Raw genomic sequence first — 56,648 nt, 5'->3', positions numbered from 1 at the left:
GGCTTCATCGTTCGACTTGCATGTGTTAAGCACGCCGCCAGCGTTCGTCCTGAGCCAGGATCAAACTCTCCGTGAATGTTTACCCGTAATCGGGTTCCCACTCGCGTTGAGCGGGACAGTCATGCCGGAATATGGCCGACCGTCCACTGCGTCCTCGCTGTTGTGGTTGCCTGCAAGCACCCGAAGGCCTCACAGGTCTTTTTCAAAGGAACCTCATCCACCGAAGTGGACGGGGTATCAACTTCTGGCGTTGATTTTTGGCACGCTGTTGAGTTCTCAAGGAACGGACGCTTCCTTTGTACTCACCCGCAGTATCACTACTGGGGCTTTCCTCCGGGCTTCGTTCTTCGTTTCCGACTCTATCAGACTCTTTCGTGTCCGATTCCCGGTCGAAGCGGGATCTCGCTTTTCGCTTTCCAGGTCTTCGCTTTCGCGTTTCCCTTTCCGGCGATTCCGACTCTATCAGAAGTTTTCCACCGGTTTTCCCGGCGTTCACGTCCTGAAAAGGAGTTGGCTGTGCCCCGTGCATGGAAATTGAATTCCTTGAGGGGGGCGAGAAAGACTTTAAACCATCGCTGCCGAACTTGTCCAGTTCGAGGCAACCGTTCGAATCTACCTCCCCGCTGGCACCGTGTCAACGGCGTTTGCGGGACGACGAGGAGACTAGCAGCTCAGCTGCCCGGTCCGCACATCAGGCGGCGGTCGGGAGGGTCGCGCTCTGGTCGGCGGCTTCGACGTCGCCGACCTCGCCCGCGCGAACGGCTCGGCCGCCGAGGACGTACACGTACAGCAGGAACAGCACCTCCACCACGACCCCGATGCCGATGCGGGCCCAGGTGGGCAGGCCGGAGGGGGTGACGAACCCTTCGAGCGTGCCCGCCACGAAGAGCACCGCGGCGAGGCCGATGGCCATGCCGAGGGCCGAGCGGCCCTGTTCGGCGAGGGCTTCGCGGCGGGTGCGGGGGCCCGGGTCGATGACCGTCCAGCCCAGGCGCAGGCCCGTACCGGCGGCGACGAAGACTGCGGTCAGTTCGAGCAGGCCGTGCGGAAGGATCAGGCCGAGGAAGACGTCGAGGCGGCCGGCCGAGGCCATCAGGCCGATGCCGATCCCGAGGTTGAGCATGTTCTGGAAGAGGATCCAGAGCACCGGGAGGCCGAGGAAGGCGCCGAAGACCAGGCAGATCGCGACGGCCTGGGCGTTGTTCGTCCAGACCTGGGCGGCGAAGGAGGCCGCGGGGTGGCTGGAGTAGTACGTCTCGTACTGCCCGCCGGGGCGGGTCATCTCCCGCAGGTCCTGCGGCGCCCCGATGGTGGCCTGCACCTCGGGGTGGACTGCTATCCACCAGCCGATGAGCGCGGCCAGCGCCGTCGACAGCACCGCGGTGGGTATCCACCAGCGGCGGCTGCGGTAGACGGCGGCCGGGAATCCGGCGGTGAAGAAGCGGGTGACGTCGCGCCAACCGGCCCGGCGGGCGCCGGTCACCGTCGCGCGGGCGCGGGCGACGAGCTGGGTGAGGCGGCCCGTCAGCATCGGGTCGGGCGCGCTCGACTGGATCAGGGAGAGGTGGGTCGAGGTCCGCTGGTAGAGCGCGACGAGCTCGTCGACCTCGGCCCCGGTGAGGCGGCGGCCGCGGCGCAGGAGCACCTCCAGGCGGTCCCACTCCGCGCGGTGCGCGGCCACGAAGACGTCGAGATCCATCCGGTTGCCGCTCCCCTGCCCCAGGTTCCCTGTTCCTACTGTGGTCAGCTTGGCAGACTTGATGAACAAGGGGCGGGGCAGGTCACGTGAAGGGTGTGCGTCGGTGAGCGATCTGGTGACGGGGGACGCGGTCGTCCTGGGACTGAGGCCTGCGAGGCTGCCGAGCCGGGGAGTGGCGTTCGTCCTCGACCTGATCGTGTACTTCGTCGGCTATCAGGTGATCAACATCGGCTTGATCTTCGCGATCGGCTCGCTGGACAGCGCCGCCTTCGCGGCGGTCATGGTCGGGAGCTTCCTGCTCTTCATGGTCGGCGCGCCGATCGCGGTGGAGACGCTGAGCCACGGGCGTTCGCTCGGGAAGCTCGCCTTCGGGCTGCGGGTGGTGCGCGACGACGGCGGGCCGATCCGCTTCCGGCACGCGCTGGTGCGCGGTGCGATGGGCGCGGTGGAGCTGCTGGGCACCTCGGGGATCGTGGCCTGCATCGCTTCGCTGGTGTCGGAGCGGGGCCGACGGCTCGGTGACGTCTTCGCGGGGACGCTGGTGGTCCGCGAGCGGGTGCCGGGGGCCCGGGTGGTGCCGGTGCCGCCTCCGCCGCCGGGGCTGGCCGGGCGGTTCACCGGGCTGGACCTGTCGGGCGTGCCGGACCCGCTGTGGCTGGCGATCCGCCAGTACCTGACCCGGATGGGACAGCTCGACCCGCAGGTGGGCGCGGCGATGGCGGTGCGGTTGGCCGACGACCTGGTGGCTCGTACGGGGACGCCGCCGCCCCCGGGGGTGCCGGCCGCGGCGTACCTGGCGGCCGTGGTGCACGAGCGGCAGTCGCGCGACGCGGCGCGGGCCTTCGGGGGTGCTGGTCCGGTGGCGTACGGGGCTCCCGCGTACGGGGGTCCCGGGTACGGGGCTCCGCAGCCGGTGGCTCCCGCGGGGGCGGTGGTGCCGGTGGCGCCCGCCGGGGTCGCTGCTCCGGTCGTGCCGCAGGTGCCGCGGGCCGGTGGATTCGCGCCGCCGGGGTAGGGGCCGGTTCCCGGCCCTCCCTCCGGGGGCGCCTCAAACGCCGGCGGGGCTGGGAGATGGGGCGCCTCGAACTCCCCCGGCTACCGCTGGGAGGTGCCCCCGGGCGGGGCTGGATTGCCCTCGGGGTCAGTCGTGGGGCGGGAAGGTCGAGGGTGGGGTCTCCAGGTGTTCCAGTTCGACGCCGGGGGCCGAGAGGACCACGTCGCCGGCCAGGTGGACCGTGTGCACCTCGCCGGTGTCCAGCGCGCTGATCCGGTAGGTGTCCACCAGGAGCGGGCCGCTGTCGGTGGCGTGTTCGGCGCGCTCGGTCAGCTGCCAGGCCTGGTCGACCGTGCGGGGCGCGAGCACCGGGTCGGTGAGGGCCACCAGGCGGACCCGGGTCGCCGGGTCGCCCGGCGCGAGGCGCAGCAGGCGGGCCGTGGAGACGAGGAAGGCCGGCGAGGTGCCGGTGAAGCCCGAGGCGCGGACGTTGCCCTCGGTGGCTTCGGCGCCGGTGGGGTCGGTGCGGACCCAGGTGACCCCGTCGATCGCGGCGCCCCGCACCTGCCAGCTGGAGGCGTTCAGCTCCATCCGGATCGGACGGCCCAGCTCGTCGACGGCCAGGTCGACGGAGCCCCGGTGGCCGCCTTCCGGGGTGGTGAGCTGGGCGACGTACCGCCAGCCGGAGGGCCCGGGCGCGCAGTGGAAGTGCTCCTCGCCGAGCGGGGTGTGGTCGTGCGTGTCGTGGAGCGAGTAGCGGCCGCGCGGCATGGCTCAACTTTCGGGCTGGGTACGGGTCAGGCCCCCGGGCGTATCGCTGCCGGGGGCCTGTCCGTCGTGCGGTGGTGGTGCCGTCGATCCGGAGGGATCAGTAGCGGTAGTGGTCCGGCTTGTACGGGCCGGCCACGTCCACGCCGATGTAGGAGGCCTGCTCCGGGCGCAGGGTGGTGAGCTTGACGCCGAGGGCGGCGAGGTGGAGGCGGGCGACCTTCTCGTCCAGGTGCTTGGGCAGCACGTAGACGCCGGTCGGGTACTCCTCGGGCTTGGTGAAGAGCTCGATCTGGGCCAGGGTCTGGTCCGCGAAGGAGTTCGACATCACGAAGGAGGGGTGACCGGTGGCGTTGCCGAGGTTCAGCAGACGACCCTCCGACAGCACGATCAGGACCTTGCCGTCGGCGAACTTCCAGGTGTGGACCTGCGGCTTGACCTCGTCCTTGACGATGCCCTCGATCTTCGCGAGACCGGCCATGTCGATCTCGTTGTCGAAGTGACCGATGTTGCCCACGATCGCCTGGTGCTTCATCTTGGCCATGTCGGCGGCCATGATGATGTCCTTGTTGCCCGTGGTCGTGATGAAGATGTCCGCCGTCTCGACCACGTCGTCCAGCGTCGCGACCTGGTACCCGTCCATCGCCGCCTGCAGCGCACAGATCGGGTCGATCTCCGTCACGATGACCCGGGCGCCCTGACCGCGCAGCGACTCGGCGCAGCCCTTGCCGACGTCGCCGTAGCCGAAGACGACCGCCGTCTTGCCACCGATGAGAACGTCGGTCGCGCGGTTGATGCCGTCGATCAGCGAGTGGCGGCAGCCGTACTTGTTGTCGAACTTCGACTTCGTCACCGCGTCGTTCACGTTGATCGCCGGGAAGAGCAGGTTGCCCTCCGACATCATTTCGTACAGGCGGTGGACACCGGTGGTGGTCTCCTCGGTGACGCCGCGGATCTCGGACGCGAGCTGCGTCCACTTCTGCGGGGCCTCGCCCAGGGTGCGGTTGAGCAGCGTGAGGATGTAGGCGTACTCCTCGGAGTCCGCCGTCGACGGGTCCGGGGCCGCGCCGGCCTTCTCGAACTCGACGCCCTTGTGGACGAGGAGGGTGGCGTCACCACCGTCGTCGAGGATCATGTTCGGGCCGCCGGTGGGGGTGTTCGGCCAGGTCAGCGCCTGCTCCGTGCACCACCAGTACTCCTCCAGGGTCTCGCCCTTCCAGGCGAAGACGGGGACGCCGGCCGGGGCCTCGGGGGTACCGGTCGGGCCGACCGCGATGGCGGCGGCGGCGTGGTCCTGGGTGGAGAAGATGTTGCAGGAGGCCCAGCGGACGTCGGCGCCGAGCGCGACGAGGGTCTCGATGAGCACGGCGGTCTGGACCGTCATGTGCAGGGAGCCGGTGATGCGGGCGCCGGCGAGCGGCTGGGCCGCGGCGTACTCGGCGCGGATCGACATCAGGCCGGGCATCTCGTGCTCGGCGAGGGTGATCTCCTTGCGGCCGAAGGCGGCGAGGGAGAGGTCGGCGACCTTGAAGTCCGTCAGGTGGGCAGTCATGCGTGCGCTCCTCGTGGTGGAGAGGTGGGTACGGCTGAGTCGTGCACCGACGGGTCGGCGCACCGAGCACAGTCCGTCGGAGGCCCTCTCTCCCCACGGCCGGTCACGAGGACCGCCCGACCGCCATCAGCGGCGACGCCTGACACTGCTGAAGAATCTACACCGATCGGCCGAGTGTGCCCCAGCTGGTCGCCGGAACCGGCCAGGGTCGGATTCAGGGCCGTTCGGCGGGTCGCGGAAGCGGCCAGGTCCCGGCTTCGGGCCGTCCGACGGAACTTTTTAGGGCCTTTTGGACTTTTGATCGGCCCCTTATCTGCGAGACGATGCCGGTGGATCGCCAGCATCCGCGCGGTCCACGGCGTGAGGAGACAGCAGTGACCAGTCCGGCAGGCCCTTCGGGCAATGGGGGCGCGAGCGGGCAGGAGCGCCTGAAGCTGCTCGCCGTGACCGCGTGCCCCACGGGGATCGCGCACACCTACATGGCCGCGGAGAAGCTCCAGCAGGCGGCCGAGCGCCTCGGCATCGACATGAAGGTGGAGACGCAGGGCTCCATCGGAGCCGAGAACGTGCTCACTGACAACGATGTCAGGCAGGCGGACGGCATCATCATCGCCGCCGACAAGGAGGTCGACCGCGAGCGCTTCATAGGCAAGCGCGTCCTGTCCGTCGGCGTCGCGGACGGCATCCACAAGCCCGAGGAACTCATCGAGCGCGTGCGGACCGCGCCGGTGCAGGAGGGCGCGGCGGCCGCGGCCGGTTCCGGCGGGGGCGGCGGCAAGGAGCGCAGCCTCGCCTACAAGGCGCTGATGAACGGCGTCTCCTACATGATCCCGTTCGTGGTGGTCGGCGGTCTGCTGATCGCGATCGCGCTGGCGCTGGGCGGCCACGCCACCGAGACGGGCTACGCCGTCACTCCGGGCACCTTCTGGGACCACATCTTCCAGATCGGCGTCCTGGGCTTCACCCTGATGATCCCGATCCTGTCCGGCTACATCGCCTATGCCATCGGTGACCGGCCCGCACTCGTGCCGGGCATGATCGGCGGCTTCATCGCGAACACCGGCTCGCTCTACGACTCCAAGGCGGGCGCGGGCTTCATCGGCGCCATCGTCACGGGCTTCCTGGCCGGCTTCCTGGTCCTGTGGATCAAGAAGGTCAAGGTTCCCAAGGTCGTCCAGCCGATCATGCCGATCATCGTGATCCCGATCATCGCCACGACGGCGCTGGGCCTCTTCTTCATCTACGTCATCGGCAAGCCGATCTCCTGGATCTTCGAGAACCTGACGAGCTGGCTGTCCGGGATGACCGGCACCAGCGCGATCCTGCTCGGCGCGCTGCTCGGCCTGATGATCGCCTTCGACATGGGCGGTCCGGTCAACAAGACGGCCTTCCTCTTCGGTACGGGCCTCATCGCCTCCGGCAACTACGCGGTCATGGGCATGTGCGCGGCCGCCATCCCGGTCATGCCGCTCGGCCAGGGCCTGGCCACGGTGCTGCGCCGCAAGCTGTACTCCGACCAGGAGCGCGACACCGGCATGGCGGCCCTCTTCATGGGCATGTTCGGCATCTCCGAAGGCGCCATCCCCTTCGCCGCGGCCCGCCCCGCCATCGTCATCCCCGCGAACATGCTCGGCGGCGCCGTCGCCGGTGCCATCGCGGGCGTCGCCGGAGTCGGCGACCACGTCCCCCACGGCGGCCCCGTCGTCGCCGCCCTCGGCGCGATCAGCGGCTGGGTCTGGTTCCTCATCGCCATCGCGGCCGGCACGGTGGTCACCGCGCTCACCACGAACGCGCTGATCGAGCTCAAGGCGCGCAAGCAGAACGGCGGCGCGGCCGTCTCCGGCGGCGGCGCGCTCGCCCCCGAGCCGGCCCTCGCGGGGGTCGGAGCGGGCGCGGGCGCCGCCGCGGCCGTACGGACTGCCCCCGCGGGCGCGGCGGGCGTCGCCGCTCCCGCCACGGCGGACGGGAAGGCCGAGGTGCTCTCCGGTTACCTGACCGAACAGACGGTGAAGACCGAGCTGGCGGCGGACGGCAAGGAGGCCGCGATCCGCGAGATGGCGGCGATGCTGGCCACCACCGGCAACGTCCGGGACACCGAGGAGCTGGTGCGGGTCGCGCTGGCCCGCGAGGCGCAGGGCACCACGGGGCTCGGCGAGTCGATCGCCATCCCGCACGCCAAGACGGATGCGGTCAGCCGCCCCACCGTCGGCTTCGCCCGGTCCGCCGAGGGCATCGAGTGGGGCGCCCTGGACGGTACGAAGGCCCAGCTGGTCTTCATGATCTCCGTACCGGAGGCCGCCGCCGGGGACGAGCACCTGCGGATCCTCGCGCTGCTCTCGCGCAAGCTCATGGACTCCGACTTCCGGGCCCGGCTCCAGTCGGCGCCGGACGAGGCGGCCATCCTCGACGTGCTGCGCGAGATCCGCTAGGGCCGGACCCCTCCCTCCTCGCGTCCCCCGGGCCCCGTACCGCCACCTCGGCGGTACGGGGCCCGCGCGCGCTGCGTACGCTTCCCCGCGCACGGAACGCACAGGGAGGGCACGCACGATGGAACGGACACGGCGCAGGCCGGGACGCAGGCTCGGGATCTGGGCGGTGGCGCTGATGGGGTTGGGGGCGCTGCTGGCCGTCGGGGTCGGGTGGGGCGGCGGGCTGCTGATCGACGAGGAGTACGACCTGCGCTCCGTGCCCGGCTCCTCGATGGATCCCGCCCACCCGAGCGGCAGCCAGGTGTGGATCGAACGGATCGCCACGCGTGACGTGCGGCGCGGGGAGGTCGCGCTGATCGCGCCGCCCGCGTCGTGGGGGACGGACGGGGACCTGCTCGCGCGCGTGGTGGCGGTGGGCGGGGACCGGATCTCCTGGGCCGAGGGCGATGCCGCGGTGACCCTGAACGGGAAGCCGCTCGCCGAGCCGTACCTGAAGGACCGGGCCCGGCCCGCGGTGTTCCCCTTCGACGTGACCGTGCCCGAGGGCCGGATGTTCGTCATGGGCGACAACCGCGTCGACGCGGCGGATTCGCGCGTACGGGCCGCGGACGACGGCGGGACCCTGCGGATGTCGGCGGTGTGGGGGGTCGCGGTCGGGCCCCCGGTGGGGCTGCTGGTGGCCGGGGTGCTGGCCGTGTTGGGCGTGCCGGTCTTCCTGGTCGGTGGCGGGCTCGGGATCGCGTCGCTGGTGGTGAGGCGGCGGGCGGCGAAGCGGGCGGACTCCCCGGCGCCCGTCGCGGTCTGACCCCGCGGCCCGAGCCGTACGTACGCGCGAAGGCCCCCCGCACCGACCGGTGCGGGGGGCCTTCGTCCGTACGGTCGCCGCGGGGCGTCAGTGGCCGTCGGGGCCGCCGGGGGTGGCCGCCGGGTTGGCGCCCATGGCCGCCGCCTCCGCGTTGTAGATGTCGGGCTCCAGGTAGATCACGCGGGCGATCGGGACGGCCGCGCGGATGCGCTCCTCGGCCGCGTTGATGGCGTTCGCGACCTCGGTGGCGGTGTCGTCGTGCTGCACCGCGATCTTGGCCGCGACCAGCAGTTCCTCCGGGCCGAGGTGCAGCGTGCGCATGTGGATGACGCCGGTGACGGTGTCCCCGTCGACGACCGCGGCCTTGATCTTCTCGACCTCGTCGGCGCCCGCGGCCTCGCCCAGCAGCAGGGACTTGGTCTCGGCGGCCAGGATGATCGCGATCGCGATGAGCAGGACGCCGATGCACAGGGTGCCGATGCCGTCCCAGACGCCGTCGCCGGTGGCCAGGGCGATGCCGACGCCGCCGAGGGCGAGGACGAGACCGATCAGCGCGCCGAAGTCCTCCAGGAGGACGACGGGCAGCTCGGGGGCCTTGGCCCGCTTGATGAACTGGCCCCACGACAGCGAGCCGCGGATCTCGTTCGACTCCTTGATCGCGGTGCGGAAGGAGAAGGACTCGGCGACGATCGCGAAGACCAGGACGCCGACCGGCCAGTACCAGTGCTCGATCGCGTGCGGTTCCTTGATCTTCTCGATGCCCTCGTAGATGGCGAACATGCCACCGACGGTGAAGAGCACGATGGAGACGAGGAACGCGTAGATGTAGCGCTCGCGGCCGTAGCCGAAGGGGTGTTGCGGGGTCGCCTCGCGCTGGGCCTTCTTGCCCCCGAGGAGGAGCAGGCCCTGGTTCCCGGAGTCGGCCAGCGAGTGGACGCTTTCCGCGAGCATCGAGGACGAGCCGCTGAAGAGGAACGCCACGAACTTGGCTACAGCGATGGCGAGGTTGGCGGCGAGTGCCGCCACGATCGCCTTGGTACCGCCCGACGCGCTCATGGTGTGGTGACTTCCCTTCATCGGTACGGCGGCCCTGGCCGGGGCGCCGTGCTACGGCCGCACATTGTTGCAGCAGCCGTGACCACGGACGGTACGTCAGAGCACCACAGTGGCGCGGAAAACCGTACCGGTACCGGACAGGACGGGCTTTTCGCCTGCCGGGACGAAGACCGATCCGCCCGGGGCCAGGGCCAGTTCGCCGACGCTCGGGGCGCCCGCCGTGCAGAGCAGGATCTGCGGGGCGCCGTCCGGGAGGGTGCGCGCGGCCCCGCCGGGGGCGAGGACGAAGCGCGAGAGCCGGAACTCGTCGATGGGGGTCGCGTAGACCTCCTCGCCGTCGCCGTCGTCCTCGGGGCGCAGCACGCCCGGGTCGCCGGACTCGAAGCGGACGACCTTCAGCAGCTCGGGCACGTCCACGTGCTTGGGGGTGAGTCCGGCGCGCAGCACGTTGTCGGAGTTGGCGAGGAGTTCCACGCCGAGCCCGTCGAGGTAGGCGTGCGGGACCCCGGCGCCGAGGAACACGGCTTCGCCGGGCTGGAGCCGGAAGTGGTTCAGCAGCATGGCCGCGATCACCCCGGGGTCGCCCGGGAAGTGGTGGACGAGCGCGGCGTAGGGCGCGTACGGGCCCCCCAGCCGGGCGGCGGCGGCCGCGGCCTCGGTCACGGTACGGGCCATCTCGGCGCGGTCCGCGGTCAGGACGGCGGTGAGCACCTCGCGCAGCGCCGCCTCCTCGGGGTGGGCGCGCAGCAGGTCGACGTACGGCTCGAGGCTGTCCACCCGCAGGCCCGCGAGCAGGTCGGCGGCCTCGCGCGGCGGGCGGAAGCCGCACAGCCCGTCGAAGGGGGTGAGGGCGCAGAGCATCTCGGGCTTGTGGTTGGCGTCCTTGTAGTTGCGGTGTCCCGCGTCGATCGGGACGCCGCGGCGCTCCTCGTCGGCGAAGCCCTCCCGCGCCTGGGTCAGGTCGGGGTGGACCTGGAGGGAGAGCGGGGCGCCGGCCGCGAGGAGCTTGAGGAGGAAGGGCAGCCGCGGCCCGAACTTGGCGACGGCGGCGGCTCCCAGCTCGCCCTCGGGGTCGGCGTCGATGACCTCGGACAGGGTCGTCCCGCCCGTGGCTCGGTCGAGCCGGGAGGGGGCGCCGGGGTGGGCGCCCATCCACATCTCGGCCTGGGGCTCGCCGGTGGGCTCGGTGCCGAGCAGCGCCGGGATGGCGGTGGCCGAGCCCCAGGCGTAGGGGCGGATCGTGTTCGTGAGGCGGTCCATCGGTCTTCGTCTTCCTGGGTGGAGGGCGGGGCACAGGTGCGTGCCCTCAGGTACGTCCCCTGGTGGCCAGCGCGAGGTAGGCGGTGGCGAAGTCCGTGACGGCGAGGAGTTCGGCGAGCTGTTCGAGGTCGCCGCCCTCCTCCGGTTCGATCTCGCTGATGGCCGTGTCGTGGCTGTGGGCGAGTTCGCGTGCGGCGGGCGCGGCGGAGAGTCCGCCGGTGGGCCGGTCACGCAGCAGGACGACCCGGGCGTGCAGAGCCTGCGGCTCCTCGACCCGGTCACGGAAGAAATCGTCGGGGTCGGCGCCCGCGGCGAGGGTGCCGGCGAGCAGGACCCCGTGGGCGGGCAGCGCCTCGGGCAGTTCGGCGGCCAGCGCGGGCCGCCCCGCCAGTTCGGCGAGGGTGGCGGCGAAGCGGCGGCCGGCCGGGCCGGCGGCGGCGCCCTCGCTCCAGATCAGGGCGAGGGAGTCGGCGAGCTCGGAGGCGAGGGTCTTGGCGGGGTTGCCGTAGGTCGCGATCGCGGGTCCGCAGCGTTCGGCGGTGCGGTCGAGGCGGTCGGCGACCAGCTGGAGGGTGGCGGGGGCGGCGGTGACCAGGCCGAGCTTGTCGAGGAGGACGAGCAGCGGGGTCAGCAGGGCCCACAGGGCTCCGGGGCCGGCGGCGGCGCTCTCGTCGTACTCCTGGTACGGCGCCTTGGCCATCGGTACGAAGAGCCCGTGCGCGCCGAGGACGGCCTCGCTGAGCGGGGAGCGCTCGGGGGCCACGGCGACGATGGTGCAGCCGCGCCGGTAGGACTGTTCGACGAGGGCTTCGAGGCCGGGCTCGGTGCCGTCGGTGGTGGTCAGGAGCAGCAGGTCCACCGGTCCGGCCCAGCCGGGCAGGGTCCAGCGCATGGCTCCGGCGGCGGGGGCCACGCCCGCCGGGTGCAGTCGGGTGACCGGGGCCACGGCGCCCGCGAGGGCGGCGATCAGGTCGGCGACGCCGGTGGCGGCGGTGCCGGGGCCCGCGACCATGACGGCGCGCGGGCGCCCGTCGGGGCGCAGGTCGTCCAGCCCGGCCTCGGCCGCGTGCCGGACCGCGGTGCGGACCCGGGCTCCGGCGTCGGCGGCGCCGCGGAGCAGCCCGCCGCGGTCCGCGCGGGCCAGCTCCTCGGGTGCGTCGAGGAGCGAGTCGTCGAGCATGTCGGGCCTCCGGTCGTCGTCAGGGGCGTCTCGGGCCCAACGTAGCGCCCGGAGGGAGCGCGGGGTGCGGATTGCCGATCACCGCGCTCCGGACGCGACGGGTCACCGGATCAGGCCGGGCGGCGGGCCTCGTCGACGAGGAGGACGGGGATGCCGTCGCGCACGGGGTACGCGAGGCCGCAGTCCTGACCGGTGCAGATCAGCTCGGGAGCGTCCTCGTCGGCCGACCGGTCACGCAGCGGGGCGTGGCAGGCGGGGCAGGCGAGGATCTCCAGAAGGCCGGCTTCGAGCGGCATGGGGCGTCCCTTCGAACATGCGGATTGGGCCAGGTCAGCGTACCGCCGGGCCGCGACTCGCGCGGCCCGGCGGTGGGTGGTGCGGGGTGGTGCGGGGCGGCACTCAGGCGCGCACGAGCGCCAGCACCTCGTCGCGCACCTTGTGCAGGGTCGCGGTGTCGCGGGCCTCCACGTTCAGGCGCAGCAGCGGCTCGGTGTTGGAGGGGCGCAGGTTGAACCACCAGTCGGCGCCGGTCACGGTGAGGCCGTCGAGCTCGTCGGTGCTGACGCCGTCCTGGCCGGCGTAAGCCGCCTTGACGGCGGCCATCCGGCCGCTCTGGTCGGCGACGGTGGAGTTGATCTCGCCGGAGCCCTGGTAGCGGTCGTAGGCGGCGACCAGCTCGGAGAGCGGGCCGTCCTGGCCGCCGAGGGCCGCGAGGACGTGGAGCGCGGCGAGCATGCCGGTGTCCGCGTTCCAGAAGTCCTTGAAGTAGTAGTGCGCCGAGTGCTCGCCGCCGAAGATGGCGCCGGACTTGGCCATCTCCTCCTTGATGAAGGAGTGGCCGACGCGGGTGCGGACGGGGGTGCCGCCGTGCTCGCGGACGACCTCGGGGACGGACCAGGAGGTGATCAGGTTGTGGATCACGACGCCGGTGCCGCCGTTGCGGGCCAGCTCGCGGGCCGCGACGAGGGCGGTGATCGCGGAGGGGGAGACGCCCTCGCCGCGCTCGTCGACGACGAAGCAGCGGTCGGCGTCGCCGTCGAAGGCGAGGCCGAGGTCGGCGCCCTCGGCGAGGACGCGGGCCTGGAGGTCGACGATGTTCTTCGGGTCGAGGGGGTTGGCCTCGTGGTTCGGGAAGGTGCCGTCGAGCTCGAAGTACATGGGTACGAGCTCCAGCGGGAGCCCGTCGAAGACGGTGGGGACGGTGTGGCCGCCCATGCCGTTGCCCGCGTCGACGACGACCTTCAGGGGGCGGATCGAGGTGAGGTCGACCAGGCCCTTGAGGTGTTCGGCGTACCCGGCGAGGGTGTCGCGCTCGGTGATGGTGCCCGCGGCGACCGGGGCGGTCTCGGGGGCGCCCTCCTCGGACCACTTCTCGACCAGTTCGCGGATCTGCGCGAGGCCGGTGTCCTGGCCCACGGGGGCGGCGCCCGCACGGCACAGCTTGATGCCGTTGTACTGGGCGGGGTTGTGCGAGGCGGTGAACATGGCGCCCGGCAGGTCGAGCAGGCCGGAGGCGTAGTAGAGCTGGTCCGTCGAGCAGAGCCCGATCAGGGTGACGTCGACTCCGCGGGCCGCGGCGCCGCGGGCGAAGGCGCCCGACAGGCCCGGCGAGGAGGGACGCATGTCGTGGCCGATGACGATCGCCGAGGCGTTCGTGACCTCTACGAACGCCGCGCCGAAGAGCTCTGCCAAGCGCTCGTCCCACTCGTCCGGGACGACGCCCCGGACGTCGTACGCCTTGACGATGTTCGAAAGATCAGCAGCCACTGCCTGCCCTCCTGAGGGTTCTGTGCGGGGCACCAAACCTACCCTGGCCGCCGGGCATCTCTTCCGACGATCGGGTTAAGGGCGGGGGGCGCGGCGGGTTCAGGACTCCGGGGAGCGCAGGACCCGCAGGTGGCCGCGCCGGGTCGGGCCGTTGGCCTGACCCGGGGTGGCGGAGGGGTTGGTTCCGCCGGAGCCGCCGCTCTGGGGGCCGCCGCCCTGGGAGCCGTTGGGCCGTTCGGTGCGCTCGTGCGGGCGGGCCGCCTCGCGCACGGCGTTGGCCAGGGCTTCGAGGTCGTCCCCGCTGGGCCGGGAGGGCGCGCCGGCGTCCGCCAGCCGCACGACGTCCCAGCCGCGGGGCGCGGTGAGGCGCTCCGAGTGCTCGGCGCACAGGTCGTAGCAGTGGGGTTCGGCGTAGGTGGCGAGCGGGCCGAGGACTGCGGTCGAATCGGCGTAGACGTACGTCAGTGTCGCGACGGCAGGGCGGCCGCACGCGGTGCGAGAACAGCGACGTACAAGGCTCACGACGTTGGACGGTACCGCACTCTTGACCGGGCCGCGACGACTCCCCCACGGCCGGGTGCCGTGTCGTCACCCGATCCCCGGCCGGGGGTCGTTGCGGGCCGCCCCCGGCGCGGCGTCGAGGGCTACCCTGCGAGGGTGATGGACACCCCTCTGACTCCCCCTGCCGATGGACCTCCCCAGGAACCGCGCGCGCGCAGGCGCGACCGGCACGGACGGGGGATGCGCGGACCGCTCGCTCCCCCGCAGGTGCCGTTGGCCGCCAGTCGGGCGGAGCTGTTCGGGGATCTCGTACGGGACTCGGTGGAGCGGTTGGAGCGGCGCTGGCCGCAGCTGGCCGAGGTGGAGTTCATGGTGGGCGAGGTCCCGGCGCCGCCCGGCGGGCCGGACGGCGGCTGGAACGACGAGGCGGTCCCGCTGGGCGGGACGGTCGCGCCCGACGGGGGGCGGGCCGCGCGGATCGTGGTCTACCGGCGGCCCGTGGAGATCCGGGCGAAGTCGCGGGACGAGCGGGCGGTGCTCGTGCACGAGATCGTGGTGGAGCAGGTCGCGGAGTTGCTCGGGCTCACGCCCGAGACGGTGGATCCGCGTTACGGGCAGGAGTAGCAGGGGCGGCGGCCGCGGGGTGGGGCGGTCGGGCCGGGGGCGGGCACGAGTGTCTCCTCGGCTCGCGGGCTCGGGGCGTCGGAGCAGGGGGCCCGTGGGGACCGCTCGGCCTGCGGGGACACTCCTGCCCGCCCCCGGCCCGACCGCCGGGCAACGCGCCTGCCCGGGGGTGGGGGTGGGGGGCAGTGGGTCAGTGGGTCAGGACGGAGAGGTCTTGGACTGCTTTGGGGACCTGGACCGAGCCGTGGTCGTCCGTGAAGGTCTGGATCGTGAACATCGGGACGCCCTCGTGGGGCAGGGACAGGGTGCGGGCCGCGTGGACCGGGCCGCCCGAGAGGGTTTCCACGGTCAGCGCGTAGGAGCCCTTGCCGCCCGCGGGCGCCGGTGGCTGCGGGACCAGCAGGGTGGTGCCCGCCTTGACGGTGAACTCCTTGGCGGCCGCCTCGCCGCCCTGGGTGCCCGGGGAGGCGGTGATGCGGACCTTCGCGTCCGCCGAGCCGGCGGGCACGGTCAGCGACACGGTGGTCGCACCCGTGTCGGTGCGGTTGTCGGCGACGGTGGCGCGGGCGCCGACCGGGCCGGAGGCCGCGATGAAGCCGAGTTCCTGCTTGGCCCCGGTGCCCCTGACGACGCGGAGCGCGGCCACCACCGGGACGGCCTTGCGGCTGTCCGAAGGCGTCAGGACGAGTGAACCGGCTTCGCCCCGGGTGACGTCCTTGAGGTCGACGCTCGCCGACATGCCGCCCTTGACGTGCAGTTGTTCGTTGCCCGCCGGGGTGATCGAGGCGCCGGGTCCGGCGAGCCGCAGCTTGAGGTCCGCGTCCTCCTCGCCGGGCGCGTAGGCGATCAGCCGTACGGAGGTGGCGTCGGCCGGGATCCCCGGCAGGACGAGGGAGCCCGCCGGGTCGGTGGAGGCGGGCAGCCAGTCCGCGCCGACGCCCTCCTCCGCGACCTGGACGGAGGCGCCGACCCGACCCGAACGGGTCGTCACGCGGGTGGTGACGTCGGCGGTCTGGACGGTGGGCGCGATCGTGGAGAGCAGCACCGAGACGCTGGACTTCGGGCCGATCTTGATGTTCTCGCCGCTGCCCGCCTCGGTCTTCAGGGCGCCTTCGGGGCCGAAGAGCTGGACGTCGACGACGGCGGGGGTGTCGTCCGCGTTCGTGAGGTGGACGTAGTCCTGGCGGCCCTTGGCCGTGCTCGTGCCGGGGAACCAGAACTCGGTGCCCGGCGCGGTGCAGGCGACCCCGAGCAGGCCGCGCGCCTGGCCCACGGCGACCTGGGTGGTCTGCTGGGCCGTCCAGCCGGGGGCGAGGACGCCGTCGGCGGTGCCGGTGAGCGCGGGGGCCTCGGCGCCGGTGGAGGTGGCGCCGACGGGGGTGCCCGGGGTCTTGGGTTCCAGGACCGGCTTGGCGTCCTTGGTGGCGCCGGTGAGCCGGGCGCTGCCCTTGGCCTGCGGCTGGGGCTTGCCCGGGGTGATCGTCGTGTAGGTGGTGTCGGCGATGTCGGAGGTGCTGGGCGCGGGGCAGACCAGGGTGGAGCGTTCGACGGGGAGCCGGGCGGCGGACTGCTGGCGGCCCTTGGCGTCGGGGGCGGCCGGGGCCGCGGGCGCGGTGAGGACGGCGACGCCGGTCACGGCGGCGAGGGCGGCGGTGACGGCCGCGAGGGGCAGGGGGGCGCGCTTCACTGCTGGGGGCTCCCGTCCGGGCGCTGGATGGGCTGTCCGTAGGCGTCGTACTGGCCGTACGCGTCGTAGTCGTACGGCTGCTCGGGCGGGTACTGCTGGGCCGGGTACTGCTGCGCGTACGGGTCGTACGGGTCGTACGGCTGTTGGCCCGGCTGCTGCCCCGGCTGCCCCGGCTGGGCGTACTGCGGGTCGGGCTGCTGCTGGCCGTAGCCCTGGTCGGCGTACATCGGGTCCTGCTGGGCGTACGCCGCGTACTCGCCGTGCGGGTGGTCCTGCTGGGCCGGGATCTGCGCGTAGGGGTCGGCCACGGCGGCCTCCTGCGCGGCGGGGGCGGCGGGCGCGGCCTCGGCGCGCAGGCGGCGGGCGCGGCGGCCCTCGCCGGCTTCGGCCGGTCCCGGCTGGGCCGGTACGGCGCCCTCCTCGTCCGGCAGGTCGTCGTCCAGGCTGCGGCGGCGGCCCGGCAGGGCCATCACGAGGAGCAGCACGGCGAGCGCGCCCTGGGCCCAGTGCCAGCCGGTGCGGGCCAGGGAGTCGGCGTAGACGAGGCTCAGGCGGCCGCCCGCGGCGGGGAGTTCGAACCCCTGGGCCCAGCCGTCGACGGTCCTGGCCTTGAGCGGCTTGCCGTCGAGGGTGGCCTGCCAGCCGGGGGCGGCCCGGTCGGCGACCCGCAGGACGCGACCCGGCTCGCCGGCCGCGATCTTGGCGTGCACCTCGACGGGGCCGGAGGCGACCGGGATCGGGGCCTCGCCCGGCTTGCCGGGGACGATCACGACGCGGGCGACCTGGCGGTCGACCCGCCACAGCGCGTCGCCGTCGAGCTGGCTGAGGCGGCTCAGGCCCGGGGTGGCGTCGAGGACCCGGCGGATCTGCTGCGGGGCGCCGTCGCGGACCAGGACGTAACGGATGGCGAAGCCGCCGAGTTGGGTGCTCTGGTCGGCGCCGGAGCCCGCGACCAGGCTGGAGACGACCTTGTCGAGGCGGCCGTCGCTGCCCGCGGCGGCGGCGAGTTCGGCGTCGCCGAGGCGGCCGCCGGAGCCGCGGACCAGGGTGTAGTCGACCTGGGCGGGCGAGGAGCCGCCGAGCACGAGGGTGCGGGCCTGGTCGCGGGTGCCGCTCTCCTCGGCGACGAAGGCGGGCACCTGGACGGGGTCGCGGCGCTCCAGCGGGCCGTCGGCCCCGCCGAGCATCCACCCTCCGGCGAGGACCAGCGGGCCCGCGGCGGCGGCGAGGGCGACGAGCGCGGCGAGCGGCTGGCGCCAGCCGAAGCTGCGGGCGGCGACGCGTTCCTTGGCTCCGTCGGCCCCGACGGCGGCGGCGGCGAGCAGGGCCAGGCCGTAGACGAGGGTGCCGGGACCGGCCCAGGCGGTGCGGTTGACCAGGACGGCGAGGAGCAGCCCGGTGAGCGCGACGGCCCAGGCCGCGGTGACGGCGAAGCGGCGCTCGGCGCGCAGCAGGGCGGCCAGCGCGGCGACGACGACGCCGAGCAGGAGCAGCCCGGCGCCGGCGCGCGGCCCGCCGGGGCTGGCGCCGAGCAGGTCGAGGGCGGAGGCTCCGCCTGCGCCGTACGCCAGGCCCGCCTCGCGCAGGAAGGCGGCGGGGCGGGTGAACAGGCCCAGCGACCAGGGGGCGAGGACCAGGAGCGGGACGGCGAGGGCGGCGGCGAGCCGGGGGGCGTACGTCTTCCACTCGGCCCGGCGCACGACCAGCGCGGCGAGGCCGAGGACGGCGGCGAGCGGCCAGAGCACCGGGGTGAAGGCGCTCGCCACGGTCAGGAGCAGGGTGTACGTCCACACCGCGCGCCAGCTGCCCTTGGCGCCCTCGGTCGGGGAGTCCGCGAACCCGCAGGCGCCGACGGCGCTGCGGGCGATGAGGGGCAGCAGGACGGCGAGGACCGCGGTGCCGAGGCGGCCGGTGGCCAGTGCGCCGGTGACGGCGGGGAGGAAGGCGTAGGCGACGGCGGCCCAGGCGCGCAGCAGCCGGGAGCCGACCAGCGGCCGGGAGGCGAAGTAGGCGGTGAGTCCGGCGAGCGGGACCGAGCAGACGAGGAGCAGGGTCAGCGTGGTCTGGGTGGAGCCGAACAGCAGTGTGGCGAGCGCGCCGAGGACGGCGAGGTAGGGGGGTGCGCCGGTGGTGGAGCCGGTGCCGACGGGGTGCCAGTCGTCGGTGTAGCCGTGCCAGAGGGCGAGGGCGCCGTCGGGGGCGGGGAGCAGGGCGCCGCCCATCAGGGAGCCGCCGCCGAGGAGGCCGCGGCAGGCGACGAGGGAGGCGAGGAGCAGGAGGGCGAAGAGGACGGGCGCGGGCTTGCGGGCGATCCGCTTGAGGCGCGCGAACTGCTCGATCTCCAGGAAGTCGGCGTCGTCGCCGCCGGGTCCGGACTCGACGGCGCCGCCGTGCCGGCTGGCGCGGGCGGGTTCCGCGTCGCGGTCGGCGCCGAAGTATCCGGCGAGTTGTTCGACGTTGGCGCGCAGGGTGGCGCCGGGCGGCGGGAAGAGCGGGCGCAGTTCCCCGGCGGGGACGGCGGGGCGGCCGCGGCGTCTGCGGGCGCCGAGGATCCGGCCGGGGCGCAGCAGGGTGCCGAGCAGGCCGGCCACCTCGTCGACGGCCTGTCCGGGGGCCTTGCCGACGAGGTAGGCGAGGGTGCGCAGGGCGGTGCCGACGAGGATGCGGAGCAGGACGTAGGGCAGGGCGCGGCCGGAGGAGTTGACGAGCACCGTGTAGGTGGCGCCGGCCTTGTCGACGCGGTGGGGGCTGACGGCGGAGCGTCCGGCGCAGTCGACGGTGCGGCGTTCGCGGGCGGAGGCCTCGGCGTGGCGCAGTACGGCGTCGGGGGCGACCAGGACGGTGTGGCCCGCGTTCTGGACGCGCCAGCACAGGTCCACGTCGTCGCGCATCAGGGGCAGTCGGCGGTCGAAGCCGCCGAGCGCGTCGTAGACGTCGCGGCGCACCAGCATGCCCGCGGTGGAGACGGAGAGCACCGGGCGGACCTGGTCGTGTTGGCCCTGGTCCTGTTCGCGCCGGTCCAGGCCGGTCCAGCGGCGGCCGCTGCGGGCGATGCTGACGCCGGCTTCGAGCAGCTGCTTGCCGTCGTACCAGCCGCGCAGCTTGGGGCCGATGACGGCGGCCTCGGGGTTCTCCTCGGCGACGCGCAGGAGTTCGGCGAGGGCGTCGGGGGCGGGCGCGCAGTCGTCGTGGAGCAGCCAGAGCCACTGGACGGGCTCGCCGTAAGGCAGTTCGGGGAGGTCGTAGTGCTCGTCCTGCCAGGTGCGGCTGACGGGGTCCCAGCCGCTGGGGCGCTTGAGGTAGGTCAGCTCCTCGGGCGTGAGGACCCCGGCGGCGCGGGCGGCCTCGTCGACGGCGGTGCCGAATCCGGTGCGGCGGGCGAGGTGCAGGACCCGGTCGTCGCCGAAGGCCTCGGCGAGCAGGCGCGCGGACTCGTCGGAGCTGCCGTTGTCGGCGGCGACGTGGTTCTGCGCGGGGCGTTCCTGGGCGAGGAGTCCGGAGAGGGTCTGGGGCAGCCAGCGGGCACCGTCGTGGGCGACGACGACCGCGGTGACGACGTGCCGGGGGAACTCGGGGACGGCGGCGCCCTGGTGGGAGGACGAGTGGCTGTGCAGGGACATCGCGGTACGGGCCCTCCGGCCGGGGGTCCGGGGGTGGTGTGCCCTCGGAGGCTGCTGGACAGCGCCCCACACTAACGGCTGGGAACACGACGGTCCGCCTCCTGCGGGGAAGGTGCGGGAGGCGGACCGTTTGCTCTGTTACCCATTTGATGTGGTGTGCGTATCGCCCCGGTGCGGCGGGCCGGACCGGGTGGGCCGGGACGTATCGGCGCAATCAGACTGCGGCCTTTTTCAGCCGCCGGCGTTCACGCTCGGACAGTCCGCCCCAGATCCCGAATCGCTCGTCGTTGGCGAGGGCGTACTCGAGGCATTCGGAGCGGACCTCGCAGGCGAGGCAGACCTTCTTGGCCTCGCGGGTGGAGCCGCCCTTCTCGGGAAAGAAGGATTCGGGGTCGGTCTGGGCGCAGAGTGCGCGCTCCTGCCAGCCGAGCTCCTCGTCCGCCTCCTCGACCAGCAGTTCCTGAAACAGCTCGGTCATGTGCGCCCCTCGCTCTGTTTTCGCGTCCCCGTGGTGTTGTCGTCACCGATAGCTACGGAACGACACGAGTGAAATTACAAGGCGGGGCTACTGCGCAGTCAAGCCGAGATCTGCTATTGGGCCCCTTATTCACTCTGCGGAACCAAGCGTATGCAGAAAGTGTTCATATCGCCAAAAATCGTGACACATGCAACACGTACGGACGGATGGTGACCAGTTGGTGCGCCAAGGCGCCCATGCCCAAGATCGACGCGCCCATTCCGCTCGAGGTTGCAGTCCGGTCACGGAAGCGGCGCAGATCACATTCCGGTCACGAGGTGACGGGGTCGGGGACCCGCCCTTGGCGCGAATTCGATGTGGTTGCACCGCCACATCCCCGGCCGGGGCCTGCACAAACCTTTCTCCAGGCAACTTAACCGGATGAGGTGAAAGTTTTCGACCAAACCGGACATTGGGTTGACAGTCGCCCCCCGGAGCCGGTCTCCTTGTTGCCATGTCAGCGCCCGCAGTCGCCACCCGGACCCCCATTCGTGGGTTCCTGTGCGCTGCCCAGGTTCGCTGTTGCTGTTGCAGCTGTTGATGCCCACGGAGCTCCGGCTCCCCCGAGCACCGGCTCCGCACCCCCAGCAACCGACCGCGCGACCGCGCCACTGACATCCGTCGAGGTACCTCCGCAATGAACGCGACGCACACGACGCACACCGCCCAGCCCGCCCAGCAGGTCGCTCCGCGGCACGCCCCGGACGCCCGGCGGGCGCAGCCGGGCCGCCAGGCCGCATGGCCGGTCGGCATGGAGAGCGACCTCCAGATCGGCGGCGACATCCTCTCCGTCCAGCACCTCCTCCAGCCGCAGCGCGAGCACCCGAGCACCGTCGCCGAGTTCGTCGGGCTCGCCCGCTCGATCGCCGGCGACCGCTCCCAGTGGGAACACCTCGTCGAGTACGACGCCACCTCCCGCTGGTACCACCGGCTGCGCACCGGCCCCGGCTACGAGGTGTGGCTGCTCAGCTGGGTCCCCGGCCAGGGCAGCGGCACCCACGACCACGGCTCCTCCTCCGGCGTGCTCACCGTCCTGGAGGGCGAGCTCACCGAGCACACCGCCCGCGGCCCGCGCACCCTCGCCGCCGGCAGCCAGCGGGTCTTCGCCCCCGGCTACGCGCACGAGGTGGTCAACGACGCCCTCGACGGCGCGATCAGCCTGCACGTGTACTTCCCCGGCCTGACCGAGATGCCGATGCGCGACGACGCGCGCGGCGGCGCCCGCGAAGGCGCCCCCGACACGGTCCGGAGTAACGCCGCTCACTCCTGCTCCCCGGCCCGCCAGACGCCGGTATCCGCCTGACACACTGCGCTACATGCGCATTGTTGTACTGGCCGGCGGCATCGGCGGCGCCCGTTTCCTGCGGGGACTGATGTCGGCCGAGCCCGAAGCGGAGATCACGGTCATCGGCAACACCGGTGACGACATTCACCTGTTCGGGCTCAAGGTGTGCCCCGACTTGGACACGGTGATGTACACCCTCGGCGGTGGCATCAACGAGGACCAGGGCTGGGGCCGCACCGACGAGTCCTTCAAGGTCAAGGAGGAGCTCGCGGCCTACGGGGTCGGACCCGACTGGTTCGGCCTCGGCGACCGCGACTTCGCGACCCACATCGTGCGGACCCAGATGCTCGCCGCGGGCTACCCGCTGAGCGCCGTCACCGAGGCGCTGTGCGACCGCTGGCAGCCCGGGGTGCGACTGCTCCCGATGTCCGACGACCGGGTCGAGACCCACGTCGCGATCACCGACGCGGCCACCGGCGAGCGCAAGGTCGTCCACTTCCAGGAGTACTGGGTCCGGCTGCGGGCCGCGGTGGACGCGGAGGCCGTCGTACCGGTCGGGGCCGAGCAGGCCAAGCCCGCGCCCGGCGTCCTGGAGGCCATCGCGGCCGCCGACGTGATCGTCTTCCCGCCGTCCAACCCGGTCGTCTCGATCGGCACCATCCTCGCCGTGCCCGGGATCCGCGAGGCCGTGGCCGCCGCCGGGGCGCCCGTGGTCGGCCTCTCCCCCATCGTCGGGGGCGCGCCCGTGCGCGGCATGGCGGACAAGGTGCTGGCCGCCGTCGGCGTCGAGTCCTCGGCCGCCGCGGTCGCCCTGCACTACGGCACCGGGCTCCTGGACGCCTGGCTCGTCGACACCTCGGACGCGGACGCGACCGCCGAGGTCGAGGCCGCCGGGATCACCTGCCGCGCGGTGCCGCTGATGATGACCGACCTGGCCGCCACCACCGCGATGGCCCGGGCCGCGCTGGACCTGGCCGAGGCCTCCCGATGAGCGCGGACGTCCCCTCGTACGCACCGCCCGGCGTCCCCTCGTACGAGGTGCGGGCGGTGACCGGGCTGCCGGAGGTCCGCCCCGGCGACGACCTGGCGAAGCTGATCGCGGGCGCCGCGCCCGATCTGCGCGACGGGGACGTCCTGCTCGTCACCTCGAAGATCGTCTCCAAGGCGGAGGGCCGCGTCGTCGCCGCGGACTCCCGCGAGGAGGCCATAGACGCCGAGACGGTACGGGTGGTCGCCCGCCGCGGTGCGCTGCGCATCGTCGAGAACCGGCAGGGGCTGGTCATGGCCGCCGCCGGGGTCGACGCCTCCAACACGGCGCCGGGCACGGTCCTGTTGCTGCCGCTGGATCCGGACGCCTCGGCGCGCGCGATCCGCGAAGGACTGCGCGCGGCGCTGTCGGTGGACGTCGGCGTCGTCGTGACCGACACCTTCGGCCGGCCCTGGCGCGCCGGGCTCACGGACGTCGCGATCGGCGCCGCCGGGGTCCGGGTCATGGACGACCTGCGCGGCGGCACCGACGCCCACGGCAACCCGCTCAGCGCGACGGTGGTGGCCACCGCCGACGAGCTGGCCGCGGCCGGTGACCTGGTCAAGGGCAAGGCGACCGGGCTGCCGGTGGCCGTCGTGCGCGGGCTCGGCCACCTGGTCGCCGAGGGCGGCTCGGCGCGCGAGCTGATCCGCTCCCCCGCCGACGACATGTTCCGGCTGGGGACCTCGGAGGCGGTACGGGAAGCCGTGCACGGGCGTCGGACGGTACGGGAGTTCACCGCCGAGCCCGTCGACCCGGGCGCCGTGCGCCGGGCCGTCGCGGCGGCCCTCACCGCGCCCGCGCCGCACCACACGACGCCGTGGCGCTTCGTGCTGCTGGAGTCGGCCGCGGCGCGGCTGGAGCTGCTGGACGCGATGCGGGACGCGTGGATCGCGGACCTGCGCCGGGACGGCAGGTCCGCGGAATCGATCGCGAAGCGGGTGCGGCGCGGGGACGTGCTGCGCGCGGCGCCCTACCTGGTGGTGCCCTGCCTGGTGACGGACGGGGCGCACGACTACGGGCACGCGCGGCGGGACGCGGCCGAGCGGGAGATGTTCGTGGTCGCGATGGGCGCGGGCGTGCAGAACTTCCTGGTCGCGCTGGCCGGGGAGCGGCTCGGGTCGGCGTGGGTGTCCTCGACGATGTTCTGCCGTGACGTGGTCCGGGAGGTGCTGGGGCTCCCGCAGGACTGGGACCCGATGGGCGCGGTGGCGGTCGGCCACGCGGCCGGGGCGCCGCGCGAGCGGGCCGAGCGGGATCCGGCGGACTTCATCCGGGTGCGGTGAGCCCCGGCGCGGGGCGGGAGGGCCTCAGAGCCGGCCGATGTCGGTGCGGGGCATCTTCGGGACGCGGCGGGGCGGGGTGCGGCCCGCGAGCAGGATCAGCCGGGCCGCGCGGTGGCGCTGGCCGGTGCCCTGCTGCGCGTACGGGGCCAGGAGTTCCAGCATCGCGGCGTCGTCGGCGTCGCGGTCGCCGGTGAGGGCGTAGCCGATGGTGCCCGGCAGGTGCAGGTCACCGGTGGTGACGGCGTCGGCGGCGCCGTTGCTGCGCTGGAGGGTTTCGGCGGAGGTCCACGGGCCGATGCCGGGGACGGCCTCCAGTCGGGCGAGGGCCTCGGGGAGGTCCATCGCGACGGCCGCCTCCATGCGGGGCGCGACGCGGGCGGCGCGGACGATGGTGGCCGAGCGCTTCGCGTCCACGCCCGCCTTGTGCCAGTCCCAGGACGGGATCAGGGCCCAGGTGCGGGGGTCGGGCATGACGTACAGGTCCGGGTGCGGGCCCGGGGCCCGCTCGCCGTACTGGCGCACCAGGCGGCGCCAGGCGCGGTAGGCCTCGTCGGTGGTGACCTTCTGCTCCAGGACCGTGGGGATCAGGGACTGCAGGACCAGCCCGGTGCGGGTCAGGCGCAGGCCGGGGCGGCGGCGGTGGCTCGCGTGCACGAGGCGGTGGCGGGGGACGAAGACGCTCGGGTCGTCGTCGGCACCGAGCAGGGCGGGGAGGGTGTCGAGCGCCCATTCCGTGCCGGGGCCCCAGGCGGCGGCGGTGACCGTGCGGTCGGCGGTGCGGGTCAGTCGGAGGGTGGCGGGGCCGGTGGGGGTGCGGGTGCCGAGCCAGACGGAGCCGTCGGGGGTGGTGCGGAAGGTGGGGTCGCCGGGGCCGCGGCGGAGCGGGCCGAGGACGAGGCCCAGCTCGATCGGGCCGGGGCTCGTCCACTCCCGTGAGCGGGGGGCGGGGGTGGGGGCCTGTGAGGCCGGGGGCGCCTGGGGGATGTCGGTGCGGCCGCCGCGGATCGCGGTGCGGGTGAGGGGATCGAAGCGTCCGGCCATGGCTCGAGCGTAGCCCCGCCCCGGGCTCCGCCCGGACCCGCGCCTCAAACGCCGGCGGGGCTGGATTGCCCCATCGAGCGGGCTCAGGCCCATCAAGCCCGCCCGGCGATTGAGGGCACCCGCCCGGAGGGCACGCGGGGGCTCCGCCCGAGGCCGCGCCTCAAACGCCGGCGGGGCTGGATTGCCCCATCGAGCGGGCTCAGGCCCATCAAGCCCGCCCGGCGATTGAGGGCACCCGCCCGGAGGGCACGCGGGCCGCACCCGGGGGCTTCGCCCGAGGTCGCGCCTCAAACGCCGGCGGGGCTGGGGTGGCCCATCGAGGCCGACCGGCGATTGAGGGCACGCGGGCCGCACCCGGGGGCTCCGCCCGAGGTCGCGCCTCAGACGCCGGCGGGGCTGGGGTGGCCCGTCGAGGCCGACCGGCGATTGAGGGCACGTGGCTGCGCCTCGGGTGGGCTAGCGGCCCTGGAGGTGGGCCGAGGAGGTGCGGGTGGTGGGGAGCTTGCCGTAGAGGAGGCGACCGGGGCACTCCGTCGCGAAGCCGTCCCGGTGCCCGGAGATCACGTTCATCCGGACGTTCGTGCCCTTGTGGTAGAGGTTGCCCCCGGCCGACCGGAGCGTCGTCTTCGACAGCGGGTTCGCCCCGAACAGGCCGAGCTTCCACGCCGTCAGCCGAGCGACCGCGTTCACCGCCGCCGCGGGCGGCTGCGCGTCCGTGAAGGTGCCGATCACCGCGATGCCCATGCTGTCCGTGTTGAAGCCCATCGTGTGGGCCCCGAGCACCGGCTTGGCGACACCGCCCGCCCGGCCCTCGTACACGGTGCCGCACTTGTCGACCGCGAAGTTGTAGCCGATGTCCCGCCAGCCCTCGCTGACCACGTGGTAGCGGTACAGGCTGCGCAGCACCGCCGGGGCGTCCTTGCAGGCGTAGCCGTTGCCGGAGGCGGTGTGGTGCACGAAGGCCGCCTTGACCGTGTTCGTGTAGACGAACCCGGACTCGCGCAGCCGTTCGTCGGCGCCCCAGCCCCGCCGGGTGACGATGGCCGGGCGCGGGCCGATGTAGGGCCGGGCCGCCGGGCTGAGCGTGCCCTCGCTGGCGAGGATGGCGTCGGCGGTGGAGTCGGCCTTGTTCAGCGCCGGGATCAGGGTGGCGCCGAGCGGTGCGTGCGGCACGTTGGCCGCCGAGGACTCGGCCATCTCCATGCTCATGGGAGCCCCGATCGCCGCCTCCCCCTTGTCGTCCCCGCCCGGCTCGCCCGGCTCGCCCGGCTCCGCACCGTTCTTGGCGTCGGCGGCCGGGAGCGCCCGGGCCGGTGTGGCCCCGGGGTCGACGAGCTCGATCCGCAGCCCGGACGGCAGCTTCGCGGGGCCCGCGGCGCGGGGCGCGGCGGCCGGCTCGGCCATGACGCGGACCTCGACGCCGTCGGAGGCGCCGACCCACAGGGGGGCCGTGCCGCCCCGGACCCGGCCCGCGGCCCGTTCCGCGGTGTCCGGGTCGGCGGCGTGCTCGCTGTTGTGGGTCTCGACGTCCTGCCAGTCGGACCAGGTGCCGGTGCCGACGGAGCGGGTACGGACCTGGACCCGGCCGGTCAGTTGGGTGGCCGCGTCGTCCCAGACGACGCCGACCATGGAGAAGGTCCCCACGTCACGCGCGGGCAGACCCTTGGTCTCGGGGAGGCGGGGGGTGGCGCTCATGCCGGGCACGCCGGTGTCCCGGTCGGCCGCGGACCTGAGCGGGACGAGTGGCAGCGACTGGGTGGACCCGGCCGGGGCGGCCGGGGCCACGGGGGCCGCCGCCGTCACGGCCTGGGCCGCCGCCGCCGTGGGGAGGGCGAGGGCGAGCGGGAGGGACAGTGCGGCCGCGGTCGCGACGCCGATCGAGGAAGCAAGGAATCCACGCATGCAATGGATGCTGAACGCGCCCCCGGCGGCCCGCCATCCGAGAACTGACGGATCGTCGGTTTCGCGGCCCGCTCCCTCCTCCGTACGGGGGAGGGGTATGACCGCCGTCCGGGGGAGGGCCCCGCGTAGCCTGAGCGGCGTGAACACCACTGACCGCACCCCTGCCGACCTGCTGCGATCCGCGCTCGCCGCCGACCCGGGCCGCCCCCTCGTCACCTTCTACGACGACGCGACGGGCGAGCGCGTCGAATTGTCCGTCGCGACCTTCGCCAATTGGGTGGCCAAGACCGCCAATCTGCTCCAGGGCGACCTCGGCGCCGAGCCCGGCGACCGGCTCGCGCTGCTGCTGCCCGCGCACTGGCAGAGCGCCGTGTGGCTGCTCGCCTGCGCCTCGGTCGGCGTGAGCGTCGAGGTCGGCGGGGATCCGGCCGACGCGGACCTCGTGGTGAGCGGGCCGGACACGCTGGAGGAGGCCCTGGCCTGTTCCGGGGAGCGGGTGGCCCTGGCGCTGCGGCCGCTGGGCGGGCGCTTCCCGCAGCCCCCGGCCGGATTCGCGGACTACGCGGTGGAGGTGCCGGGGCAGGGCGACCGGTTCGCGCCCTTCGTGCCGGTCGATCCGGCGGGGCCCGCGCTGAGCGTCGGGGGCCGCACGCTCTCGTACGCGGAGCTGGTCGACCTGGCCCGCACGGACGCGGCCGGGCGCGGGCTGGCCGCCGGTTCGCGGCTGCTGTCGGGACAGGGCTTCGACACCTGGGAGGGGCTGTCGGCGGGGCTGTTCGCACCGCTGGCCGCGGGCGCCTCCGTGGTGCTCTGCCGCCATCTGGAGCAGCTGGACCGGGGCGCCCTGGCCCAGCGGACCGAGAGCGAGCGCGTCACCCACACCGCCTAGGGGAGGTTTGAACGGCCGCGCCGCCGCCACATCGCCCACCTGCGGGAACGCGCTATTTGTCACCCACACGGCCTACTACGGCCCCCTGCCCCCGGGCCGCTCCGGCGACCCGGGGGCAGGATCGGCGTAGGCCGCGTACTCACCCGTACGGGGCTCTCGCCCACGGTGAGGAACGGACACGGACGTGACGGACGGCGCAGGCATAACCGGGCACACCGGTGCGGGCACGGGCGGTACGCCGCCCCCGCGCCGGCGGCGTCGGCTGCTGCGCTGGATCGGCCTCGGCCTGGTCCTGTTCGTCCTGCTGGGGGCCGCCACGGGCTGGTGGATCTACCGCAGGCTCGACGGCAACATCAAGGAGGACACCTCCGCCGCCGCCGAGCTGCGCCGCTACGACCGCGAGCGCCCGGTGCACGTCGTGGACGGGGCGCAGAACGTCCTGCTGCTCGGCTCCGACTCGCGCTCCGGCCGGGACAACGCCGGGTACGGGCAGGACGGCGGCACCCAGCGTTCGGACACCGCGATCCTGCTGCACCTGCCCGCGGACCGGCGCAGCGCGACCGCCGTGTCGATACCCCGGGACCTGATGACGACCGTACCGAGCTGCGTGAAGCCGGACGGGACCCGCACCGTCGAGCAGCTGGCCCAGTTCAACTGGGCCTTCGAGTGGGGCGGGGCGGGCTGCACGGTCCGCACCGTCGAGAAGCTGACCGGCATCCGGGTCGATCACCACATCGTGGTGGACTTCGGCGGCTTCAAGAAGGTGGTCGACGCGGTCGGCGGGGTCGAGGTCTGCCTCAAGGAGCCCGTCGACGACACCGACGCCAAGCTGAAGCTGCCCGCCGGTCGGCAGACCCTCGGGGGCGAGCAGGCGCTCGGCTTCGTCCGGGCGCGGCACGCCCTGGGCGACGGCAGCGACACCGAACGCATGGACCGCCAGCAGGAGTTCCTGGGCTCGCTGGTGAAGAAGGTGCAGAGCAACGGGGTGTTGCTCAATCCGGCGAAGCTCTACCCGCTGCTGGACGCGGCGACCTCCTCGGTGACCACCGACCCGGGGCTGGCCTCGTTGCGGGGACTCTACGAACTGGTGCGCGGCCTGCGGGACATACCGACCGACCGGATCAACTTCCTGACGGTGCCGCGCAGGCCGTACGCGGCCGACCCGAACCGGGACGAACTGGCCGAGCCGTACGCGGAGCGGCTCTTCCGCCAGCTGCGCATGGACGAGCCCGTGACGGTGGTCCCGTCCGCGCCCGTTGATCAGCGGGAACAGGCGTCGGGCACCGCCGCGGACGAGGGCGGCGGTGCGCCGTCGGCCGGTACGGGAGCCACCGCGAGCGCCTCCCCCGCCCCCGCTTTCACGGGAACCACGGCGGGGACCGCCACCTGCCGGTAAAGCAATCCAAAAAGCCGGTGCCCGAACCGAGCGGGATGGGGCGATTGCCCAGTTATAGGGGGAGTGGAATTTCTCACCAGCATGGTTTGACAGCGAATTGGCCGGATAAGGTGAGCGATCCGGTGCGCGGGCGGGCCTGAGGCCGCGCACCAGCCGGATCGTTGACCGAGCGCCTGGGGGGAGGCGCGTCGCGAGGCACCCGACGGAGGACTCGAGCAACCGTGGATGCGCACAGCCGTGGGCGAGCAGAAGAAGTCGACCCCGCAGACCAGTGGGTCATCGACCCCCGCACGGGCAACTACGAGCTGCGACTGGACCGCTCCGCTGCGCAGCAGCCTTCCGTAGCCTCCTCCAGACGAGCCCGCGTCCCCTTCGCCTCCCCCCGCATCGCCCCCCGCTCGGCCCGGCCCGGCCGCTCCACGACGACTCCCGCGAACCCCGCGAGCCCCACCGCGCCGTCCCCGGGAGTGCCCAAACCCCGGCGCGGCGAGGGCGCGGGCGGCGGACGGCGCGGCGGGCGCAAGGCCGCCGGTGGCGGTGGTGGCCGCGGCCGGCGCAGGGGACTGGCCGTCGTCGGCGGCTCGCTCGCCTTCGTCCTGGTGGGCGGCGCGCTGGCGGGCTACCTCTACTACGACCACCTGAACGGCAACATCAAGACCACCGACACCCTCGGCGCCGGGCGCAACGGCTTCCAGAAGGACCAGCCGATCAACATCCTGATCATCGGCACGGACAAGCGGACCGGTGACGGCAACCAGGGCTACGGCGACTCGGACAGTCCCGGGCACGCGGACACCACGTTCCTCTTCCACGTCTCCAAGGACCGGACGAACGCGACGGCGCTGTCGATCCCGCGCGACCTGATCACCAACATCCCCACCTGCCCCACCAAGCAGCCGGACGGCTCGACGAAGAACATCCCCTCCCAGCGCGGGGTCCGCTTCAACACGAGCCTCGGGCAGGAGGGCCGCGACCCGGGCTGCACCATGCGCACGGTGCAGGAGCTGACCGGGATCCCGGTCGACCACTTCCTGATGGCGGACTTCAACGCGGTCAAGACGCTGAGCACCGCCGTCGGCGGGGTGCCCGTCTGCCTGGACAAGGCCGTCAAGGACCGGGATTCGAAGCTGGACCTGTCGGCCGGTGAGCACCGGCTCGACGGGGAGCAGGCGCTCGCCTTCGTCCGTACCCGGCACTCCTTCGGCAACGAGAGCGACCTGGACCGGATCAAGACCCAGCAGCAGTTCCTGAGTTCGATGATCCGCGAGATGAAGTCGAAGGAGACGCTGAGCAGCCCCAAGAAGCTGTTCGCGCTCGCGGAGGCGGCCACCAAGGCGCTGAGCGTCGACAAGGGCATGGGGTCGATCTCCCAGCTCACGGCACTCGCCGGGGAGTTGAAGGGGATCAACCCCAAGAACATCACCTTCACCACGCTGCCGGTGCTCGACAATCCGGCGGAGCGGGTCAAGGCGACCGTGGTGATCAATCCGGGGCAGGCCGACCCCCTGCTCCAGATGATCCGCGGGGACGTCTCGCTGACCGCCGTGGAGCAGAAGGAGAAGGCCGCCGAGGCCGCTGCCAAGACCAAGCAGGACGCGCTGCTCCAGGGCAACCGCGCGCCGGCCTCGGACGTCCGGGTGAGCGTCACCAACGGCGGCGGACCTCAGGGTTCCGCCTCCACCACGCTCGCGTGGCTGCAGAATTCCAAGGGCGTGGAAAAGTCGAGCAACCTGGGCAACGCGCCCGCGAAGCTCGACCGGACCACGCTGGAGTACGCGCCCAACCAGGCCGACCAGGCCCGGGCGCTCGCCGACATGATGGGCCTGCCCGCTTCGGCCCTGAAGCCCGGCACGGCGGACGCACCGCCGAAGACCCCGATGAAGCTCACGCTCGGCGCGGACTTCAAGGGTGCGGGGATCTCGCTCACGGCGCCGCAGCAGGCGCCGGAGGGAGTCCAGCGGGTCGAGGCCGACAAGGCCGTCTGCGCCAAATAGGGGGTCCCGATGGGGGACCACCACAGGAATGACCGGCACAATGCCTGACGAATCAGGATCTTGAGGGGGGTACGTGTGACGCACAGCAACGTGCGCGGGGAGGGTGCGCCTTCCGGGGCCACCGGAGGCATACCCGGCAGCAGCGGCGGCGGTGGGGCACCCGGCGCGGTACCCCGCCCACGCGAGGGCTCGGGGAGCGCGGCCGCCGGCGGCGGCGGCAACGGCCCCGGGGCGGGCGGCCCGACGGGACCCGGGCGGCGGGGGCGCAGACGCGTGCTGCGCTGGACGGCCTCGGTGCTGGCGTTCGTCATACTCGGGACGGCCGGCGCCGGATACCTGTACTACCGCTACATGAACGGCAGCATCAAGACGGACATCCTGAACCTCGGGGACAGTCGGTTGAAGGGGTCCAAGCCCAACGCCTTCGGGCAGACCCCGCTGAACATCCTGATCATCGGCTCCGACGCGCGCAACGACAAGGAGAACCAGGCCCTCGGCGGGGCCAAGGACACCTTCGACGGGCCGCCGCTGGCGGACGTGCAGATGCTGCTGCACCTGTCGGCGGACCGCACCAACATGTCGGTCGTCTCGATGCCGCGCGACACCCTGATCAAGATGCCCAAGTGCACCGACACGGACGGCAAGGTCTACCAGGCCAGCAAGGGGCTCGTGCAGACCAACGAGTCGCTCGGCCGCGGCGGCCCCGGCTGCACGGTCGCGGCCTGGCAGGAGCTGACCGGCATCCCGATCGACCACTTCATGCTGATCGACTTCAAGGGCGTGGTGGCGATGGCGGACGCCATCGGCGGCGTCCCGGTCTGCGTCCAGCAGAACGTGATCTCGCGCAACAGCGAGGGCAAGGGCTCGGGCCTCAAGCTGCCCAAGGGGCAGAACGTCATCCAGGGCGAGCAGGCCCTGCAGTGGCTGCGCACCCGCTACGGCTTCGAGGACGGCACGGACATCGGCCGTACGCACGCCCAGCACATGTACATGAACTCCATGGCCCGCGAGTTCCGCAAGAACGCCAAGCTCACCAACCCGGTGAAGCTCAACAGCCTGGCGCAGGCGGCGATCAAGGCCATGGTCGTGGACCCCGGCCTGAACAAGATCGACAAGCTCTTCGACCTCAGCATGGAACTCAAGAAGGTCCCCACGGGCCGGATCACCATGACGACCATGCCGTGGGTGTACAGCACCCGTGAGGAGGGCCGGGTCGAGCCGAAGCCGGTCGAGGCCGAGGAACTCTTCAAGATGGTCCGCGATGACGTCCCGCTCGACGGCAAGGGCACCCCCGCGGGCGCCAAGACCGCCGCGCCGGCCTCCCCCGCGCCCTCGCAGCCCGCTGCCGCCACCGCCGCGCCGCCCGCCAAGATCGCGGTCCTGGTCCGCAACGCGACCGGCGGCAAGGAGGCTCCGGAGAACAAGGTCAAGGGCCGCTCGACCGAGGTCACCGCGCTGCTGACGGCCAAGGGCTTCACCAAGGCCGTGGCCGACAACCAGGTCGCCGGCGAGGACACCACGGTGATCCGCTACGCGGGCCTGGACCAGGCCGCCGACGCGCAGGCCGTGGCCACCGCGCTCGGCCTGCCCGCCTCCGCCGTGCAGCGCTCGACGGACGTCTCCGGGATCACCCTGTTCGTGGGCAAGGACTGGCGCACGGGCGACGCCCCGGCGGCGCCCGCCCCGGCCCTGAACAAGGCTCCGGACTCGGCGCGTCCGCTCAACGGCGACGACGACAAGGAGTGCATGGCGATCCAGCCGGGCTTCACCTGGTAGCCGTCGCGCACGAGAAGAGGGGCCCGGCGGACGCGATCCGCCGGGCCCCTCTTCTCGTCCGTGCGCGCGTGCTACCGGGCCGCCGGGGCGTCCTCGCGCATCGACGGGCGGCGGCTCGCGATGACCTTGTCCGCCAGCGAGCGCGGGCTCGTCAGGAAGCCGAAGCCCCAGGACATGTGCATCGTGGCCAGGGCCACCGGGATCTGCGCGCGGGCCTTCAACGACAGCCCCCTGCCCGCGGGGACGGAGCCCGCGGTGATCGCGGCCAGGTAGCCCGCCGGGACCGCGAGGGCCCAGGGGGTGACCGTCGCGCCGACCACCGCGCCGGCCGCGATCGCGACGAGCGCGGTCGGCGGGGCGAGGTAGCGCAGGTTGATCGAGCCCGCGTGGTAGCGCGCCACGACGTGGCGCCACCGGCCGTAGTCCTTGTACTGCTTGGCCAGCGCCCGTACGGAGGGGCGCGGGCGGTACTGGACCTTCAGCTCGGGCGAGAACCAGATGAGCCCGCCGGCCTCGCGGATGCGGAAGTTCAGCTCCCAGTCCTGGGCGCGGATGAACTCCACGTTGTAGCCGCCGACGCGCTCCAGCGCCTCGCGGCGGAACACCCCGAGGTAGACGGTGTCGGCGGGGCCCGCCTCGCCGCCGGTGTGGAAGGCGGCGTTGCCGACGCCGATCTTCGAGGTCATCGCGGCGGCGACGGCGTCCTCCCAGGCGTTCTCGCCCTCGGCGTGCATGATGCCGCCGACGTTCTGCGCGCCCGTCTCCTCCAGGAGGCGGACGGCGGTGGCGATGTAGTTCGCGGAGAGCATGCCGTGCCCGTCGACGCGTACCACGATCGGGTGACGTGAGGCCTTGATGGCGGCGTTGAGGGCGGCCGGGGTGCGGCCGGTGGGGTTCGGGACGGTGTGGACGCGCGGGTCCTCACGGACGAGCTGGGCCGCGATCTCGTCGGTCCGGTCCGTGGACGGGCCGAGCGCGATCACCACCTCCATCTCGCCGGCGTAGTCCTGCCCCAGGATGTGCCGGACGGAGTCGCGCAGGTGGCGCTCCTCGTTGAGCACCGGCATGATCACCGAGACGGCGGGCTGCTGGGTGGGCATGTGGTCCTTCGAGGTCGGGTACCGGTGTCACGTTACCGCGTACGGGGGAACCGGGGCGCGCCGGACGATCGGTACGGTCAGTCGCTGATCGTATGGGCCTACTGTTCTGACGCATCTGCCCCTGATGCCGCCGCGGAGGTGCCCCACGTGTCCCCCGTGCCCCACCCGCACCGCTCCCCCCGCCCTGCTCCCCCGCGTCCCCCCGTGCGGGGCGGCGGCCCGGCCAAGCGCGCGCGCCGGCCGCGCTGGGGCGTACGGCTGGCGGCGACCGTATCGGTGGTGGTGCTGGGCTCCGGCGCGATCGGCCACGCGGTGATGACCGGGCTGGACACCGGGATCGAGCGGGTGGATCCCTTCAAGGACATGAAGAACCGCCCCCAGGCGGGCCACGGCATGAACTTCCTGCTCGTCGGCACCGACGGCCGGGACAAGATCACCCCGGACCAGAAGCGCGACTACCGGCTCGGCGGGGCGCCCTGCCACTGCACGGACACGATCATGCTGGTGCACATCTCGGCCGACCGGGAGCGCGCCAGCGTGGTCAGCCTGCCCCGCGACAGCTACGCCGAGGTCCCCGAGCACACCGACGCGACGACCGGCAAGGTCCGGCGCGCGCACCCGGTGAAGCTGAACGCCGCCTACGCCGAGGGCGGGCCGAACCTGACCGTGCGCACGGTGGAGAACATGACCCGGGTGAAGATCGACCACTACCTGGAGGTCGACTTCACCAGCTTCATGAAGACCGTCGACGCGATGGGCGGGGTGGAGATCTGCACCGCCAAGCCCATGCAGGACTCCTACACGGGCCTGGACCTCCAGCCCGGCACGCACCGCCTCACCGGCGGCCAGGCCCTGCAGTACGTGCGCTCGCGCCATGTGGACGGGGCCTCGGACCTGGGCCGGATGCAGCGCCAGCAGCGGTTCGTCGCGGCGCTGATCAAGCAGTCCACCAGCGGCGGGATGCTGCTGAACCCGGTGAAGTTCAAGCAGGTCAGCTCGACCCTGCTGGGCTCGGTCCGGGCCGACCGGGGCTTCGGCTCCGAGCAGATGCTGGCGCTGGGGCAGGCGATGCGGGGCTTCGCCCCGTCCTCCTCGGAGTTCGCGTCCGTACCGGTCGGCGACGCCTCGTTCCCGGTGAAGGGGCTCGGCGAGACCGTCAAGTGGGACGAGGCGAAGGCGGCCAAGGTCTTCGCCGCGCTGCGCGACGACCGCCCGCTGGCCCCGGCCCGCCCGGCGGCCAAGGCGGGACGGGCGGCGCCGCAGCCCGCCGTGCCGGTGGACGTGGCGCCCCAGCAGATCCGGATCCAGGTGGAGAACGGCACCCGGATCGACGGCATGGGCGGCCGCGTCGACGAGGCCCTGCGGGCCACCGGCTTCGACACCACCCGGGCCCCGGGCAACGCGGCCAGCCGGGAGATCAAGCGCACCGTGGTCACCTACGACCCGCGCTGGGACCGCTCGGCGCGGACGGTGGCGACGGCGCTGCCCGGCATCGAGCTGCGGGCGGTGGCCGGACAGGGGCGGACCCTGATCGTGACGGCGGGCTCGGACTACAAGAAGGTGGTCCCGGTCCGCGCCGAGGACCCCTACCAGGGCGAGTTCGGCGTGGTGACGGGCGACCAGGTGGTGTGCGGGAGCTGACGCCCCCGCCGCGGTCAGCGGTTGCGCTCGACCAGCGTCACCTGGAGCCCGCGCACCTTGGTGCTCTCCACGACCTTGTAGTGCGCGCGCAGCGCGTCGGCCTCCGCCGCGGGCAGCTTGTGGAAGGGGTCCTTGGTCCCGCTCCAGGTGACCACCCAGATCCGGCGGGTGTCGCCGAGGCAGGCGGTGGGCTGCGCGCAGGCCACCGGGAACAGGTCGTCGTTGGCGACGGCCGACTTCGCGGCGAACACGTCGCGCAGCTTGACCCGGTCGGGCAGGTTGTACTCGACCTGGTAGTCGACCATGTAGACGCTGTCGTGCCCGCGGACCGGTACGAAGCCGTCGCCGGGCCGGTAGCCCTTGGTGATGACGTCCGCGACCGAGGCGCCGACGACGCCCTTCTCCTTGGAGAGCTTGGCGCGCAGCTGGACCTGGTCCGTGACCCCGAGCCCGATGATCAGCGCCAGCCCGACCACACCGGCCGCGCGGGGCCTCAGCGCGGCCAGACCGGCCGCGGCGAGCACCACCCAGGCGGGCACGGTGAAGGCGAGGTAGCGGTCGAAGAAGTAGGCGGTGCTGCCCTGCGAGACGATCCAGCAGCCGACCACGGGCAGGGCGCCGACGAGGGCGATCTCCATGGCCGGGCGCCGCCCGCGGCTCCAGGCGAGCGGCAGCGCGGCGGCGGCCAGCACGCCCGCGGCGACCAGCGGGGAGCCGAAGAGGCTGTTCCACACCTCGGCGATGGTGCGCAGGTGCGGGGTGGTCAGCCAGCCGATCTGGCGGCCGGCCTGGTTCTGGCCCAGCAGCACCAGCGGCACGACGGGCAGCAGGGCGACGACGACGGCCAGCGCGTACCCGGCGGCGAGCTTCCACCGGCGGGCCCGGCGGGCGCGCAGCAGGACGATCACGGCGTGCGGCAGCAGGACGAGCAGCGAGACGATGTGGAAGAGTCCGGCGGCGCAGACGGCGACGGAGTACGGCAGCCAGCGCCGCACGCCCGGCCGCTCCAGCGCCCGCAGCAGCAGCCAGGTCGCGGCGGCGACGGCGAGGACGACGAAGGCGTACGAACGGGCTTCCTGGGCGTAGCGGCTGACGACCGGGATCAGCGCGAAGAGCAGCCCGGCGAAGACCGCGGTGCGGCGGTCGAAGAGGGTGCGCGCCGTCAGGACGACGAAGGCGGCGGCCCCGGCCATGGCGAGCGCCGAGGGCGCGCGCAGGGCGACCAGGGAGTCGCCGAAGAGCGTGGTCCAGCCGTGCAGCAGCAGGTAGTAGGCGCCGGATACGGCGTCCACGTTGCCGAGCATGTCGAGCAGGTCGCCGGTGTCGCGGGTGGCCGCGCTCCAGCTGGCTATCTCGTCGCGCCACATCTGCGGGGTGCCGCTGCCGACGAGCCCGACGGCGAGGGTGAGCAGGGCCGCCCAGAGCCAGTCGGGGGCGGTGCGGCGGCGGGCCCCGGGGGCGGCGGTGCGCGCCGCGGGGGCGGGGGCGGTCCGGGTGTCGGTGCGACTCATCGGCCGTGGCCTTCCGCGTGGGCTCGGGCGGGTTCCGGTGCGCCCGCGGGGGCGGGCACCGCGGCGGCCGGGTCGCCGGCGCGGCGCCGGACGGGCGGGTCGTGCTTGGGCAGCGAGAGCCCGGGGGCGTCCAGCATCCGCTTGAGCAGGGCCGACAGCGGCCGCTCCGCGTAGCGGTGGACGATCCAGGCCAGCAGCAGGATCGCGGCGAGGGCGAGGGCGAGCATCGGGTAGACGCCCACGCCGTTGTTCCGGCCCCAGGTGATCAGGGCGAAGCCGATCTCCTGGTGCAGCAGGTAGACGGGGTAGGTGAGGGCTCCGGCGACGGTGAGCCACTTCCACTGGATCCGGTCGAAGGCGCCCAGCGCGATGGCCAGCACGATCCCGAACGCCAGCAGGGAGAAGCCCGCCATGACGTTCCAGCTCAGCTTGTGCATGACGCCGTACTCGTAACTGCCCTTCGTGCCCAGCAGCATGTGCTGGGCCACCAGCCAGGAGAACCCGACCACGCCCAGCAGCAGCCAGTTGACCCCGAAGCGGTAGATCAGGAACATCGCCACACCGGCGATGAAGTACGGGGCGTACTCCGGCATCGCGAACATCTTCAGCAGCGCCATGTCCGACTGGCCGGCGACCACCGCGAGGACCATCCAGATCCCGCAGAAGGACAGCACCCGGCGGTAGGTCAGGCCGAGGGCCACGACGACCGCGAAGACCAGGTAGAAGCGGAGCTCGACCCAGAGCGTCCAGTAGACCGGGTCCACTTCGGAGACCCCGAGCGGCTGCTGGAGCATGGTGAAGTTGGTGAAGATGTCGGACTTGCTGAGGTGGCTGCGGCTGGGGCGGGCCGTGGCCGCGTAGTTCACCACGAGGGCCGACAGGATGATCGCGACCCAGTAGGCCGGGAAGAGGCGCACGACCCGGGAGGTGAAGTACTGGCGCGGGGTGCGGCCCCAGCAGGACATGCAGATGACGAAGCCGCTGATCATGAAGAACAGCTCGACGCCGAGGAACCCGTACGCGGTGAAGCGGTGCAGGTCCGGCATCAGCTTCTGCGGCGCGCCGCCCCAGATCTCCGGGTAGCGGTTGACGCCGGTCCAGTGGAACGCGACCACCATGAGCGCGGCGATGAGGCGGAGCCCGTCGAGCGCGCGCAGCCGGGGCCGCCGGGCGGGGGCCGCTGGGGCCTGCGCCGGGTGGTGCTGCGGGGCGGCGGACACGTGGACCCCGGGTGCCGGGGAGGGCGGTACGACCGTCGACATATGAGGAGCTTCTCCGCAGCAGAGCCGGATACGGGCGGACGCCCCCGATCCCGGCGAACCGGGCCGGGCAGAACGTCAGCTCATCAGTCTACGTGCGCCCGTCCGCGGGACGGGACGGCCCCGGGTCCCGAGTGAGCGACACCTCAGTGCGCCGGGCGGCCGCGGCCCGCTCGGGCGCGGGGCTCACTCGTCGTCGAAGCCCTGGGCCGCCCGCTCCTCGCGCAGCGCCATGATCGCCCGGCGGCGGGCGAGGCGGTGCGTGCGGCGGATCTCCGCCTCCTGGTAGCGGCGCCGGTCCTGGTCGGTCTCCGGGAGCACCGGCGGCACGGTGCGCGGCTTGCCCTCGGCGTCGACGCCGGTGAAGACGAGGTAGGCGCTGCCGACCTGGGTGGCGGGGGTGGACTCGTTCCACCGCTCGGCCAGGACCCGTACGCCGATCTCCATGGAGGAGCGGCCGGTCCAGTTGCACTGGGCCTTCACGTGCACGAGGTCGCCGACCCGGACCGGCGCGAGGAAGGCCATCTCGTCCATGGAGGCGGTGACGGCGGGGCCGCCGCTGTGGCGCCCGGCGACGGCACCGGCGGCGTCGTCCACGAGTTTCATGATCACGCCGCCGTGCACCGTGCCCAGGAGGTTGGTGTCGTTGGCCGTCATGATGTGGCTCAGGGTGGTGCGCGAGGCCGAGATCGGCTTGCCGGGCGCCTGTGCACCCTGGTCGCCCCGCACGTCCGGTGTTTCTGTCATACCGCCACCTTAAAGCTGTCGCGGATGCATCAGCTGTGCAACAGCACCGGTACGAAGCCCCGCCCGCCCTGTCCGGGGCCCCTGCCGGGCAGGCATCCTTAGGACATGAATGACTGGCCTGATGGGCGGCGGAACGAGAACCGCGACGACCGGTACGGACGCGGGGGCGCCCAGGCGCGCCCGGAGGACGCCCAGCGGATGCCGCACGTCCAGCGCCGTCAGCCGCAGCGCCCCGGCCAGCAGCCCGGACGCCCGCCCGTACCGCCGCAGGGCCGCCCCGCGCAGGCGCCGCCCGGTTACGGCGTACCGCCCCAGCAGCAGTCCCGCGACAGCGGCTACGACAGCGGTTACAACACCGGGCAGGTCTACGGCGGTCCCGGTGGCCCCGGCGGTCCTGGTGGCCCCGGTGGACGCGGCGGGCCCGACCGCGCCCCGGGTGCCGCGCCGGACTGGCGCAAGCGGATCAAGATCGGTTCGATCGTGCTGGTCTCGGCGCTGGTCGTGACCACGGTGGGCACCTACTTCTGGGCCGACTCCAAGGTGCGCCGCGAGGTCGACCTCTCCAAGGTCATCGAGCGCCCGAAGGAGGGCGACTGCACGACGTACCTGATCGTCGGCTCCGACAGTCGCGAGGGGCTGTCCGACGAGGACAAGAAGAAGCTCCACACCGGCTCGGCCGAGGGCAAGCGGACCGACTCGATGATGATCCTGGCGGCCTGCTCCAGCGGGAACACCATGGTCTCGCTGCCGCGCGACTCCGATGTGGAGATCCCCTCCTTCATCGGCTCGCAGTCCGGCAAGAAGTTCCCCGGCAAGGGCAAGCGGGAGAAGCTCAACGCCGCCTACGCCGACGACGGGCCGGAACTGCTGGTGCGCACCGTGGAGTTCAACACGGGCCTGCGCATCGACCACTACGCCGAGATCGGCTTCGCGGGCTTCGCGAACATCGTGGACGCGCTCGGCGGCGTGGACATGAACATCGAGAAGGGCTTCAAGGACGAGAAGTCCGGGGCCGACTTCAAGGCGGGCGAGCAGACCCTCAACGGCGAGCAGGCCCTGGCCTTCGTCCGGACCCGCTACGCCTTCGCCGAGTCGGACCTGGCGCGCACCAAGAACCAGCAGAAGTTCCTGTCGACCCTGGCCCACCAGGCGGCGACGCCGGGCACGATCCTGAACCCGTTCCGGCTCTACCCGACGCTGGGCGCGGGTCTGGACACGCTGATCGTGGACAAGGACATGGGCCTGTGGGACCTGGGCGAGATGTTCTTCGCGATGAAGGGCATCAGCGGCGGCGACGGCGTCTCGCTGAACATGCCGATCTCCGGTGAGCGGAACGGCAACCTCATCTGGGACAAGACGAAGGTGCAGCAGCTGGTCAAGCAGATCCAGAACGACCAGAAGGTCACGGTGACGGCGAACTAGCCCGCCGGACAGGAAGGGCCCGCCGGACGGTGTCCGGCGGGCCCTTCCCTTGCGTGTGCGCGGGCTCGGATCAGCGGCGGGCGCGGGCGCGCAGCTTCCACGGCATGGCGATCGACTCCAGCTGGACCGCGAGGTTCATCTTGGACTCGCCGACGGTGCGGTCCTCGAAGTGGATCGGGACCTCCATGACCTGGAAGTCCCGGCGCAGCGCCTTGAACTTCATCTCCACCTGGAAGCTGTAGCCCGCGCTGCCGACCGACGCGAGGTCGATGGCGCGCAGCGCCTCGGCGCTCCACATGTTGAAGCCGCCCGTGATGTCGCGGACGCGGGTGCCCAGGATGGTGCTGGCGTAGGCGTTGGCCCAGCGCGAGAGCAGCTTGCGGTGGGCGCCCCAGGCGTCGGAGAGGGTGCCGCCGGGAACGTAGCGGCTGCCGACGACGAGGCCCGCGCCGGTCGACATCGCGACGCCCAGCATCTCGGCGATCTTGGCCGAGGGGTGCGAGCCGTCGGCGTCCATCTGCAGGACGTAGGCGGCGCCGTCCTCGACGGCCTTGGCCATGCCCGCGGCGTAGGCGCGGCCGAGGCCGTCCTTCGTGGTGCGGTGCAGGACCGACATGCGGGGGGTGCCGTCCTCGGCGAGGTGGCCCTCGGCGAGGTCCTCGGCGATCTGGCCGGTGCCGTCGGGCGACGAGTCGTCGACGACCAGGAGGCGCAGGCCGGGCAGCTCCAGGCCCATCAGCAGCTCGACCATGCCCGGCAGGTTGCCCGCCTCGTTGTACGTGGGCATGACCACGGTCAGCGGGGTGTGTGCCCACGCATCGGGAAGCGCGGGGGACGCGGTCGCGGACGCGGCCGGGGCCGAGGTCTCGCGGGGGGTCTTCTGCTCGCCTATCACAGGGTTATGCCTCACTGAAGTCGGTCGGTACGCGCACGCATCCGGCCCGGGGTCACCGGTCCGACGAGAAGCGCACGGCGGCGGGAGGCAGCTCTGCCCCACACCACACCCGCACCCCGGCGCGAAGTTCGTTGTCGGCGCCCACCAGTGCTCCGTCCCCGATGACCGCGCCGTCCAGCACCGTGCGCGCGCCCACGGCGGCACCGGCACCGATCAGGGAAGCGGTCACATGCGTGTCCGGACCGATGGTGGCGCCGTCCAGCACGATGGAGCCCAGTACGACGGCGCCCGATTCGATCCGGGCACCGGCACCCACAACGGTACCTCCCGAAACCTTCGCTCCGTCCGCCACCTGTGCTCCGGGCAGGACCAGGACCTCACCGCGCGGCCCGGGAACGGCCGGGGAGTGGACGACCCCGCGGACCAGATCGGCGGAGGCCTGGACGAAGGACTCGGGCTTGCCGAGGTCCAGCCAGTAGGTGTCCTCGGTCTTGCCGTGCAGCTTGGCGCCGGAGGCGAGCAGGCCGGGGAAGGTCTCGCGCTCGACGGAGACCGGTCGACCGACCGGAATGGAGTCGATCACCGAGCGGCGGAAGACGTAGCAGCCGGCGTTGATCTGGTCGGTGACGATCTCCTCGGGGGTCTGCGGCTTCTCCGTGAAGGCCAGCACCCGCCCCTCGTCGTCGGTGGGGACCAGACCGAAGGCGCGCGGGTCCTCGACCCGCACCAGGTGCAGGGAGACGTCCGCGTCGGCGGCCCGGTGGGAATCGACCAGCCCGCGGATGTCCAGGCCGGTCAGGATGTCGCCGTTGAAGACCAGGACGGGCTCGTCGGCGCCGCCGGTCAGCAGTTCGGCGGCGTTGCGGATGGCGCCGCCGGTGCCCAGGGGCTCGTCCTCGACGACGTACTCCAGGTGGACGCCGAAGTCGGAACCGTCACCGAAGTAGGGCTCGAAGACCTCCGCCAGGTAGCAGGTGGCCATCACGATGTGCGTCACACCGGCGTCGGCGGCCCTGGCTATCTGGTGGGCGAGGAACGGTACGCCCGCAGCCGGAACCATCGGCTTGGGGGTGTTCACCGTGACGGGGCGCAGTCGCGTCCCCTGCCCACCGACCAGCAGGATCGCTTCCGTCATTTCTTCTCCCCAACAGGTTCGGGCGCACGAAGGTTCAAATTTAGCCCACTCGGGGACGTACCGAGGCCGGAGGTGACGGGCCCCACCGGCTACGGCGGGCCCGGTCGGCCGGGTCCGGCGCCCGGAACACCGGTGCCCACGCGGCGGGTCGGGGGCCCGCCGCGCGCGCCCGGGCCGGTCTCCCCCGCGGAAGGAGGGGAGACCGGCCCGGAACGTTGTTGCGGATTTGGTACGCACGCCCGCCCGCGCAGGGGTCAGACGACCGTGCCCTGGTACAGCCAGGGCGCGCCGAAGCCGTCGAAGAGGTAGACCGACGCGCTGTCGCCGGACCCCGTGAGGACGTAGTCGACGTGGGTGTCGCCGTTGAAGTCCGCGAACTGCACGTTGCCCTGCACGGTGGTCACTCCGCCGACGATCTGCCCCAGGTTGGCCCAACCGCCGTGGCCGTCGCCGCCGCGGTTGGCGTACCCGCTGACGGCTCCGTTGCCGCCGATCGTGAGGTAGTCGGCCCGGCCGTCGCCGTCGATGTCGGCGAGGCGGACCCGGGAGCGGTCCGTCGTGGTGCCGGAGGCCACCTGGTTCAGGACCTGCCAACCGGCGCCGGTGTCGCCGCCGCGGTTGACGTAGACGACGACGGCGCCGTTGTCGGCGATGGTCGTGTAGTCGGTGCGGCCGTCGCCGTCGAAGTCGGCGAAGCGGACCTGGTCCTGCTTGGTCGTGGTGCCCGTACCGATCTGCCCCACGCTCTGCCAGCCTCCGTGTCCGTCACCGCCCCGGTTGAGGTAGACGACGACGGAGCCGTTGGCGTTGACGAGGATGTAGTCCGCCTTGCCGTCGCCGTCCCAGTCGGCGAACCGGGCGCGGGTGCGGTCGGCCGTGAGGCCGGTCGCGACCTGGCCGTAGTTCTGCCAGCCGCCGCCGGAGTTGCCGCCGCGGTTCAGCTTGACGGTGACGGCGCCGTTGTCGGCGACGACGAGCTGGTCCGCCTTGCCGTCGCCGTCCCAGTCGGCCCAGCGGACGCGGGCGGCGCCGCCGACCTCGTTGCCGGCCCGCGGCGCGGGCGCGTGCTGCGTCCAACCGTCGGTGACCGCCTGCTCGATGGCGCCGTTGAAGGCGCGGGCCATCTTGTCGTAGCCGAGGGTGTTGGGGTGCAGGCCGTCGGCCAGTTCCGTCGCGGCGTCGAGCTTCGGCGGCTCGACGAAGCGGAAGTGCTGGCCCGCGGCCCGGCGGGAGGCTTCCTGGCCGCGCAGCACGGAGTTGAAGGTGGCCGCGCGCTGCTCCTGGCCCACCGTGTCGGTCAGGAGCCCCTGCACGAGGACCGTGACCCCGGGCTTGCGCGCCTGGATGCCGTCGACGAGCGTGGAGAGCCGGTTCGCGGCGGCGACCGGGTCGGAGCCCGACTGGCGGATGTCGTTGATGCCGAGGTGGAGCAGGACCACGTCCGGGTTGGCGGCGGTCTGCCACTCGTTGATCTTCGCCCGGACGTCCTCGACCACCCATCCGCTGTTCCCGTTGTGGTCGGGGTCGGGGAAGTTGCCGAGGGCGCGGCTCCCCACGAGGTCGGGCAGGTAGCGGGTCTGACCCGCCATGAGGTTCCACAGGGGCTGCCGGTATCCGGCGAAGGGCGAGGGCGAGCCCACGCCCTCGGTTATGGAGTCGCCCAGCGGCATGATGTGCAGGAGCGGCGGGGAGGGCTGGGCCGCCGCGGTGGCCGGGGTGGCGCCGAGGCCGAGGAGGGCGGCGCCTGCGAGCAGGGCGAGGCTGAGGTGCGCGGTGCGCTTCATCACGGGTCTGGGACCTTCGGTACAGAGGGACAGCGACGCGGGGCGTCTTCGCATGACGGGACGGGGCGCGGCCCGGGAGATGGCGTACGGGGCCGCGGAGCGGGTCAGCCGGTCACGCGGAGCTCGACGACGACGGGGCCCGTGGCGCCCAGCGGCTTGTCGACGATCCTGGCGTAGCTGTTCTTGGCGACGTCCACGTTCGCGGTGGTCGTGGCGCCCGAGGTGAAGGTGGCGTTCACGGGGTGCGCCCCGGCGTCGAGCGCGAAGACGCGGTCCGATTCGAGGGTGATGCGGCCCGTCTGCGAATGGACGGTGAAGCAGTAGATGGGCTTGCGCTTGGCCGCGGGGTCCTCGTAGGTGTACAGGCGCACCTGGGACGTGCTGGTCCCGCATTCGGCGAGGGTGATCCCGCCGTCCCCCCGGACCAGCTTGATCCCGTCCTTCGCGAGGATCGCGGCGGCGTTCGGGTACGGGGACACCTGGGCCGCGGGCGACGCCGGGGCGGACGCGGCGGCCGAGGGCGACGCGACCGGCGACGCGACCGGCGAGGGGGACGTCGAGGCGGGAGCCGAGGCCGAGGGCGAGGCCGATGCCGACGTGGTGGCCGGGCCGGAGGGCGCCGCCGGAGCCGCCGCGGAGGAGCCCGCGCTCCCCTCGGCGGTCGCCGCGTACGCCCCGAAGGCGCAGAGCGAGGTGACCGCCACGGCGGCTATGACGGGTTGACTCACGCGCGAGAACACCGGGCGGGGCCTTTCGGAGGCGGCAGGATCAGCGACCACCAAGATGTGGATCTTGATGATCATCCGAAGATATCCCAACACCACCGCGCCGCCCCGGCATTTATGACGGACTCGCTCCGGGAGCACCCGTGAACCCACGACGTCCGGGCCCCCGGCGGATCGCCGGGGGCCCGGAGGTTCGCGACCCTGGGGCCGCGGGGGTGCTACGGGAGGTTGCGCGCCATCACGATGCGCTGGACCTGGTTCGTGCCCTCGTAGATCTGCGTGATCTTCGCGTCGCGCATCATGCGCTCCAGCGGGTAGTCACGGGTGTAGCCGTAGCCGCCGAGGAGCTGGACGGCGTCCGTGGTGACCTCCATGGCCACGTCGGAGGCGAAGCACTTGGCCGCGGCGCCGAAGAAGGTCAGGTCCTCCGCGGCGCCACCGCCGGAGACGCGCTCGGACTTGGCCGCCGCCGCGTAGGTCAGCTGACGGGCCGCCTCCAGCTTCATGGCCATGTCCGCGAGCATGAACTGCACGCCCTGGAAGTCGCCGATCGGCTTGCCGAACTGCTTGCGCTCCTGGACGTAGCCCTTGGCGTAGTCCAGGGCGCCCTGGGCGATGCCGATCGCCTGGGCCGCGATGGTGATGCGGGTGTGGTCCAGGGTCTTCATGGCGGTGGCGAAACCGGTGCCCTCGGCGCCGATCATGCGGTCGGCCGGGATGCGCACGTTGTCGAGGTAGACCTCGCGGGTCGGCGAGCCCTTGATGCCGAGCTTCTTCTCCGGGGCGCCGAAGGAGACGCCCTCGTCCGACTTCTCGACCACGAAGGCGGAGATGCCCTTGGAGCGCTTCTCGGGGTCGGTCACGGCCATCACCGTGTAGTACTCGGAGACGCCCGCGTTGGTGATCCAGCGCTTGACGCCGTTGAGCACCCAGAAGTCGCCGTCGCGCACCGCGCGGGTCTTCATGCCGGCCGCGTCCGAGCCCGCGTCCGGCTCGGAGAGCGCGTACGAGAACATCGCGTCGCCCTTGGCCAGCGGGCCCAGGTACTTCGCCTTCAGCTCCTCGGAGCCGGAGAGGATCACCGGGAGCGAGCCGAGCTTGTTGACGGCCGGGATCAGGGAGGAGGAGGCGCAGACGCGGGCCACTTCCTCGATCACGATCACGGTGGCCAGGGCGTCCGCGCCCGCGCCGCCGTAGCTCTCGGGCACGTGGACGGCGTGCAGGTCGCTGGCGACGAGCGCGTCCAGGGCCTCCTGCGGGAAGCGGGACTCCTCGTCGACGGCCGCCGCGAACGGAAGGATCTTGGCCTCGGCGAGCGAGCGGACCGACTCGCGGAGCATGTCGTGCTCCTCGGCCGGGCGGTACAGGTCGAAGTCGGCAGAACCCGCCAAGACTCTCACTCCCCAAGGTGATGCGTGATGCTAACTACCGTTAAGTAACCCAGAGCTTAGTGTCCCGGCCCGATCACGGATACGTGAGCCGCACGTGAGTTGCGTGACAACGGGCGCGGCCGCGCCCCGTGACGAAGGGGACAGGGGGGAACGTCCCCCCACCTGCGCCCGACTATGCTCGGTGGCCGCGAACGGCACCACACCCTTGGAGCACGCATGGCCCCCAAGATCACTGTGATCGGTACCGGCTACCTCGGCGCCACCCACGCCGCAGCCATGGCCGAACTGGGCTTCGACGTGCTGGGGCTGGACATCGTCCCGGAGAAGATCGAGATGCTGGCCTCCGGCCGGGTCCCGATGTACGAACCGGGACTGGAGGAGCTGCTCGCCCAGCACGTCGCCGGACTGCCGGGCGCGAGCGGACGCCTGCGCTTCACCACCTCCTGGGAGGAGGTCGGCGCCTTCGGCGACGTCCACTTCGTCTGCGTGAACACCCCGCAGAAGCACGGCGAGTACGCCTGCGACATGTCCTACGTCGACTCCGCGATCGAGTCCCTGGCCCCGCACCTGACCCGGCCCGCCCTGGTCGTCGGCAAGTCCACCGTCCCGGTGGGCTCGGCGGCCCGGCTGGCGGACCGGCTGACCGAGCTCGCCCCGGCGGGCGCGGACGTCGAGCTGGCCTGGAACCCCGAGTTCCTGCGGGAGGGCTTCGCGGTCCAGGACACCCTGCACCCGGACCGGATCGTGATCGGCGTCCGCGGCGAGACGGCGGAGAAGCTGCTGCGCGAGGTGTACGCGACCCCGCTCGGCGAGGGCTCGCCGCTCGTGGTCACCGACTTCCCGACGGCGGAGCTAGTCAAGACCGCCGCGAACTCCTTCCTCGCCACGAAGATCTCCTTCATCAACGCCATGGCCGAGGTCTGCGAGGCCGCGGGCGGCGACGTGGTCAAGCTGGCCGAGGCGATCGGGCACGACGACCGGATCGGTGCGAAGTTCCTGCGCGCCGGGATCGGCTTCGGCGGCGGCTGCCTGCCCAAGGACATCCGGGCCTTCATGGCCCGCGCCGGTGAGCTGGGCGCCGACCAGGCGCTGACCTTCCTGCGCGAGGTCGACTCGATCAACATGCGCCGCCGCGGGCACATGGTCGAGCTGGCCCGGGACGCGGTCGGCGGCTCCTTCCTCGGCAAGCGCGTCGCCGTGCTCGGCGCCACCTTCAAGCCGGATTCGGACGACGTGCGGGACTCCCCCGCGCTGAACGTGGCCGGCCAGATCCACCTCCAGGGCGGCCAGGTCACCGTCTACGACCCCAAGGGCATGGACAACGCCCGCCGCGTCTTCCCGACCCTGGCCTACGCCGACTCCGCGGTGGCGGCGGTGACGGGCGCGGACGTCGTCCTGCACCTCACCGAATGGCGCGAGTTCCGCGAGCTGGACCCGGCGGCGCTGGCCCCGCTCGTCTCGGAGCGCCTCGTCCTGGACGGCCGCAACGCGCTGGACTCGGCGCGGTGGCGCGCGGCGGGCTGGACCTTCCGGGCGATGGGCCGCCCGCGCGCGTAGTTCCCGCCCTCACCGCCGCATCGCCCCGCGCGGCTCAGGTCGTGCGGGCGGCGGCGCGGTAGGTGCGCATCTTGGCGCGCGCGCCGCAGACCGACATCACGCACCAGCGGCCCCGGCCCGCCGGGCTGCGGTCGTAGTACGCCCACTGGCAGTCCGGCGCCGCGCAGGCCTTCAGCCGCGACCAGGTGCCGTCCGCGGCCGCCCCGGCGACGGCCGAGGCCACCCGGGCGAGCAGCGCCCGCTCCCCCGCCACCGCCGCCGGGGCCACGCCCGCCGCGCCGTCCGGCCCGATCCGGACCGTGAGCGGGGCCGCGGCCAGCAGGGCGTTCAGGGCTTCCAGCTCCCCGGGGGCCACCGGGTGCCCGGCGTGGGCCCGACAGGCGGCGCGCAGCCCCTCGCGCAGCGCGGTCGCCTCCGCGAGCGCCGCTCCGGACAGCCCGAACTCCTTCGCCAGCCGGTCCTCCCCGGTGTCCACGCTCAGCGTGTTGACGAGGGCCTCCACCCACGCGAGGTCCCCGGGTGCCGGTGCTCGTTCCCCGCTCATGTCCTCGACGTTACCTCTTGGCCCGGCCAGGCGGTAACGCCTACAGTGGTGGTTACCGGTAAACGCCTGCTACCAGTAACCGCTACGGAGGAGAGACCATGGCCATCGCCACGCTCGGCACCGTCGTCGTCGACTGTCCCGACCCGCTCGCCCTCGCCACCTTCTACGCCGGCCTGCTCGGCGGCACGCCCAGCCCGGACGAGGACGGCTCCTGGGTCGACCTGACCGGGCACCCGGGCACCGCGCTCGCGTTCCAGCTGGCCCCCGGGCACGTGGCGCCGAAGTGGCCCTCGGACGGGGGCGCGCAGCAGTTCCACCTCGACCTGACCGTCGAGGACCTGGACGCGGCGCAGGCCCGGATCCTGGAGCTGGGCGCGACGCCCCTGGACCTGGGCGGGCCCGACCGCACCTACCGCGTGTACGCCGACCCGGCCGGGCACCCGGTCTGCCTCTGCGCCGGCTGATCCCGGCCCGCCGTGCCCGGCCGGCGCGCGGTTACGGAGCCCCGCGCCGGTGCTGGGCCGCGCGGGCGGTGAATTCCGCGTCGCGCAGCACACGTTGGGCGTTGTCCCAGGTCAGCAGGGCCAGGTCGGCTTCCGACCAGCCCCGGTCGAGGAGTTCGGCGATCAGCCGGGGATAGCCGGACGCGTCGGTCAGACCGGCCGGGCGGGGGGTGGCCGGCTCGCTGCCGAAGGCGGCGCCGAGGCCGACGCAGTGCGGGCCCGCCACCGCCCGCACGTGGTCGAGGTGGTCCGCCACCACGTGCAGCGAGTCGCCGGTCTGGACGGAGGCGAAGGTGACCATGCACAGGCCGCCCGCGGCCCGCAGGGCGAGCAGCACCTCGTCGGAGACGTTCCCGGGATGCGGGGTGAGCGCGGCGGAGGCCGTGTGGGAGATCAGTACGGGGGCCTTCGAGGCGCCCGCGATCTGCACGGCCACGGCGTCCTCGCAGCCGGTCAGGTCGATCAGCACCGCGAGCCGGTTCAGCTCCCGCACCACCTCGTGCCCGAAGGCCGTCAGCCCCTGGTCCGCCCAGGCGGCGCCGGCCGGCGCCATGCTGCGCACGCCCAGGGCGTGCAGCGCCCGCAGGGTGCCGAGCGAGTCGGTGAGCGCGCGGCCGGGCGCCGGGCCCAGGAAGGAGGCGATCCGCCCGCGGTTGCGCGCGTCGGCCATGTCGTCCGCGCACAGGGCGAGGCTCAGGCTGTCGGGGTAGCGCCGCATCATCGCCTGCGCGACGTCGATCTGTTCCAGGGTCTCCGCCACCACCCGGTCCCGCTCGGGGGTGAGCAGCGACCAGAACTGGGCGCCGACCGCGCCGGCCCGCAGGCGCGGGATGTCGGTGTCCACGCCGCCCTCGGGGGTGCCGATGTTGTCGTGGTACGGGCTCTGGCGCAGCGTCCACAGCAAGGTGTTGCACCCGTCCGCGACGGGATGGACGGCCAGCAGCGCGGCGGCCCGGTCGAGGGCCCCGGGCAGGCCCGGAGCGGGTGCGGGGGCGGGCGCGGGGGCAGCTCCGACGGAGCCTGGGGAGGCGGGGGCGGAGCCCCCGTGCGCGGGGTCGTCCTGCAGGTCGGCCATGGCGTTCGCTCCGGTCTCGGCGGCAGCGGGGAGGGAGAAGTGTTGCCACCGTGACATGTGGGACGCGTGGGTTCGCGGCGGATGTGGCGTTCGGGTGGCGCGGGGCCCGTGGACCCCGCCCCGACCTGCACATCCGCCGCCCACGGCCCGTGCTGCGACCCGAAGCGCGTACTCCTCTAGATCACCGCTCTAGAGCACCGCGTTCGACGGCCCGCGGCTCGCCGACAGTGCGGCCGCCACCGACTCCGCGTCCCGCAGCGCCCGTACCGCGTTGGTCCAGGTGAGCTTGGCCAGGTCGGCCCGCGACCAGCCGCGGGTCAGCAGCTCCGCGATCAGGTTCGGGTAACCGGACACGTCGTCCAGCCCGGCCGGGGTGAAGGCCGTGCCGTCGAAGTCGCCGCCGATGCCGATGTGGTCCACGCCCGCGACCTCGCGCATGTGGTCCAGGTGGTCGGCGACCGTGGCCGCCGTGGCGACCGGGCGCGGGTTCGCCGCCTCGAAGGCCCGGTGCAGGGCCATCGCCTCGGGCCCGGTGTCCAGGTGGTGCAGCCCGTGCGCGCGCAGGTTCTCGTCGGCGGAGGCGGTCCAGGCCACCGCCGCCGGGAGGATGAACTTGGGCACGAAGGTGGCCATGGCCACGCCCCCGTTGGCCGGGAGCAGCGCGAGCACGTCGTCCGGGACGTTGCGCGGGTGGTCGCAGATCGCCAGCGCGGACGAGTGCGAGAAGATCACCGGCGCCACCGAGACGGCGAGCGCGTCGCGCATGGTGGTGGCCGCCACGTGCGAGAGGTCCACCAGCATGCCGATGCGGTTCATCTCGCGCACGACCTCGCGGCCGAACTCCGTGAGCCCGCCGTGGCGCGGCTCGTCGGTCGCCGAGTCCGCCCAGTCGATGGTGTCGTTGTGCGTGAGCGTCATGTAGCGGACGCCGAGCAGGTGCAGGGAGCGCAGGGTGGCCAGCGAGTTGTTGATGGAGTGGCCGCCCTCGGCGCCCATCAGCGAGGCGATCTTGCCGTCCGCCCGCGCCGCCTCCATGTCGTCCGCCGTGAGCGCCCGGACCAGGTCGTGCGGGTAGCGCTCGATCAGCTGGCCGACCGCGTCCATCTGCTCCAGGGTGGCGCTGACCGCCTCGTCGCCCGCGAAGTCGGAGCGGACGTAGACGGACCAGAACTGCGCCCCGACCCCGCCGGCGCGCAGCCGGGGGATGTCGGTGTGCAGGTGCGCGGACTGGTCGGCGGCGATGTCCCGCCGGTCCAGGTCGTAGCGCACCTGGTGGCGCAGCGCCCAGGGCAGGTCGTTGTGGCCGTCGACCACCGGGTGCTCGGCGAGCAGTTCCAGCGCCTCGTCCAGGCGCCCCGCCGCGCTCACTTGCCGAATCCGAAGGAGTCCGCGCCGGCGACCTTGGCCCGCAGCCGCTTGCCCTTCTCGGTGGCCTGGTCGTTCAGCTCCTGCTGGAACTCGCGCATCCGGGCCATCAGCTCCGGGTCCTGGGTGGCGAGGATCCGTACGGCCAGCAGTCCGGCGTTGCGCGCGCCACCGACGGAGACGGTGGCGACGGGAACCCCGGCGGGCATCTGGACGATCGAGAGCAGCGAGTCCATGCCGTCGAGGTACTTGAGCGGCACCGGTACGCCGATCACGGGCAGCGGGGTCACCGACGCCAGCATCCCGGGCAGGTGCGCGGCGCCGCCCGCGCCCGCGATGACCGCCTTCAGCCCGCGTCCGGCGGCCTGCTCCCCGTACGCGATCATCTCGCGCGGCATCCGGTGCGCGGAGACGACGTCCACCTCGTAGCGGACCTCGAACTCGTCGAGCGCCTGGGCGGCGGCCTCCATCACGGGCCAGTCGGAGTCCGAGCCCATGACGATGCCGATGACCGGCCCCGCCGAGGACGACGCTGCCGACGCGGACGCCGAAGGTGCGGAGGAGGTGCCAGGAGTGCTCATTCGGTGATCGTCCCTCGGAGGTAGCCGGCTGCGTGACGTGCGCGCTCCAGCACATCGTCCAGGTCGTCGCCGTAGGTGTTGACGTGGCCGACCTTGCGGCCCGGCTTCACGTCCTTGCCGTACATGTGGATCTTCAGCTGGGGGTCGTGCGCCATGCAGTGCAGGTACGCCGCGTACATGTCGGGGTAGTCCCCGCCCAGCACGTTCGCCATGACCGTCCAGCGGGCGCGGGGGCGCGGGTCGCCCAGCGGGAGGTCCAGGACCGCGCGCACGTGGTTGGCGAACTGCGAGGTCATCGCGCCGTCCTGGGTCCAGTGCCCGGAGTTGTGCGGGCGCATGGCCAGTTCGTTGACCAGGATCCGGCCGTCGCGGGTCTCGAACAGCTCGACGGCCAGGTGGCCGGTCACGTCGAGCTCCTTGGCGATCCGCAGGGCGAGGGCCTGGGCCTCGCCCGCGAGCTCCTCGGAGAGGTTCGGGGCGGGGGCGATCACCGTGTCGCAGACCCCGTCCACCTGGACGGACTCCACGACCGGGTACGCCACGGCCTGGCCGTGCGGCGAGCGGACGATGTTGGCCGCCAGCTCCCTCACGTACTCGACCTTCTCCTCGGCCAGGACCGGGACGCCCGCCTTGAAGGGCGCCTGCGCGTCCTCCTCGGTGCGCACGAACCACACGCCCTTGCCGTCGTACCCGCCGCGCACGGTCTTGAGGATGACGGGGAAACCGCCGACCTCGGCCGCGAAGGCCACCGCGTCCGCCGGATCGCTCACGATCCGGTGGCGGGGGCTGGGCGCGCCGATCGCGTCGAGCCGGGCGCGCATCACCCCCTTGTCCTGGGCGTGCACGAGCGCGTCGGGCCCCGGGCGGACGGGGATGCCGTCCGCTTCCAGGGCCCGCAGGTGCTCGGTGGGGACGTGCTCGTGATCGAAGGTGATCACGTCGCAGCCGCGCGCGAAGGCGCGCAGCGTCTCCAGGTCGCGATAGTCGCCGATGACGACGTCGCTGACGACCTGGGCCGCCGAGTCCTGTGGGCTGTCACTGAGGATCTTGAACTTGATGCCGAGGGGGATACCCGCCTCGTGGGTCATGCGGGCGAGCTGTCCGCCGCCGACCATGCCGACTACCGGGAACGTCACTCCTCCAGGGTATCGGCCGGATTCCGCCATTCGGACGCCGGCCGGGCCGGTTCGGGTCGGACCCGGAGGTCTACGCGCGTCCGCCCCGCTGCTCCGCGCGGGTGTCGGAAGGCACACGCGTTTGGTTGGGCCGAGACTTAACATGGACAGGTTGGAACCATCGACCGGCAGGGACTGAACCATCACATGAGCACCCCGAAACACGTCACCTTGACCGAACGCTTCCGCGGCATCGGCCGGGAGGTCATCAAGTTCGGCGCGGTCGGCGGTATGGGCGTGCTCGTCAACTTCGGCGTCTTCAACCTGCTGCGGCACACCACCGACCTGGCCGTCGTGCGCGCGAGCGTCATAGCCATCGTGGTCGCGATCGCCAGCAACTACATCGGGTTCCGGTACTTCACCTACCGCGACCGCGACCGCGGCAACCGGCGCCGCGAGCTGACGCTCTTCGTCGCCTTCAGCCTGATCGGCATGGTCATCGAGAGCGGCGTGCTCTACGCGGCCACCTACGGCTTCGGCTGGGACAGCAACCTGCAGAGCAACATATTCAAGTTCCTCGGCATGGGCATCGCGACCGTGTTCCGCTTCTGGTCCTACCGGACCTGGGTCTTCCGCGCCCTGCCCGAGGCCACCCCGGCCGCCACGACCACCGTGGTCGCGGCCCAGCGCGAGGCCGACGCCGCCGTCTCCCCCGAGCCCGCCCCGGAGCCCGCCGCCCGCTAGTAGGGGGCCCCGGCGCCGCGAGGAGCGGACCGGCGCTCTAACGGACCGGCGCTCTAGCGGACCGGCTGTTCGTGTTCCACCCGCTCCGGTGCCGTCCGGCTCAGGAAGAGGGCGAAGACCGGCGGCTGCGCCTGGAGCAGTTCGAGCCGACCGCCGTCCGCCTCGGCCAGGTCCCGGGCCACCGCGAGGCCGATGCCGGTGGAGTTCCGCCCGCTGATCGCCCGTTCGAAGATCCGGTTGCCGAGGTCCGAAGGCACTCCCGGACCGTCGTCCGTCACCTCGATGACCGCCTGGTTCCCGGTCACCCGGGTGCGCAGGGCGACCGTTCCGCCACCGTGCATGAGCGCGTTCTCGACCAGCGTCGCCAGTACCTGGGACACCGCTCCCGGCGTGCCCACGGCCCGCATCCCCTGCTTCCCCGAGCGCACGATGGCCCGACCGGCGCTGCGGTAGGCCGGGCGCCACTCCTCCACCTGTTGTTTGACGATCTCGTCCAGGTCGAAGGGGACCGCCGACCCCGTGCGCGGGTCGCGGGAGTTCGTCAGCAGCCGTTCCACCACGTCCGTGAGCCGCTCCACCTGGGTGAGGGCGATGGTCGCCTCCTCCCGTACGGTCTCCAGGTCGTCCGTGACGGTGATCTCCTCCAGCCGCATCGACAGCGCGGTCAGCGGGGTGCGCAGCTGGTGCGAGGCATCGGCGGCCAGGCGCCGCTCCGCGGTGAGCATCCGCCCGATCCGCTCCGCGCTGGCGTCCAGGACGTCCGCGACCCGGTCCAGCTCGGGCACCCCGTACCGCTTGTGGCGCGGCCGCGGGTCCCCCGAGCCGAGGCGCTCGGCGGTCTCGGCGAGGTCGGTGAGCGGGGAGGCCAGCCGGTTGGCCTGGCGCACCGCGAGCAGGACGGCCGCCACGACGGCCAGCAGGGCGACGGCGCCGACCACCGCGAGGGTGCGGCCGACCTCCTTGGTGACCGTGGAGCGGGACTCCTCGACCACCACCACCTCGCCGTTCTCGCCCCTGGCGGTGCCGCGCAGGGCGCTGCCGTCGACGGGCACGCCGATCTCGACCGGGGTGTGGCCGGGGACCTGGATGCGTGCGGAGCGCCCGGCGTCCAGCTGCTCGCCGAGCGAGCGGGCGTCGATCGGCTTCTTCTCCAGCACGTTCGACTCGACGATGCCGACGAGGCGCAGGGCCTCGGATTCGACACTGTCCTGAGCGCTGTTGGTGATCGTCCGGGTCTCCACGATCACGAGGGAGATCCCGAACACGGCGATCACGACGAGCACCACGGCGAGCGTGGAGTTGATCAGGCGGCGGCGCATGCCTTAGAGGATGCCCTAACCGGTGCCCCCGGGGCGGTCAGCTCTTCTCGAAGCGGAAGCCCACGCCCCGGACGGTCGCGATGTAGCGCGGGTTCGCGGCGTCGTCGCCCAGCTTCTTGCGCAGCCAGGAGATGTGCATGTCCAGGGTCTTGGTCGAGGACCACCAGGTGGTGTCCCAGACCTCGCGCATGAGCTGGTCGCGGGTGACGACCCGGCCCGCGTCGCGCACCAGGACGCGCAGCAGGTCGAACTCCTTGGCGGTGAGCTGGAGCTCCTCCTCCCCCATCCAGGCGCGGTGCGACTCGACGTCGATCCGCACCCCGTGGGTGGCGGGCGGCTGGGCGGGCTCGGTGGCGCCGCGCCGGAGCAGGGCCCGGACCCGGGCCAGCAGCTCGGCGAGCCGGAAGGGCTTGGTCACGTAGTCGTCGGCCCCGGCGTCCAGTCCGACCACGGTGTCGACCTCGTCGGCCCGGGCGGTCAGGACCAGGATCGGGAAGCCGTGGCCCTCGGCACGCAGCCGGCGGGCGACCTCCAGGCCGTCCATCCCGGGCAGGCCCAGGTCCAGGACGACAAGATCGACGCCGCCCTGCAGTCCCGCGTCCAGAGCGGTCGGGCCGTCCTCACGGACCTCGACCTCGTACCCCTCCCGGCGCAGGGCGCGGGCCAGGGGTTCCGAGATGGATGCGTCGTCCTCGGCGAGCAGTACACGCGTCATGTGGGTGATGGTAGTCCGCGGCGGGCGGCCGCAGGGCTGCACCCGGACACCCCTGTGGATCTAGTCTTGTGGGCGGCTCACGGCCTTCGAATGTGATCAAACGGTTCCCCGGAATCCTGTGATCCATATCTCAAGTCCTTTCATATGCCGCAGTGTCGTGTCGTATGGTGTCGAGACGCCTGATGCACTACCCCGGGGACCTTTGCGCCGAAAAGCGAGCCAAAGGTCTCTACTTCTGTCCTGACCGGCGAGCCAGTCTCTTGGGACTGCCCTTAGCCGGGCTTGATGACAGTGAATGACCTGTGGGCCGGGCCCTGCGCGCGAAGATGCGCGCCGGGCGTGGATCCCGGTGACGGATGTCCCTTCGCGGCCGATGCGGCCGTGAGACCCCTGGGCGTGGGGCGGGGCACTCGACGCCGGTGCCGGCCACCCCCCACCGGGCGCCGTTCCGCTCACGAAGCGAGG

Annotated in this window: 47 protein-coding genes and 1 rRNA gene; 17 read left to right on the top strand and 31 right to left on the bottom strand. The window is 72.8% G+C overall.

Annotation, left to right across the window (positions count from 1 at the left end):
• Together ACFWAR_RS09170 and ACFWAR_RS09165 are read right to left on the bottom strand one after the other, a co-directional pair.
• A 16S ribosomal RNA gene (locus ACFWAR_RS09170) occupies positions 1-76 on the bottom strand; the annotation flags it as partial.
• Positions 77-691: 615 nt separating this feature from the next.
• Complete coding sequence (locus ACFWAR_RS09165; protein WP_385774679.1) at positions 692-1,699, bottom strand: stage II sporulation protein M; 1,008 nt, start codon at positions 1,697-1,699, stop codon at positions 692-694.
• A 103-nt stretch (positions 1,700-1,802) separates the two neighbouring features.
• On the opposite strand from ACFWAR_RS09165, the gene ACFWAR_RS09160 reads away from it, so the two are divergent.
• Entirely contained in the window at positions 1,803-2,714 is a 912-nt protein-coding gene (locus tag ACFWAR_RS09160) for an RDD family protein (RefSeq protein WP_385774677.1), read from the top strand.
• A 126-nt stretch (positions 2,715-2,840) separates the two neighbouring features.
• On the opposite strand, the gene ACFWAR_RS09155 is transcribed toward ACFWAR_RS09160, so the two are convergent.
• Positions 2,841-3,464: a hypothetical protein gene (locus ACFWAR_RS09155; protein ID WP_385774675.1), complete on the bottom strand. Its 624-nt coding sequence runs from the start codon at positions 3,462-3,464 to the stop codon at positions 2,841-2,843.
• A 97-nt stretch (positions 3,465-3,561) separates the two neighbouring features.
• Positions 3,562-5,013, bottom strand: a complete 1,452-nt coding sequence (gene ahcY / locus ACFWAR_RS09150; RefSeq protein WP_385774673.1) for an adenosylhomocysteinase — start codon at positions 5,011-5,013, stop codon at positions 3,562-3,564.
• A 374-nt stretch (positions 5,014-5,387) separates the two neighbouring features.
• Between ahcY and ACFWAR_RS09145 the strand changes: the two genes are divergently transcribed.
• Both ACFWAR_RS09145 and lepB read left to right on the top strand, forming a co-directional pair.
• The gene (locus ACFWAR_RS09145; RefSeq protein ID WP_385774671.1) at positions 5,388-7,442 is read left to right on the top strand and encodes a fructose-specific PTS transporter subunit EIIC; all 2,055 of its coding nucleotides are present in this window, start codon (positions 5,388-5,390) and stop codon (positions 7,440-7,442) included.
• A gap of 118 nt (positions 7,443-7,560) precedes the next feature.
• Positions 7,561-8,247, top strand: a complete 687-nt coding sequence (gene lepB, locus ACFWAR_RS09140; RefSeq protein ID WP_385774669.1) for a signal peptidase I — start codon at positions 7,561-7,563, stop codon at positions 8,245-8,247.
• Positions 8,248-8,334: 87 nt separating this feature from the next.
• On the opposite strand, the gene ACFWAR_RS09135 is transcribed toward lepB, so the two are convergent.
• The 6 genes from ACFWAR_RS09135 to ACFWAR_RS09110 all read right to left on the bottom strand — a co-directional run bounded on the left by ACFWAR_RS09135 (position 8,335) and on the right by ACFWAR_RS09110 (position 14,032).
• Positions 8,335-9,303: a cation diffusion facilitator family transporter gene (locus tag ACFWAR_RS09135; RefSeq protein WP_385774667.1), complete on the bottom strand. Its 969-nt coding sequence runs from the start codon at positions 9,301-9,303 to the stop codon at positions 8,335-8,337.
• A gap of 96 nt (positions 9,304-9,399) precedes the next feature.
• The gene (gene manA, locus ACFWAR_RS09130) at positions 9,400-10,563 is read right to left on the bottom strand and encodes a mannose-6-phosphate isomerase, class I (protein ID WP_385774665.1); all 1,164 of its coding nucleotides are present in this window, start codon (positions 10,561-10,563) and stop codon (positions 9,400-9,402) included.
• 46 nt (positions 10,564-10,609) lie between these two features.
• A complete protein-coding gene (locus ACFWAR_RS09125; RefSeq protein WP_385774663.1) occupies positions 10,610-11,743 on the bottom strand; it encodes an SIS domain-containing protein in 1,134 nt (377 codons plus the stop codon).
• Between the two features lie 110 nt (positions 11,744-11,853).
• A complete protein-coding gene (locus ACFWAR_RS09120; protein WP_385774661.1) occupies positions 11,854-12,039 on the bottom strand; it encodes a Trm112 family protein in 186 nt (61 codons plus the stop codon).
• Positions 12,040-12,142: 103 nt separating this feature from the next.
• Positions 12,143-13,510, bottom strand: coding sequence for a phosphomannomutase/phosphoglucomutase (locus ACFWAR_RS09115; RefSeq protein ID WP_385774660.1), 1,368 nt, complete (start codon positions 13,508-13,510; stop codon positions 12,143-12,145).
• 99 nt (positions 13,511-13,609) lie between these two features.
• A complete protein-coding gene (locus ACFWAR_RS09110) occupies positions 13,610-14,032 on the bottom strand; it encodes a DUF3499 domain-containing protein (RefSeq protein ID WP_385774658.1) in 423 nt (140 codons plus the stop codon).
• Between the two features lie 138 nt (positions 14,033-14,170).
• Between ACFWAR_RS09110 and ACFWAR_RS09105 the strand changes: the two genes are divergently transcribed.
• Entirely contained in the window at positions 14,171-14,635 is a 465-nt protein-coding gene (locus tag ACFWAR_RS09105) for a metallopeptidase family protein (RefSeq protein ID WP_385774707.1), read from the top strand.
• 190 nt (positions 14,636-14,825) lie between these two features.
• Here ACFWAR_RS09105 and ACFWAR_RS09100 read toward each other — a convergent pair whose 3' ends face one another.
• From ACFWAR_RS09100 to ACFWAR_RS09090, 3 genes are all read right to left on the bottom strand, one after another.
• Complete coding sequence (locus ACFWAR_RS09100; RefSeq protein WP_385774656.1) at positions 14,826-16,322, bottom strand: DUF5719 family protein; 1,497 nt, start codon at positions 16,320-16,322, stop codon at positions 14,826-14,828.
• A complete protein-coding gene (locus ACFWAR_RS09095) occupies positions 16,319-19,942 on the bottom strand; it encodes a glycosyltransferase family 2 protein (protein ID WP_385774654.1) in 3,624 nt (1,207 codons plus the stop codon). Before ACFWAR_RS09095 ends, ACFWAR_RS09100 begins: the two co-directional genes overlap by 4 nt.
• A gap of 214 nt (positions 19,943-20,156) precedes the next feature.
• Positions 20,157-20,420, bottom strand: a complete 264-nt coding sequence (locus ACFWAR_RS09090; protein WP_003983763.1) for a WhiB family transcriptional regulator — start codon at positions 20,418-20,420, stop codon at positions 20,157-20,159.
• A 790-nt stretch (positions 20,421-21,210) separates the two neighbouring features.
• Between ACFWAR_RS09090 and ACFWAR_RS09085 the strand changes: the two genes are divergently transcribed.
• From ACFWAR_RS09085 to ACFWAR_RS09075, 3 genes are read left to right on the top strand one after another with little or no spacing between them, the layout of a single operon-like run.
• Positions 21,211-21,762: a cysteine dioxygenase gene (locus ACFWAR_RS09085; protein WP_385774705.1), complete on the top strand. Its 552-nt coding sequence runs from the start codon at positions 21,211-21,213 to the stop codon at positions 21,760-21,762.
• A 13-nt stretch (positions 21,763-21,775) separates the two neighbouring features.
• A complete protein-coding gene (gene cofD, locus ACFWAR_RS09080) occupies positions 21,776-22,735 on the top strand; it encodes a 2-phospho-L-lactate transferase (RefSeq protein WP_385774652.1) in 960 nt (319 codons plus the stop codon).
• Positions 22,732-24,057, top strand: coding sequence for a coenzyme F420-0:L-glutamate ligase (locus tag ACFWAR_RS09075; protein WP_385774650.1), 1,326 nt, complete (start codon positions 22,732-22,734; stop codon positions 24,055-24,057). Before cofD ends, ACFWAR_RS09075 begins: the two co-directional genes overlap by 4 nt.
• Before the next feature lie 24 nt (positions 24,058-24,081).
• Here ACFWAR_RS09075 and ACFWAR_RS09070 read toward each other — a convergent pair whose 3' ends face one another.
• Entirely contained in the window at positions 24,082-25,098 is a 1,017-nt protein-coding gene (locus ACFWAR_RS09070) for a DNA-3-methyladenine glycosylase family protein (RefSeq protein WP_385774648.1), read from the bottom strand.
• 456 nt (positions 25,099-25,554) lie between these two features.
• Entirely contained in the window at positions 25,555-27,000 is a 1,446-nt protein-coding gene (locus ACFWAR_RS09065) for a peptidoglycan recognition protein (RefSeq protein WP_385774646.1), read from the bottom strand.
• A gap of 139 nt (positions 27,001-27,139) precedes the next feature.
• Between ACFWAR_RS09065 and ACFWAR_RS09060 the strand changes: the two genes are divergently transcribed.
• The 4 genes from ACFWAR_RS09060 (at position 27,140) to ACFWAR_RS09045 (ending at position 33,055) form a co-directional block, all read left to right on the top strand.
• On the top strand, positions 27,140-27,889 hold the full coding sequence (locus ACFWAR_RS09060; protein WP_385774644.1) for a TIGR03089 family protein: 750 nt from the start codon (positions 27,140-27,142) through the stop codon (positions 27,887-27,889).
• Between the two features lie 184 nt (positions 27,890-28,073).
• Positions 28,074-29,285, top strand: coding sequence for an LCP family protein (locus ACFWAR_RS09055; RefSeq protein WP_385774642.1), 1,212 nt, complete (start codon positions 28,074-28,076; stop codon positions 29,283-29,285).
• A gap of 221 nt (positions 29,286-29,506) precedes the next feature.
• Positions 29,507-31,279, top strand: a complete 1,773-nt coding sequence (locus ACFWAR_RS09050; protein ID WP_385774640.1) for an LCP family protein — start codon at positions 29,507-29,509, stop codon at positions 31,277-31,279.
• Positions 31,280-31,369: 90 nt separating this feature from the next.
• On the top strand, positions 31,370-33,055 hold the full coding sequence (locus ACFWAR_RS09045; RefSeq protein WP_385774703.1) for an LCP family protein: 1,686 nt from the start codon (positions 31,370-31,372) through the stop codon (positions 33,053-33,055).
• 71 nt (positions 33,056-33,126) lie between these two features.
• On the opposite strand, the gene ACFWAR_RS09040 is transcribed toward ACFWAR_RS09045, so the two are convergent.
• Complete coding sequence (locus ACFWAR_RS09040) at positions 33,127-34,155, bottom strand: glycosyltransferase family 2 protein (RefSeq protein ID WP_385774638.1); 1,029 nt, start codon at positions 34,153-34,155, stop codon at positions 33,127-33,129.
• Positions 34,156-34,311: 156 nt separating this feature from the next.
• Between ACFWAR_RS09040 and ACFWAR_RS09035 the strand changes: the two genes are divergently transcribed.
• A complete protein-coding gene (locus ACFWAR_RS09035) occupies positions 34,312-35,796 on the top strand; it encodes an LCP family protein (RefSeq protein ID WP_385774701.1) in 1,485 nt (494 codons plus the stop codon).
• A 14-nt stretch (positions 35,797-35,810) separates the two neighbouring features.
• Here the strand turns inward: ACFWAR_RS09035 and ACFWAR_RS09030 are convergent, their stop codons facing one another.
• From ACFWAR_RS09030 to ACFWAR_RS09020, 3 genes are all read right to left on the bottom strand, one after another.
• Positions 35,811-37,307 (bottom strand): glycosyltransferase family 39 protein, encoded by a 1,497-nt coding sequence (locus ACFWAR_RS09030; RefSeq protein ID WP_385774635.1) that lies wholly within the window; start codon positions 37,305-37,307, stop codon positions 35,811-35,813.
• On the bottom strand, positions 37,304-38,569 hold the full coding sequence (locus ACFWAR_RS09025) for an acyltransferase family protein (RefSeq protein WP_385774633.1): 1,266 nt from the start codon (positions 38,567-38,569) through the stop codon (positions 37,304-37,306). The genes ACFWAR_RS09030 and ACFWAR_RS09025 overlap by 4 nt, the downstream gene beginning before the upstream one ends.
• A 183-nt stretch (positions 38,570-38,752) precedes the next feature.
• A complete protein-coding gene (locus ACFWAR_RS09020) occupies positions 38,753-39,313 on the bottom strand; it encodes an acyl-CoA thioesterase (RefSeq protein ID WP_385774631.1) in 561 nt (186 codons plus the stop codon).
• Between the two features lie 105 nt (positions 39,314-39,418).
• Here ACFWAR_RS09020 and ACFWAR_RS09015 point away from each other — a divergent pair, with 105 nt between their 5' ends.
• Complete coding sequence (locus ACFWAR_RS09015; protein ID WP_385774629.1) at positions 39,419-40,735, top strand: LCP family protein; 1,317 nt, start codon at positions 39,419-39,421, stop codon at positions 40,733-40,735.
• 70 nt (positions 40,736-40,805) lie between these two features.
• On the opposite strand, the gene ACFWAR_RS09010 is transcribed toward ACFWAR_RS09015, so the two are convergent.
• The 4 genes from ACFWAR_RS09010 to ACFWAR_RS08995 form a co-directional block, all read right to left on the bottom strand.
• Complete coding sequence (locus ACFWAR_RS09010; RefSeq protein WP_385774627.1) at positions 40,806-41,630, bottom strand: polyprenol monophosphomannose synthase; 825 nt, start codon at positions 41,628-41,630, stop codon at positions 40,806-40,808.
• A 52-nt stretch (positions 41,631-41,682) separates the two neighbouring features.
• Positions 41,683-42,765, bottom strand: a complete 1,083-nt coding sequence (locus tag ACFWAR_RS09005; protein ID WP_385774625.1) for a sugar phosphate nucleotidyltransferase — start codon at positions 42,763-42,765, stop codon at positions 41,683-41,685.
• Between the two features lie 254 nt (positions 42,766-43,019).
• On the bottom strand, positions 43,020-44,549 hold the full coding sequence (locus tag ACFWAR_RS09000) for an FG-GAP-like repeat-containing protein (RefSeq protein WP_385774699.1): 1,530 nt from the start codon (positions 44,547-44,549) through the stop codon (positions 43,020-43,022).
• A 104-nt stretch (positions 44,550-44,653) separates the two neighbouring features.
• Positions 44,654-44,920, bottom strand: a complete 267-nt coding sequence (locus tag ACFWAR_RS08995; RefSeq protein ID WP_385774623.1) for a hypothetical protein — start codon at positions 44,918-44,920, stop codon at positions 44,654-44,656.
• Between the two features lie 58 nt (positions 44,921-44,978).
• Here ACFWAR_RS08995 and ACFWAR_RS08990 point away from each other — a divergent pair, with 58 nt between their 5' ends.
• Positions 44,979-45,272: a hypothetical protein gene (locus tag ACFWAR_RS08990; protein ID WP_385774621.1), complete on the top strand. Its 294-nt coding sequence runs from the start codon at positions 44,979-44,981 to the stop codon at positions 45,270-45,272.
• A 220-nt stretch (positions 45,273-45,492) separates the two neighbouring features.
• Here ACFWAR_RS08990 and ACFWAR_RS08985 read toward each other — a convergent pair whose 3' ends face one another.
• Positions 45,493-46,665 (bottom strand): acyl-CoA dehydrogenase family protein, encoded by a 1,173-nt coding sequence (locus tag ACFWAR_RS08985; RefSeq protein WP_385774619.1) that lies wholly within the window; start codon positions 46,663-46,665, stop codon positions 45,493-45,495.
• A 216-nt stretch (positions 46,666-46,881) separates the two neighbouring features.
• Between ACFWAR_RS08985 and ACFWAR_RS08980 the strand changes: the two genes are divergently transcribed.
• Positions 46,882-48,222, top strand: a complete 1,341-nt coding sequence (locus tag ACFWAR_RS08980; RefSeq protein ID WP_385774617.1) for a UDP-glucose dehydrogenase family protein — start codon at positions 46,882-46,884, stop codon at positions 48,220-48,222.
• 34 nt (positions 48,223-48,256) lie between these two features.
• On the opposite strand, the gene ACFWAR_RS08975 is transcribed toward ACFWAR_RS08980, so the two are convergent.
• Positions 48,257-48,766, bottom strand: a complete 510-nt coding sequence (locus ACFWAR_RS08975) for a CGNR zinc finger domain-containing protein (protein ID WP_385774615.1) — start codon at positions 48,764-48,766, stop codon at positions 48,257-48,259.
• A 98-nt stretch (positions 48,767-48,864) separates the two neighbouring features.
• On the opposite strand from ACFWAR_RS08975, the gene ACFWAR_RS08970 reads away from it, so the two are divergent.
• Positions 48,865-49,230, top strand: coding sequence for a VOC family protein (locus ACFWAR_RS08970; RefSeq protein ID WP_385774613.1), 366 nt, complete (start codon positions 48,865-48,867; stop codon positions 49,228-49,230).
• A gap of 31 nt (positions 49,231-49,261) precedes the next feature.
• On the opposite strand, the gene ACFWAR_RS08965 is transcribed toward ACFWAR_RS08970, so the two are convergent.
• From ACFWAR_RS08965 to ACFWAR_RS08950, 4 genes are all read right to left on the bottom strand, one after another.
• Positions 49,262-50,401 (bottom strand): membrane dipeptidase, encoded by a 1,140-nt coding sequence (locus ACFWAR_RS08965; protein ID WP_385774611.1) that lies wholly within the window; start codon positions 50,399-50,401, stop codon positions 49,262-49,264.
• A gap of 132 nt (positions 50,402-50,533) precedes the next feature.
• The gene (locus ACFWAR_RS08960; protein WP_385774608.1) at positions 50,534-51,712 is read right to left on the bottom strand and encodes a dipeptidase; all 1,179 of its coding nucleotides are present in this window, start codon (positions 51,710-51,712) and stop codon (positions 50,534-50,536) included.
• On the bottom strand, positions 51,709-52,206 hold the full coding sequence (purE, locus tag ACFWAR_RS08955) for a 5-(carboxyamino)imidazole ribonucleotide mutase (protein WP_354382978.1): 498 nt from the start codon (positions 52,204-52,206) through the stop codon (positions 51,709-51,711). Before purE ends, ACFWAR_RS08960 begins: the two co-directional genes overlap by 4 nt.
• A gap of 80 nt (positions 52,207-52,286) precedes the next feature.
• Positions 52,287-53,456, bottom strand: a complete 1,170-nt coding sequence (locus ACFWAR_RS08950; RefSeq protein WP_385774606.1) for a 5-(carboxyamino)imidazole ribonucleotide synthase — start codon at positions 53,454-53,456, stop codon at positions 52,287-52,289.
• 156 nt (positions 53,457-53,612) lie between these two features.
• Here ACFWAR_RS08950 and ACFWAR_RS08945 point away from each other — a divergent pair, with 156 nt between their 5' ends.
• The gene (locus ACFWAR_RS08945) at positions 53,613-54,149 is read left to right on the top strand and encodes a GtrA family protein (protein ID WP_385774604.1); all 537 of its coding nucleotides are present in this window, start codon (positions 53,613-53,615) and stop codon (positions 54,147-54,149) included.
• A 53-nt stretch (positions 54,150-54,202) separates the two neighbouring features.
• Here ACFWAR_RS08945 and ACFWAR_RS08940 read toward each other — a convergent pair whose 3' ends face one another.
• On the bottom strand, positions 54,203-55,468 hold the full coding sequence (locus ACFWAR_RS08940) for an ATP-binding protein (protein WP_385774602.1): 1,266 nt from the start codon (positions 55,466-55,468) through the stop codon (positions 54,203-54,205).
• Between the two features lie 37 nt (positions 55,469-55,505).
• Entirely contained in the window at positions 55,506-56,183 is a 678-nt protein-coding gene (locus ACFWAR_RS08935) for a response regulator transcription factor (RefSeq protein ID WP_226734440.1), read from the bottom strand.
• Positions 56,184-56,648 lie beyond the last annotated feature (465 nt).

The sequence above is a fragment of the Streptomyces sp. NPDC059917 genome (assembly GCF_042730635.1).
Classification (GTDB): Bacteria; Actinomycetota; Actinomycetes; order Streptomycetales; family Streptomycetaceae; genus Streptomyces.
The sequence above is the reverse complement of the archived record's forward strand: the minus strand, read 5'-3'. Positions and strand labels throughout refer to the sequence as shown.

What these genes read in the sequence shown, in the direction of transcription:
- ACFWAR_RS09165 (WP_385774679.1), bottom strand. Translation starts at nt 1,699, where the DNA reads ATGGATCTCGACGTCTTCGTGGCCGCGCACCGCGCGGAGTGGGACCGC.
- ACFWAR_RS09095 (WP_385774654.1), bottom strand. Translation starts at nt 19,942, where the DNA reads ATGTCCCTGCACAGCCACTCGTCCTCCCACCAGGGCGCCGCCGTCCCC.
- purE (WP_354382978.1), bottom strand. Translation starts at nt 52,206, where the DNA reads ATGGGCTCGGACTCCGACTGGCCCGTGATGGAGGCCGCCGCCCAGGCG.
- ACFWAR_RS09065 (WP_385774646.1), bottom strand. Translation starts at nt 27,000, where the DNA reads ATGCGTGGATTCCTTGCTTCCTCGATCGGCGTCGCGACCGCGGCCGCA.
- ACFWAR_RS08975 (WP_385774615.1), bottom strand. Translation starts at nt 48,766, where the DNA reads ATGAGCGGGGAACGAGCACCGGCACCCGGGGACCTCGCGTGGGTGGAG.
- ACFWAR_RS09155 (WP_385774675.1), bottom strand. Translation starts at nt 3,464, where the DNA reads ATGCCGCGCGGCCGCTACTCGCTCCACGACACGCACGACCACACCCCG.
- ACFWAR_RS09030 (WP_385774635.1), bottom strand. Translation starts at nt 37,307, where the DNA reads ATGAGTCGCACCGACACCCGGACCGCCCCCGCCCCCGCGGCGCGCACC.
- ACFWAR_RS09025 (WP_385774633.1), bottom strand. Translation starts at nt 38,569, where the DNA reads ATGTCGACGGTCGTACCGCCCTCCCCGGCACCCGGGGTCCACGTGTCC.
- ACFWAR_RS08970 (WP_385774613.1), top strand. Translation starts at nt 48,865, where the DNA reads ATGGCCATCGCCACGCTCGGCACCGTCGTCGTCGACTGTCCCGACCCG.
- ACFWAR_RS09090 (WP_003983763.1), bottom strand. Translation starts at nt 20,420, where the DNA reads ATGACCGAGCTGTTTCAGGAACTGCTGGTCGAGGAGGCGGACGAGGAG.
- ACFWAR_RS08965 (WP_385774611.1), bottom strand. Translation starts at nt 50,401, where the DNA reads ATGTCACGGTGGCAACACTTCTCCCTCCCCGCTGCCGCCGAGACCGGA.
- ACFWAR_RS09105 (WP_385774707.1), top strand. Translation starts at nt 14,171, where the DNA reads ATGGACACCCCTCTGACTCCCCCTGCCGATGGACCTCCCCAGGAACCG.
- ACFWAR_RS09125 (WP_385774663.1), bottom strand. Translation starts at nt 11,743, where the DNA reads ATGCTCGACGACTCGCTCCTCGACGCACCCGAGGAGCTGGCCCGCGCG.
- ACFWAR_RS09120 (WP_385774661.1), bottom strand. Translation starts at nt 12,039, where the DNA reads ATGCCGCTCGAAGCCGGCCTTCTGGAGATCCTCGCCTGCCCCGCCTGC.
- ACFWAR_RS08945 (WP_385774604.1), top strand. Translation starts at nt 53,613, where the DNA reads ATGAGCACCCCGAAACACGTCACCTTGACCGAACGCTTCCGCGGCATC.
- ACFWAR_RS09040 (WP_385774638.1), bottom strand. Translation starts at nt 34,155, where the DNA reads ATGCCCACCCAGCAGCCCGCCGTCTCGGTGATCATGCCGGTGCTCAAC.
- ACFWAR_RS08940 (WP_385774602.1), bottom strand. Translation starts at nt 55,468, where the DNA reads ATGCGCCGCCGCCTGATCAACTCCACGCTCGCCGTGGTGCTCGTCGTG.
- ACFWAR_RS09075 (WP_385774650.1), top strand. Translation starts at nt 22,732, where the DNA reads ATGAGCGCGGACGTCCCCTCGTACGCACCGCCCGGCGTCCCCTCGTAC.
- ACFWAR_RS08980 (WP_385774617.1), top strand. Translation starts at nt 46,882, where the DNA reads ATGGCCCCCAAGATCACTGTGATCGGTACCGGCTACCTCGGCGCCACC.
- ACFWAR_RS09070 (WP_385774648.1), bottom strand. Translation starts at nt 25,098, where the DNA reads ATGGCCGGACGCTTCGATCCCCTCACCCGCACCGCGATCCGCGGCGGC.
- ahcY (WP_385774673.1), bottom strand. Translation starts at nt 5,013, where the DNA reads ATGACTGCCCACCTGACGGACTTCAAGGTCGCCGACCTCTCCCTCGCC.
- lepB (WP_385774669.1), top strand. Translation starts at nt 7,561, where the DNA reads ATGGAACGGACACGGCGCAGGCCGGGACGCAGGCTCGGGATCTGGGCG.
- ACFWAR_RS09135 (WP_385774667.1), bottom strand. Translation starts at nt 9,303, where the DNA reads ATGAGCGCGTCGGGCGGTACCAAGGCGATCGTGGCGGCACTCGCCGCC.
- ACFWAR_RS09020 (WP_385774631.1), bottom strand. Translation starts at nt 39,313, where the DNA reads ATGACAGAAACACCGGACGTGCGGGGCGACCAGGGTGCACAGGCGCCC.
- ACFWAR_RS09005 (WP_385774625.1), bottom strand. Translation starts at nt 42,765, where the DNA reads ATGACGGAAGCGATCCTGCTGGTCGGTGGGCAGGGGACGCGACTGCGC.
- ACFWAR_RS09000 (WP_385774699.1), bottom strand. Translation starts at nt 44,549, where the DNA reads ATGAAGCGCACCGCGCACCTCAGCCTCGCCCTGCTCGCAGGCGCCGCC.
- ACFWAR_RS09085 (WP_385774705.1), top strand. Translation starts at nt 21,211, where the DNA reads ATGGAGAGCGACCTCCAGATCGGCGGCGACATCCTCTCCGTCCAGCAC.
- cofD (WP_385774652.1), top strand. Translation starts at nt 21,776, where the DNA reads ATGCGCATTGTTGTACTGGCCGGCGGCATCGGCGGCGCCCGTTTCCTG.
- ACFWAR_RS08950 (WP_385774606.1), bottom strand. Translation starts at nt 53,456, where the DNA reads ATGGCGGAATCCGGCCGATACCCTGGAGGAGTGACGTTCCCGGTAGTC.
- ACFWAR_RS08935 (WP_226734440.1), bottom strand. Translation starts at nt 56,183, where the DNA reads ATGACGCGTGTACTGCTCGCCGAGGACGACGCATCCATCTCGGAACCC.
- manA (WP_385774665.1), bottom strand. Translation starts at nt 10,563, where the DNA reads ATGGACCGCCTCACGAACACGATCCGCCCCTACGCCTGGGGCTCGGCC.
- ACFWAR_RS09015 (WP_385774629.1), top strand. Translation starts at nt 39,419, where the DNA reads ATGAATGACTGGCCTGATGGGCGGCGGAACGAGAACCGCGACGACCGG.